Annotated in this window: 46 protein-coding genes (1 of these 46 running past the window's edge); 28 read left to right on the top strand and 18 right to left on the bottom strand. The window is 41.3% G+C overall.

Going from position 1 to position 57,671, the window contains the following annotated elements:
• Positions 1 to 893: the 3' portion of a ferredoxin reductase gene (locus NG55_RS12015; protein WP_065343380.1), read on the top strand. 175 nt of this gene lie to the left of the window's left edge; the window shows 893 of its 1,068 coding nt (coding positions 176–1,068); its start codon lies off the left edge, out of view; it ends in the stop codon at positions 891 to 893.
• 14 nt (positions 894 to 907) lie between these two features.
• Positions 908 to 2,002 (top strand): fatty acid desaturase family protein, encoded by a 1,095-nt coding sequence (locus tag NG55_RS12010; protein WP_016541286.1) that lies wholly within the window; start codon positions 908 to 910, stop codon positions 2,000 to 2,002.
• A 52-nt stretch (positions 2,003 to 2,054) separates the two neighbouring features.
• Here the strand turns inward: NG55_RS12010 and NG55_RS12005 are convergent, their stop codons facing one another.
• Positions 2,055 to 2,522, bottom strand: a complete 468-nt coding sequence (locus NG55_RS12005) for a hotdog fold domain-containing protein (protein WP_065343379.1) — start codon at positions 2,520 to 2,522, stop codon at positions 2,055 to 2,057.
• A gap of 110 nt (positions 2,523 to 2,632) precedes the next feature.
• Between NG55_RS12005 and NG55_RS12000 the strand changes: the two genes are divergently transcribed.
• Positions 2,633 to 3,277 carry a TetR/AcrR family transcriptional regulator gene (locus NG55_RS12000; RefSeq protein ID WP_065343378.1) on the top strand — a complete coding sequence of 215 codons (645 nt, stop codon included), beginning with the start codon at positions 2,633 to 2,635 and terminating at the stop codon, positions 3,275 to 3,277.
• A 15-nt stretch (positions 3,278 to 3,292) separates the two neighbouring features.
• Complete coding sequence (locus tag NG55_RS11995; protein ID WP_065343377.1) at positions 3,293 to 3,754, top strand: GFA family protein; 462 nt, start codon at positions 3,293 to 3,295, stop codon at positions 3,752 to 3,754.
• 32 nt (positions 3,755 to 3,786) lie between these two features.
• Here the strand turns inward: NG55_RS11995 and NG55_RS11990 are convergent, their stop codons facing one another.
• From NG55_RS11990 to NG55_RS11980, 3 genes are all read right to left on the bottom strand, one after another.
• Entirely contained in the window at positions 3,787 to 5,964 is a 2,178-nt protein-coding gene (locus NG55_RS11990) for a TonB-dependent receptor family protein (protein ID WP_065343376.1), read from the bottom strand.
• A gap of 240 nt (positions 5,965 to 6,204) precedes the next feature.
• Positions 6,205 to 8,412: a TonB-dependent receptor family protein gene (locus NG55_RS11985; protein WP_065343375.1), complete on the bottom strand. Its 2,208-nt coding sequence runs from the start codon at positions 8,410 to 8,412 to the stop codon at positions 6,205 to 6,207.
• 186 nt (positions 8,413 to 8,598) lie between these two features.
• Entirely contained in the window at positions 8,599 to 9,300 is a 702-nt protein-coding gene (locus tag NG55_RS11980; protein WP_065343374.1) for an SIMPL domain-containing protein, read from the bottom strand.
• A gap of 465 nt (positions 9,301 to 9,765) precedes the next feature.
• Between NG55_RS11980 and NG55_RS11975 the strand changes: the two genes are divergently transcribed.
• Positions 9,766 to 11,136 carry a diaminobutyrate--2-oxoglutarate transaminase gene (locus tag NG55_RS11975; protein ID WP_004652118.1) on the top strand — a complete coding sequence of 457 codons (1,371 nt, stop codon included), beginning with the start codon at positions 9,766 to 9,768 and terminating at the stop codon, positions 11,134 to 11,136.
• 3 nt (positions 11,137 to 11,139) lie between these two features.
• Positions 11,140 to 12,672 carry a pyridoxal phosphate-dependent decarboxylase family protein gene (locus tag NG55_RS11970; protein ID WP_005269954.1) on the top strand — a complete coding sequence of 511 codons (1,533 nt, stop codon included), beginning with the start codon at positions 11,140 to 11,142 and terminating at the stop codon, positions 12,670 to 12,672.
• Between the two features lie 88 nt (positions 12,673 to 12,760).
• On the opposite strand, the gene NG55_RS11965 is transcribed toward NG55_RS11970, so the two are convergent.
• On the bottom strand, positions 12,761 to 13,816 hold the full coding sequence (locus NG55_RS11965) for an aromatic ring-hydroxylating oxygenase subunit alpha (RefSeq protein WP_065343373.1): 1,056 nt from the start codon (positions 13,814 to 13,816) through the stop codon (positions 12,761 to 12,763).
• Positions 13,817 to 14,219: 403 nt separating this feature from the next.
• On the opposite strand from NG55_RS11965, the gene NG55_RS11960 reads away from it, so the two are divergent.
• On the top strand, positions 14,220 to 15,650 hold the full coding sequence (locus NG55_RS11960; RefSeq protein WP_065343372.1) for an aldehyde dehydrogenase family protein: 1,431 nt from the start codon (positions 14,220 to 14,222) through the stop codon (positions 15,648 to 15,650).
• A gap of 72 nt (positions 15,651 to 15,722) precedes the next feature.
• Here the strand turns inward: NG55_RS11960 and NG55_RS11955 are convergent, their stop codons facing one another.
• Complete coding sequence (locus NG55_RS11955; protein WP_004652123.1) at positions 15,723 to 16,208, bottom strand: Lrp/AsnC family transcriptional regulator; 486 nt, start codon at positions 16,206 to 16,208, stop codon at positions 15,723 to 15,725.
• A gap of 135 nt (positions 16,209 to 16,343) precedes the next feature.
• Between NG55_RS11955 and NG55_RS11950 the strand changes: the two genes are divergently transcribed.
• Positions 16,344 to 18,065 carry an alpha-keto acid decarboxylase family protein gene (locus NG55_RS11950; RefSeq protein ID WP_065343371.1) on the top strand — a complete coding sequence of 574 codons (1,722 nt, stop codon included), beginning with the start codon at positions 16,344 to 16,346 and terminating at the stop codon, positions 18,063 to 18,065.
• Between the two features lie 137 nt (positions 18,066 to 18,202).
• Positions 18,203 to 19,585, top strand: a complete 1,383-nt coding sequence (locus NG55_RS11945) for an amino acid permease (RefSeq protein ID WP_065343370.1) — start codon at positions 18,203 to 18,205, stop codon at positions 19,583 to 19,585.
• Positions 19,586 to 19,637: 52 nt separating this feature from the next.
• Here NG55_RS11945 and NG55_RS11940 read toward each other — a convergent pair whose 3' ends face one another.
• Positions 19,638 to 20,087 carry an SRPBCC family protein gene (locus tag NG55_RS11940; RefSeq protein WP_016541298.1) on the bottom strand — a complete coding sequence of 150 codons (450 nt, stop codon included), beginning with the start codon at positions 20,085 to 20,087 and terminating at the stop codon, positions 19,638 to 19,640.
• Between the two features lie 355 nt (positions 20,088 to 20,442).
• On the opposite strand from NG55_RS11940, the gene NG55_RS11935 reads away from it, so the two are divergent.
• The 6 genes from NG55_RS11935 to blp2 all read left to right on the top strand — a co-directional run bounded on the left by NG55_RS11935 (position 20,443) and on the right by blp2 (position 28,776).
• Entirely contained in the window at positions 20,443 to 21,474 is a 1,032-nt protein-coding gene (locus NG55_RS11935; protein ID WP_065343369.1) for a substrate-binding domain-containing protein, read from the top strand.
• Positions 21,475 to 21,573: 99 nt separating this feature from the next.
• Positions 21,574 to 22,953, top strand: coding sequence for a phosphate ABC transporter permease subunit PstC (gene pstC, locus NG55_RS11930; protein WP_005208295.1), 1,380 nt, complete (start codon positions 21,574 to 21,576; stop codon positions 22,951 to 22,953).
• Positions 22,950 to 24,344, top strand: coding sequence for a phosphate ABC transporter permease PstA (pstA, locus tag NG55_RS11925; RefSeq protein WP_065343368.1), 1,395 nt, complete (start codon positions 22,950 to 22,952; stop codon positions 24,342 to 24,344). Before pstC ends, pstA begins: the two co-directional genes overlap by 4 nt.
• A gap of 14 nt (positions 24,345 to 24,358) precedes the next feature.
• Complete coding sequence (gene pstB, locus NG55_RS11920; RefSeq protein WP_065343367.1) at positions 24,359 to 25,273, top strand: phosphate ABC transporter ATP-binding protein PstB; 915 nt, start codon at positions 24,359 to 24,361, stop codon at positions 25,271 to 25,273.
• A 146-nt stretch (positions 25,274 to 25,419) separates the two neighbouring features.
• A complete protein-coding gene (gene sohB / locus NG55_RS11915; RefSeq protein WP_023271504.1) occupies positions 25,420 to 26,382 on the top strand; it encodes a protease SohB in 963 nt (320 codons plus the stop codon).
• Positions 26,383 to 26,634: 252 nt separating this feature from the next.
• The gene (blp2, locus tag NG55_RS11910; RefSeq protein WP_065343366.1) at positions 26,635 to 28,776 is read left to right on the top strand and encodes an Ig-like repeat protein Blp2; all 2,142 of its coding nucleotides are present in this window, start codon (positions 26,635 to 26,637) and stop codon (positions 28,774 to 28,776) included.
• Positions 28,777 to 28,806: 30 nt separating this feature from the next.
• Here blp2 and NG55_RS11905 read toward each other — a convergent pair whose 3' ends face one another.
• Complete coding sequence (locus tag NG55_RS11905; RefSeq protein ID WP_065343365.1) at positions 28,807 to 29,439, bottom strand: DUF2238 domain-containing protein; 633 nt, start codon at positions 29,437 to 29,439, stop codon at positions 28,807 to 28,809.
• Positions 29,440 to 29,477: 38 nt separating this feature from the next.
• Complete coding sequence (locus NG55_RS11900) at positions 29,478 to 29,828, bottom strand: hypothetical protein (protein ID WP_016541306.1); 351 nt, start codon at positions 29,826 to 29,828, stop codon at positions 29,478 to 29,480.
• Between the two features lie 146 nt (positions 29,829 to 29,974).
• Between NG55_RS11900 and NG55_RS11895 the strand changes: the two genes are divergently transcribed.
• Both NG55_RS11895 and NG55_RS11890 read left to right on the top strand, forming a co-directional pair.
• A complete protein-coding gene (locus tag NG55_RS11895) occupies positions 29,975 to 30,580 on the top strand; it encodes a GNAT family N-acetyltransferase (RefSeq protein ID WP_065343364.1) in 606 nt (201 codons plus the stop codon).
• Between the two features lie 96 nt (positions 30,581 to 30,676).
• Entirely contained in the window at positions 30,677 to 31,081 is a 405-nt protein-coding gene (locus NG55_RS11890) for a hypothetical protein (RefSeq protein WP_081408999.1), read from the top strand.
• Here the strand turns inward: NG55_RS11890 and rsmD are convergent.
• Positions 31,078 to 31,626, bottom strand: coding sequence for a 16S rRNA (guanine(966)-N(2))-methyltransferase RsmD (gene rsmD, locus NG55_RS11885; RefSeq protein WP_016541309.1), 549 nt, complete (start codon positions 31,624 to 31,626; stop codon positions 31,078 to 31,080). The genes NG55_RS11890 and rsmD overlap by 4 nt on opposite strands.
• Positions 31,626 to 33,665 carry a penicillin-binding protein 2 gene (mrdA, locus tag NG55_RS11880; RefSeq protein ID WP_016541310.1) on the bottom strand — a complete coding sequence of 680 codons (2,040 nt, stop codon included), beginning with the start codon at positions 33,663 to 33,665 and terminating at the stop codon, positions 31,626 to 31,628. Before mrdA ends, rsmD begins: the two co-directional genes overlap by 1 nt.
• Before the next feature lie 239 nt (positions 33,666 to 33,904).
• Between mrdA and NG55_RS11875 the strand changes: the two genes are divergently transcribed.
• The 9 genes from NG55_RS11875 (at position 33,905) to NG55_RS11835 (ending at position 44,627) form a co-directional block, all read left to right on the top strand.
• Positions 33,905 to 34,423, top strand: a complete 519-nt coding sequence (locus NG55_RS11875) for a hypothetical protein (RefSeq protein WP_016541311.1) — start codon at positions 33,905 to 33,907, stop codon at positions 34,421 to 34,423.
• Between the two features lie 61 nt (positions 34,424 to 34,484).
• A complete protein-coding gene (locus tag NG55_RS11870) occupies positions 34,485 to 35,798 on the top strand; it encodes a DUF445 domain-containing protein (protein WP_004652140.1) in 1,314 nt (437 codons plus the stop codon).
• An 83-nt stretch (positions 35,799 to 35,881) separates the two neighbouring features.
• Entirely contained in the window at positions 35,882 to 36,535 is a 654-nt protein-coding gene (gene adk / locus NG55_RS11865) for an adenylate kinase (protein ID WP_004801251.1), read from the top strand.
• Positions 36,536 to 36,721: 186 nt separating this feature from the next.
• Positions 36,722 to 38,053 carry an SWIM zinc finger family protein gene (locus tag NG55_RS11860; RefSeq protein WP_065343362.1) on the top strand — a complete coding sequence of 444 codons (1,332 nt, stop codon included), beginning with the start codon at positions 36,722 to 36,724 and terminating at the stop codon, positions 38,051 to 38,053.
• Positions 38,044 to 39,681, top strand: a complete 1,638-nt coding sequence (locus NG55_RS11855) for a hypothetical protein (protein WP_065343361.1) — start codon at positions 38,044 to 38,046, stop codon at positions 39,679 to 39,681. The genes NG55_RS11860 and NG55_RS11855 overlap by 10 nt, the downstream gene beginning before the upstream one ends.
• Positions 39,682 to 39,713: 32 nt before the next feature.
• Entirely contained in the window at positions 39,714 to 40,796 is a 1,083-nt protein-coding gene (locus tag NG55_RS11850; protein WP_023271514.1) for an ATP-binding protein, read from the top strand.
• Positions 40,797 to 40,836: 40 nt separating this feature from the next.
• Positions 40,837 to 43,194: a DUF5682 family protein gene (locus NG55_RS11845; RefSeq protein ID WP_065343360.1), complete on the top strand. Its 2,358-nt coding sequence runs from the start codon at positions 40,837 to 40,839 to the stop codon at positions 43,192 to 43,194.
• Between the two features lie 8 nt (positions 43,195 to 43,202).
• The gene (locus tag NG55_RS11840; RefSeq protein ID WP_065343359.1) at positions 43,203 to 44,375 is read left to right on the top strand and encodes a VWA domain-containing protein; all 1,173 of its coding nucleotides are present in this window, start codon (positions 43,203 to 43,205) and stop codon (positions 44,373 to 44,375) included.
• 69 nt (positions 44,376 to 44,444) lie between these two features.
• Complete coding sequence (locus tag NG55_RS11835) at positions 44,445 to 44,627, top strand: hypothetical protein (protein ID WP_016541317.1); 183 nt, start codon at positions 44,445 to 44,447, stop codon at positions 44,625 to 44,627.
• Here NG55_RS11835 and nth read toward each other — a convergent pair.
• Positions 44,624 to 45,310, bottom strand: a complete 687-nt coding sequence (nth, locus tag NG55_RS11830; protein WP_065343358.1) for an endonuclease III — start codon at positions 45,308 to 45,310, stop codon at positions 44,624 to 44,626. The two genes, NG55_RS11835 and nth, sit on opposite strands and share 4 nt — an antisense overlap.
• Complete coding sequence (locus NG55_RS11825; RefSeq protein ID WP_262757600.1) at positions 45,311 to 46,126, bottom strand: RnfABCDGE type electron transport complex subunit B; 816 nt, start codon at positions 46,124 to 46,126, stop codon at positions 45,311 to 45,313.
• Positions 46,127 to 46,493: 367 nt separating this feature from the next.
• Here NG55_RS11825 and gdhA point away from each other — a divergent pair, with 367 nt between their 5' ends.
• Positions 46,494 to 47,840 (top strand): NADP-specific glutamate dehydrogenase, encoded by a 1,347-nt coding sequence (gdhA, locus tag NG55_RS11820; RefSeq protein ID WP_065343356.1) that lies wholly within the window; start codon positions 46,494 to 46,496, stop codon positions 47,838 to 47,840.
• Between the two features lie 89 nt (positions 47,841 to 47,929).
• Here gdhA and NG55_RS11815 read toward each other — a convergent pair whose 3' ends face one another.
• The 5 genes from NG55_RS11815 to NG55_RS11795 all read right to left on the bottom strand — a co-directional run bounded on the left by NG55_RS11815 (position 47,930) and on the right by NG55_RS11795 (position 54,063).
• Positions 47,930 to 49,036, bottom strand: a complete 1,107-nt coding sequence (locus tag NG55_RS11815) for an META and DUF4377 domain-containing protein (protein WP_065343355.1) — start codon at positions 49,034 to 49,036, stop codon at positions 47,930 to 47,932.
• A gap of 191 nt (positions 49,037 to 49,227) precedes the next feature.
• The gene (locus NG55_RS11810) at positions 49,228 to 50,001 is read right to left on the bottom strand and encodes a DODA-type extradiol aromatic ring-opening family dioxygenase (RefSeq protein WP_016541322.1); all 774 of its coding nucleotides are present in this window, start codon (positions 49,999 to 50,001) and stop codon (positions 49,228 to 49,230) included.
• Between the two features lie 100 nt (positions 50,002 to 50,101).
• Positions 50,102 to 50,581, bottom strand: a complete 480-nt coding sequence (gene rlmH, locus NG55_RS11805) for a 23S rRNA (pseudouridine(1915)-N(3))-methyltransferase RlmH (RefSeq protein ID WP_004663191.1) — start codon at positions 50,579 to 50,581, stop codon at positions 50,102 to 50,104.
• A 321-nt stretch (positions 50,582 to 50,902) separates the two neighbouring features.
• On the bottom strand, positions 50,903 to 53,332 hold the full coding sequence (gene lon / locus NG55_RS11800; protein WP_065343354.1) for an endopeptidase La: 2,430 nt from the start codon (positions 53,330 to 53,332) through the stop codon (positions 50,903 to 50,905).
• 143 nt (positions 53,333 to 53,475) lie between these two features.
• A complete protein-coding gene (locus NG55_RS11795) occupies positions 53,476 to 54,063 on the bottom strand; it encodes a 5-formyltetrahydrofolate cyclo-ligase (protein ID WP_065343353.1) in 588 nt (195 codons plus the stop codon).
• Positions 54,064 to 54,545: 482 nt separating this feature from the next.
• Here NG55_RS11795 and NG55_RS11790 point away from each other — a divergent pair.
• Positions 54,546 to 57,671 (top strand): ESPR-type extended signal peptide-containing protein (locus NG55_RS11790; protein WP_267284002.1); only part of this gene is annotated, 3,126 nt, incomplete at its 3' end.

The raw sequence follows: 57,671 nt of genomic DNA, 5'->3' as shown, positions 1-57,671 counted from the left end.
TGCAATGCAACCGACATGTTGCTCGTGGTGTTGCTGGGCAGCATCACCCTGTGACGGTTGATATTGCGGGTCGTCACTATGAGCGTACTTATAGTTTGATGCAGGTGGATGCTGATCATCTCTGTTTAACCGTGAAAAAAGTGGATCAAGGCTTAGTCAGTTCGTGGTTGGTTGAAGGCAGCCAAACTGGGGATATCTTACGTTTGGGCCAACCTTATGGTGAGATGCAGCAGACCGTTGTGACTCCTCATTTAGTATTGTTGGCAGCGGGGAGTGGTATCACACCGATGCTAAGTTTGATTGAAGCGTTATGTCAGTCAAAACAATTGAATACAACATCTGTCCAGTTGATGTATTGGGTGAAAACCCATGCCGATGCTGCTTATGCCGAATATCTGAAAGAAGTATCTGAAAATTTTTCAAACTTTAGTTATCAAATTTTTTATACCCAAGAACAAGATCAACGTTTAAATCAAAGCCATGTTGATCAAATCAGTGGTTTAGCTGAAAGCACAGTCTATGCTTGCGGACCATCTGGTTTTGCGGCAACAGCAGAAAGCCTATTTCAACAGGCTGCAGCCTTACAAACTGAAGCTTTTAGCTTGAGTCAATTTGATGTGGATGTAACGGATACAGGCTTTATCAATGTCACCTTGACCCAATCCAATAAAACCCTTGCTATTCCTAAAGGGCAATCGATTCTATCGAGCTTAGAACATCAAGGCATCAAGCCAAATCATGGTTGCCGTATGGGGATTTGTAATAAATGTGCCTGTAATAAAGCACAAGGCGCGACCAAAAATTTATTGAATGGTGCTGCCAATAATGAACCAACACAGTTACTAAAAATTTGTGTCAATTCAGCCCAGTCTGATCTTGTGATTGATCTATAAGAGAGTAATTGATTATGAACATGCCTGTTAAGATGGAATTTTTTAAAAATCCCAAAAATCGTGATTTAACTGCTGCAGAATTAGATGCTTTTGCTCGTGAACTGGATCAAATCAAACAAGAAGTATTAGATGATTTAGGCGAGAAAGATGCCAAATATATCCGCCGTGTCTATTCCACCATTCGATATAGCAGTTTGGCTGGGCGCGCTTGTTTGTTTCTAGGTTGGTTTCCGCCAGCTTGGTTGCTCGGGACAGGCTTGCTTGGTTTCGCCAAAATCATGGAAAACATGGAGTTAGGTCATAATGTTATGCATGGTCAATATGACTGGATGAATGATCCGAAGTTCAATGGTCAAACCTATGAGTGGGATACAGTCGGAACCTCAGATAACTGGCGTCAAACCCATAACTATAAGCATCATACCTATACCAATGTAAAAGGGATGGATGATGATGTCGGTTATGGCGTATTTCGTTTGTTCCCTGAACAGCGTTGGTCGAAATTCACTTTAATTCAGCCGATGTATATCGTGCCATTCAGTCTGCTGTTCCAATGGGGAGTTGCAGTGCAAAACCTTGAATTAGGTAAAGTGCTGTATAAGCGTAAAACCATGGCGCAATTCAAGCGTGAATGGCAGCCTGCGCAAAAGAAAATCCTCAAGCAAATGTTTAAGGACTATGTGTTTTTTCCATTAATTGCTGGCCCTGCTGCGATTCCAGTATTTACTGGCAATTTGGTGGCGAACGGGATTCGCAATGTCTGGACCTTCAGTATTATTTTCTGTGGTCACTTTACCAAAGATGTTGAAGTATTTCCGAAAGCGGTATTAGAAAATGAAAGCCGTGGGCATTGGTATATGCGTCAGATCCGTGGTTCATCCAATCTGACTGGTTCAGAAGCCTTTCATATCTTAACGGGGCATTTGAGCCATCAAATTGAGCATCATTTATTCCCTGATATTCCTGCACGTCGCTATCGTCAAGTTGCACCGAAAGTACAGGCGGTGTGTGAAAAATATGGGTTGCATTATAACAATGCCAGCTTTGTGAAGCAGTTTGGTGAAGTGGTCGGGCGTATTTTTAAATACGCACTGCCTTTTAAAAAGTAAGCCATAAGGTTGAAAAAAGCCCTGAATGCATTTGCTTCAGGGCTTTTTTATTTTATTTCTTCTTTTTTGAAATCCACATGGTGATAGTGGCATGGAAAACTTTTTCATTTTGCTGATCCACGACATCAACATTGACCAAGTATTCACCAGCTTTGTCCCAATCGTAATGCTCATCAACAGGGCTAGCAATCGCAATCAGATCGGTTTCAGCCTTCTTTAAATATTCAACCGTCATGCCTTTGGGAATCCAGCGATGGGTTGCGGGTACCGTCACTTCAGTCATGGTCCCACCCGCAAGTTCTGCCATATTACACATCGCGATTGCATGAACTGTACCAATATGATTCAACACGCTCCGTTTTTTCTTGATACTGATTTTGCAAGAATTGGGTTTTAGCTCCTCAAATAAGGGAGAGATACTGCTGAAATACGGTGCTTTAAGGCACAACATTCGGGTGAATGTCCATTTACCTGCAGGTAAGGCCGATACTTTATTCCATAAATCTAAGGTGCTTGCCATTTTAAATGTCCTAATACAGAATTAAATTCTTAAACAGAATATAATTCTGTTTACAAGCTGTGGTCAAGTCATACACAATAGTTCCGATTATTGGTTATTTTGATGAAAGCATGCAGGCAGCTCAGCAATTATTAGAACGTTTATATCCACAACGCAGGTCTTTATTAAAACGACAGATTTTGCTGGATGCTTTGTCGTGCTTTCTTGAATATGGTTTGGACACCACCAGTATTGAAATGATTCGTGACAAATCTGACAGTAGCGTGGGGGCGATTTATCATCATTTTAAGAATAAAGAAGGGGTGATTGCAGCACTGGTGTTTGCTGCGTTGGATGATCAAGCACAATTGCGTGACCAATACTTAAAAGAAGCAAAATCACTCAAAGAACTACTCTATGCGCTGATTTATAGTTATATCGACTGGGTTTCTGATCAGCCCAAGTTTGCGCAGTTTCTATTATTTGCTCACTTGAGTGTACGGCAGGGTGAATATCGACAAGTCTTAAATGACAAAAATAAACTGAGAAATCAAAACATCATTGGTTATATTTCAAACTATGCTGATGCCAGTTTATTAAAATCAGTGCCAACAGAGCTAATGATGTCTTTGGTGATTGGTGCAACTGAAAGTTATTGCCGCGCTTGGCTCTCTGAAAAAGTCGTGACTAATCCCAAAGCGTATCGTGAGACTTTGGCTCAAGCAGCTTGGGATTCATTACAACATTTGAGCCAAGCTCAACCAGATAAAAAATAATCAGGATTATCATTGATGAGAGCAAACCATCAGAAGATACAATTTACAGGGGCTTGTCTGTGTGGCGCGGTCAGCTTTCAGTTTCATCTAGCAAACATCAAAATGATGTATCGTTGTTATTGCAGCCTATGTCGCAAGCAGAGTGGCGCTGCATCGAATGCTGCAACTTTTGTACAGACGGAATCCTTTCAATGGCAGCAAGGTCAATCATTAATCCAGACATATATCAAAGATACGGGCTTTAATAGTAGCTTCTGTAAACAATGCGGATCACCTGTACCGAATGCACTAACGATCAACCCAAAGGTGATGTGGGTTCCTTTGGGACTGGTTCAGGAGGATTTTGTTGCAGCGCTTGAGTTAAATTTTTGCGTAAACTCCAAAACCAGTTGGGCTGAGGCACATCAAAAACTTAGTGAATTTGATGAGTTACCCAATAGCATTGAGTTGACACATTATTTTGAAATCAATCAATAAAAAGCCGAATGCGAACATTCGGCTTTAGAGTGTTAGAAATCAAACGAAGTTTGTAAATAGTAGGTACGAGAAGGACCCACGTAGATGCCGCCTACCTGATCTGCGGAACGGGTGTAATAGTCATGATTAAATAGGTTTTTCACACCTAAGCCAACTTTTAAGCCTGATAGAGAGGTATCAGCGAAATCATAAGCGGCACGAACACCAACGATACCGTAGCCCGGAATATTGCCATAACGACCCGTACCATCATTGTTATTTCCTGAGGCAGTTTGACGCGACTGCGCATAGAGATTGGTGTTGAAGGTCCATTGATCACGTTTGTAGTCCACACCCGCATTGCCAACCCAGTTCGAATAGAAATCTAATTCATTGCCTGAGTCTTGACCTGCCGACGCGGTTGCTTTGGTATAGGTGGTATTGGCATACATCGAGATATTGGCTAGCGTATCATTGATTGCGCCTAGATTATATTTAAAGCCGAGCTCAGCACCTTTATGTTTGGTTGCACCCAAATTTGAATAGGTTTGTGTGGCATCATCTCGCTTGAGCTGATCGGCGAAATCAATATAGAACAGGGTGAATTCAAGTGATAAATAATCATCCAGATAATGGGTGCCGATTTCATAATTATCTGCTTTTTCAGGATTTAAACCATCCATGGTCAGATAAGCACCTCTGGCATTGGTATTGGCCATTTGACTATATTGCAGTGGTGCAAATGATTTGCCATAGTTGGCAAAGATATTCCATTGATCATTGGCTTTGTACATCACCGCAAAGCTTGGCAGCACAGCGTCATAGGACTTGCTGGCATTGACCCCATTTAGAACAGAATAATCACGGTTTAACTTATACATGTTTTCATTGGTTTTAATTCGCTCGAAACGAATCCCTGGCGTGAAGGACCATGCGCCTAAATCGGTACGGTTATCGACATAGACAGCATGTGCTTCAGTGTCTCCATCCGCTTTGGTCCAGCCATAAAAATCAGTTGGGCCTGTGTCACTGTTATAATTGGCACGATCAACGGATTCACTGCTCGTTTCTTTTAGATAGCGATAACCGACAGACACTTCATTCAGCGTATCGCCCAACTGAAATGCATGTGAATAACGCGGTTCAATGGCAGTCACTTTATAATCACGTGGGGCAATCTGATAGAGACTAGAACCGCTGCGTTCTACACCTGCATCACGATAACTGTCGAGGTGGTAAGCGAGAACCTCAAAGGCATTGTTGTCTTTTTTATAATTATATTTGAGTGAGATATCATTACGGTTGCCTTCCATATAGTCATGGTTGCGTAAAGACTGATATGGGTTTTGCGCATACTGTGCAGGGGTTAAACCACCAGGCATATCGACCTTGGCTTCATAACGATGTAGATTCGCTTCAATGCTTGAATAATCATCTAAGGCATAGCGGGCTTTTAAACGTAGATCATTGATATTGGCATAGTCATTTTGATCGCGATACCCATCACCATTCACCCCAGAGTAGAGCAAAGCAAGACCGAGGCCATTGTCTAACGTTGTGCCAACAAAAAGATTGGGATTGACTTTTAAGTTGCCATTTTCAGCCACTTCTGTGGTCATGCCAATACTGGCTGCGAAATTTTCTGGAATGCTGCGCGTATTAAAATTGATAATCCCACCAACGTTTTGCGGCCCAAAGCGGACGGAACCTGCACCACGAACTACATCAATCGACTCCATATTACCTAAAGTCGTTGGGGCTAATGAAAGTTGGGGTTGTCCATAGGGTGCTACCGCTAAAGGTACGCCATCGATCATCAATTGCGAACGGGGTGAAAATCTTGAGGTCAGACCACGAACACCAATACTTAAAGATGCATCGCTGCCAGAGGTGCCTGAGTTCTCAGAGACCTGAACACCGGGAACGGTACGCAACGCTTCTTTAACTGAAGTTGTGCCGCGTGCTTCCAAACTTTGTTGATCAACTACAGTACGAGCGCCAGGGTGGTTGAGCACTTTTTTTGTATTGGCTTGTTCTAACCAGTTACCTTCGGCTTGGATGGAAATGGTTGCCAGCGTTTGTATGGTACTACTTTGACTGTCAGCTGCGAATGTTGTGGAGGCAACACAACTGATCAGGGCAGTGATTGCACAGCTTAGGGCAGAAGGCTTAAATTTTGGAAAAGCAACAGGGTGAGAAAGCGAACATTTCATAAGTTGATTGCCGAGCATCTGAAATTGGAGGAGTTATTTTGCGCCGCCATATTAATTGATTATAATTCTCATTTATAGCTATTGTTTAGTTAAAATTAATTCAATTATTACATAAAAGATATAATTTTTTTTGCTAAGAGAGAAATGTAGCGAGATAGACTGAATAAAAGTGTTGATTTAATTAAGGTTGTTGGTTTGGGGTATTATCCACTGCAAAAGAGATAAAAACGCCGAACTTAAACGTTCGGCGTTTGATATTTAGAAATCATATGAAGTTTGCAGGAACAAGGTCCGCGGTTGACCCACATATTTACCCCCTGTAGAGTCAGATGAGCGGGTATAGTATTGCTTGTCAAACACATTCTTTATCCCACCCGCTATTTTGAAGCCTTTGAGCTGATTACTAAAGTCATAGCCTGTGCGTACGGCAAAAGTTGAGTAACCTGGAATATCACCCGTGCGACCATCTGCAGTTTCTTGGGTTTGATAAATATCACCTGAACCCGGCGTATGTTGTTTTGATTGTGCAAACATATCTGCATTCACTGACCATTGATCAACTTGATAGGCTAAACCGAGGTTACCGACGTGGCGTGAATAAAAAGGCAAGTCTTTGCCTTCAAACTTACCAGCTTCAGAAGTTGCTTTGGTAAAGGTGTAATTTCCGTAGACCTTGAGTCCCTCTAGTGCATCAGCGAGTTGACCGAAATCATAACTGAGCCCAGTTTCAACACCTTTATGGCTGGTTGCACCCAAGTTTGTCCAAATTCCAGTCCCAATTGCATCAGGACGTTCTAACATCAGTTCTTTATCAAAATCTAAATAAAACACCGTCAATTCAGCACTTAGACCATTGCCTAAATACTTGGTTCCGATTTCATAGTTTTTAGATTTTTCAGGATGCAAGCCATCAAGCGTGGTAGAAGCAATATTGGTCTTCTTGTCAACGGTTACTAACTGGTTATATTGCTGTGGGCCAAATGACACACCTGCATTGGCAAATATATTCCAGTTCTCATTGGCTTTATACAGCACCGATAGGCTCGGCAAGAATTCTTCTGACTTGATTTTTGGATGAACTGTATTGGTGGCGGTACCATTTTGATAAGCTGTGAAATCATTGTGCGTATCAATCGATTCAAATCGAACCCCAGGCGTAATCACCCAATTCGCAAGGCCAAATCGGTTGTCGATATAAATAGCGTGCGCTTTGGTACCGCCGTCACTGGTGGTATTGGCGATGCGTTCACCGGGTGTCCCTGTGAGGGTGTTATAGGAAGCCGTGCGTCCTGAGAATTCAGAGCTTTCTTCCTGTAAATAACGGTAACCAACAGTGACTTCATTATCCATACCAGCCCAACTGTAGGCACGTGAATAACGTGGTTCAATGCCGAAATAATTATAATCACGTGGTGAGTTACTGAGTGTATTAGTGCCTTTATTACCAATGGACTCTAAGTCGCTGGTACGGAAAGAATCAACGTAATAACCCAATACTTCAAAGTTATTCAATTCATCTTTATGGCTATATTTCAAAGAAACATCGGAACGGCGGCCTGCGAAATAGTTGCGGCTTTGATTGGATTGATACGGATTATCAGCAAATTGTGCTGCCGTTAAACCTTCAGGCATTTCACCACGGCCTTCATAATGATGTAGATTGACGGCAATCGCATCTTGATCAGTCCATTGGTAGGCGGTTTTTAACATGACATCATCAATATCAATTTTATTATTGGCTTCACGATAGCCATCACCTTTGCTGCCTGAATACAGTAAGGCCAGCCCTAAACCATTATCGAGTGTGCCGCCAATAAACAGATTCGGTGTGTACTTGAGTTGGTCTGTCCCCGTTGCAAATTCAGTGGTTAAACCGACTGAACCTGAAAATTCTTTGGGGATTGCCCGTGTTGCAAAGTTGATAATCCCACCGACATTTTGTGGCCCAAAGCGAACTGAACCTGCACCACGCACCACGTCTACAGACTCAATATTACCCATTGATACAGGCGCTAAAGATAATTGTGGCTGACCATAAGGCGCGAATGAGAGCGGTACACCATCCATGAGAACGGTAGAACGTGGGGAGAGGCGTGAGGTAAGCCCGCGTACCCCAATATTTAAAGAAACATCACTGCCACCCGTACCATTGCTGTCTTGGACTTGCACTCCGGGGATTTGTTTTAAAGCATCACGAATAGAAGTCGTGGCAACCTCATCCAAACGTTTGCGGTCAATAATGCTGCGTGCGCCTGCATGTTGTTGAACTTTTTCAGCATTGGCATTGTCCAGCCAATTGCCTTGCGCCTGAATGGAAATCGTCGCAAGCGTTTGCGTTTCAGCGGGTTGTGCTTCATTGGCAAAAACAGCTTGAGATAACCCAAGTAATGAAATGGTGATGGCAAGACTGAGAGAGGAAGGCTGGAACTGTATTAATGAAGCAGCAGAACGAGATGCAATTTTCATAACTGTGGTCAATACTGTAAATTTCCCGAATCTTAATCAGTTATTGCACCGAATGAAATAAGAATCATTATCACTTATAACTATGAAATGAGTTAAGTTAATTGTTTTTTTGCTCAAGATATTTTTGGCTATTTCAAACAACAAAAAACCGTGCTTAAGCACGGCTTTTTGTTATTGTCAGAGCAATTATTTAAATTGGATTGAACCATTGGCACTGACCGTGATTTTTGATTCACCTGCTGCCATATCCTGAGCAGGGGCTGCTTCAGCTATGGCAAACTTGGCCATGCCACCGCGCATCATTGGTTGCGGGAAGTAGTTGCTGGTATTCAGATTTAAACTGACAAGGTTATATTGGCCTTTATTCCATGCTTGGGTGATGGCTTGTGCACGTTGTTGAAAGTTCTTTGATGCTTCGATCATCAGCTCATTTTCAACTTTTTTACGTTGCTCATCCGATACGGTGAAATTAATCGACTGGGTCTGGAAACTTTGCTGTAATTCGCTGATCAGCTGGCTTGCCGCTTTAAAGTCTTTACTTTCCAGCTGGATTTCCGCGCGAGCACGCCATTCTTTCAATTTATTGCTGTCATTGTCATACACAGGGTAAGTACTTTGGGCACCTGTTTCGACTTTGACCTGTGAATATTTACGTGCAATCGCTTGTGCTTGATTCATCAACTGGTTGATCTGATTTGAGAGTTCTGCAGGTTGTTTATGACTTTTCTCAATAAACAGAACAGCACGCATTTCATCATTGGCAACTTGACGTGAGGCATCCGCTTGGATATTGACGATGTTGTAGTTCAAGTTCTCCGTCTCGTGAGCAAAAAGGCTTGGGCTCAATGCTGCCCCGATCATTAATGTAGCAAGTGCTAAAGTACGCATAAAAATGTCCTTAGAATTTGATATCGAAAATTTATTTTTTACCAGTTCGATATTAAAAAGAACTGATGGGGAACTTCTGCATATTTTGTGGTGACTTTGTAAGAGATTAGCAGTGTTTTGCAACAGAAAAATAAAACAAAAAATATTAAAAATCAGTTTATTAGGTGGAGTAATTTGACCATTTATCTAAAAACGCAGGCGGGATTAAAAAAAGCTTACTTTCTTTAGCTTGTCACATAGTATGATGATAATCCATCATAGTTATTGGAATGAAATATTTTTTCAATAATTTAGATGCATGTAAGACACAAAAAGTGTTTATTTTATTTCAAAATTAGGTATCATCTCGCTCCTAGTTGAAAGATATAAACAAGTGTCTGCACTAGATTCTAAAAAGCACCGAGTCAAACGACCGCAAGTCACCAGACTTATTTCTTTTACCCATATCAGAGATGGTAATTCGATATGAGCGTTACTTCCGTAAATCCTGCCGCTAATGCAACTAACGAATATTATCTGACTCGCCAAAGTCAGATGGAATCGAATGTTCGTAGTTATCCACGTAAATTACCGTTAGCGATAGCAAAAGCACAAGGCTGTTGGGTTACTGATGTTGAAGGTACAGAGTACCTTGATTGTTTAGCTGGGGCAGGAACATTGGCTTTGGGCCATAATCATCCTGCGGTGATTCAAAGTATTCAAGACACATTGGCAAGCGGTTTGCCATTGCATACTTTAGACTTAACGACTCCTTTAAAAGATGCGTTTACTGAAGCGCTTTTGGCTTATTTGCCAGGCGGTCAAGAAGAATATTGCCTACAATTCTGTGGTCCATCTGGTGCAGATGGTACAGAAGCAGCGATTAAATTAGCGAAAACTTATACGGGTCGTAGCACAGTGATTAGTTTCTCTGGTGGCTACCATGGTATGACGCACGGCGCGCTTGCAATGACAGGTAACCTGTCAGCGAAGAATGCGGTCAATGGCTTAATGCCAGGCGTGCAATTTATGCCATACCCACATGAATATCGTTGCCCACTTGGTTTAGGTGGTGAAGCAGGTGTTGACGCTTTAACTTACTTCTTTGAAAACTTCATCGAAGATGTTGAAAGTGGTGTAACTAAGCCTGCAGCTGTGATCCTTGAAGCGATTCAAGGTGAAGGTGGTGTTGTTACTGCACCAGTAAAATGGTTGCAAAAAATCCGTGAAGTGACTGAAAAGCACAACATCGTTTTAATCTTGGACGAAGTTCAAGCTGGTTTTGCACGTTCAGGTAAAATGTTTGCCTTTGAACATGCTGGAATCGAGCCTGATGTTGTAGTGATGTCTAAAGCGGTCGGTGGTAGCTTACCACTTGCAGTATTAGGTATTAAACGTAAGTTTGATGCTTGGCAGCCTGCGGGTCACACGGGTACTTTCCGTGGTAACCAACTTGCGATGGGTACAGGTTTAGCATCACTTCAAGTGATCAAAGAACAAAACCTTGCTCAAAATGCGCAAGAGCGTGGTGATTTCTTACAAGCTGAGTTCAAGAAACTTGCGCAAGAATTCCCATGTATTGGTAACGTACGTGGTCGTGGTTTGATGATCGGTGTAGAGATCGTTGACGAGCGTAAACCTGCGGACCATATGGGTTCATTACCTGCGGACGCTCAATTGGCTGCTGCAATTCAGACGGCTTGTTTCAACAATAAATTATTGCTTGAAAAAGGTGGTCGTAACGGTACCGTTATCCGTTTACTTTGCCCGTTGATTATCAATCAAGAAGAATGCGTAGAGGCGGTTGCTCGCTTCAAGAAAGCTGTTGCTGAAGCATTAAAAGCAGTACGAGGCTAATTCATGGTTGATTTTGCAGAACATCGTAAAGCGTTACTCTGCAATGATGCTCAATCTATTGCTGACTATCAGTCAGCAATGGGCGAGGCGGTAACTGCCGTTTCAGCATGGTTGCAAAATGATAAAATGTACACTGGTGGTAGCATTAAAGATTTGCGCGAAGCAATCTCTTTTGCACCTTCAAAACAAGGTTTAGGTGTACAGCAATCATTACAACGTATGGTTGAGCTTTTCCTCAACAAAAGCTTAAAAGTACATCACCCACATTCACTTGCACACTTACACTGCCCAACCATGGTGATGAGCCAGATTGCGGAAGTGTTGATCAATGCAACCAACCAATCGATGGATTCATGGGATCAAAGCCCAGCGGGTTCTTTGATGGAAGTTCAACTCATTGATTGGCTTCGCCAAAAAGTGGGCTATGGTGCAGGTCAAGCAGGTGTGTTCACGTCTGGCGGTACACAGTCAAACTTGATGGGTGTATTGCTGGCACGTGACTGGTGCATCTCGAAAAACTGGAAAGACGAAAATGGTAAGCCATGGTCGGTTCAGCGTGATGGTATTCCAGCAGAAGCAATGAAGAACGTCAAAGTCATTTGTTCTGAAAATGCACATTTCTCTGTGCAAAAGAACATGGCGATGATGGGGATGGGCTTCCAGTCTGTTGTCACTGTTCCTGTGAATGAAAATGCACAGATGGATGTTGATGCACTGGAAAAAACCATGGCGCATCTTCAGTCTGAAGGCAAAATCGTAGCCTGTGTTGTTGCAACTGCAGGTACGACAGATGCTGGTGCGATTGATCCACTCAAGAAAATCCGTGAAATTACCACGAAGTATGGTTCATGGATGCATATTGATGCAGCTTGGGGCGGTGCACTGATTCTTTCAAATGACCATCGTGCAATGTTAGATGGAATTGAATTATCAGACTCAATCACGCTTGACTTCCATAAGCATTATTTCCAAAGCATTAGCTGTGGCGCTTTCTTGTTGAAAGACGAAGCAAACTATCGCTTTATGCATTATGAAGCAGAATATTTAAACTCTGCGTATGACGAAGAACACGGTGTACCTAACCTCGTGTCTAAATCATTACAAACGACACGTCGTTTTGATGCATTGAAATTATGGATGACGGTTGAAGCATTAGGCGAAGAGCTTTATGGTTCGATGATTGACCATGGTGTAAAACTAACACGTGAAGTTGCAGATTATATTAAAGCAACAGCGGGTCTTGAATTGTTGGTTGAACCACAATTCGCTTCAGTCCTGTTCCGTGTGGTACCAGAAGCTTATCCGGCTGAATTTATCGATAGCTTGAACCAAAACGTGGCAGATGAACTGTTTGCTCGTGGTGAGGCGAATATTGGTGTAACCAAAGTCGGTAATGTTCAATCATTGAAGATGACCACTTTAAGCCCAGTTGCAACGCTTGAAAATGTTCAAAACTTGCTTGCACTTGTGTTGGCAGAAGCTGATCGTATTAAAGATGCAATTGCTGCAGGAACTTATGTTCCAGCGATTGATTAATTTCAATTTGGTAGACGCATCAAACTAAAAAAGAGGTCTTGAATAGACCTCTTTTTTATTGCCTATTAAAATTGAATTTAAGCATAGACTAGGCCGCAAAAATTGGATTGAATCCCATTTTTCTTAAGAGTCGGCGATACATACTTGAGCTACGGTCTGCTGGAAAATGTGCTTCCATCGATAAATCCAGGGGGAGATATTCAGGTTTCTGGGTTTCGACAATCAGTCGATCTTCTTCAAAAATCTGTAAATTAAATGCATAAGCATCCTCAACAGGTAAATCCTTGTCATAATTACGGCAGATTGGTGCAAATAACCGAGTTTGTCGCGCGCTTACAGGAGATGCCGCATTCATGATCACCTGCTTGCTTTGATTCGGAAAATGGATGGTCAGTGTTGCCGTAAAAGGCAGACTGATTTCAAAATGTCTGAGCCAGTTGAAATTGTCCTGCCCACGTTGCACTGTGCCAATCGGATAGCGTCCGACACTGCTGATATAATCCGCATCGAAGCCATAACTGGTTTCTGTGGTGCTATAGTCTGGTACTTCAACATCATCAGGGTCACCAAAACTATCAGGATGTACCCACGCAAAATGGGCAACATCAATAAATCCTTCCAGTTGCCGACCGGCAAAACAATTTAAATCGACAAAGGGGCATAGCAGTTGTTGGTAGTCTGCATCCTCCCAGTAGGGCATGTTAGGAATAACGGGTTGCTCATTCGGGCGAGCTGCTAAGCAACACCAGATCAGTCCATACTTTTCAGTGGCGGCGTAGGTTGTTAGATCAAAGCGTTCAGAGATTTTATGCTGAGGATGTGCTGGAATGCGATTACATTTGCCCGCATGTCCAAAGCGTAATCCGTGGTAGCGACACACAATGCCTTGCCCGTCATGACGGCCTAAGCTAAGAGGAACCCCGCGATGTGGGCAAACATCTTTTGCAACAATCAGTTCATCTCCCATTTTGTAAATTACCAGTGGCATATCCAGCAACATGGCTGCTGTTGGCTGTTCTGAAATATCACGGGCGAGCGCAATCGGATACCAGTGCTGAGCAAGCAGCTGCCAATCATGCTCTGAAAATGTCATGTGTACAGGTAAATCCGTATGCTTAAACGTTGTAATCACTTTGCTGTTCATCTTTTTATCTTCTGGCGCATTTGTATTGAATATAGCGAAGCCAGCTGTTCTAAGAAATTTCAATTAATTGAATGAAGTGTCGTAACTTTTAGAACGCAGAAGCTGAGATGGTATTACATAAAGGCATGCATTTGGCTTGCTGTTTAGTTGTATTCTGTCCAGAGCCTGTTGGATGGTTTTTTATAATGACATGGTAGAAAATTGTCGCTGTTCTGCACAAACTGTGCATCTTTAATCTAAATCAGAAATAATTATGCATAAACTGTGATGCACAAATTCCATATTGTAGTGATAGATGCTCAATATTTTGATGGATAGATGTCATCACTTTTGCACTTGAGACCCAGAGCTGAGGTCGAATCAGGCAAAACATCATGATTACAATGAATAGAAGGAACAAGGCATGCAACACTTGAATATGCAAAACCAATTTAAACTCATTATTAACGGTCAATCTTGTCTCGGTGAAGCAGGCGAACTTGAGATTATCAATCCTGCAACAGCTGCTGTTGCAGCAAAGTGTGCGCAGGCTTCGATTGCACAAGTGAATCAAGCGATTGCGGCGGCAAAGCAAGCTTTTGGAAGCTGGCAACACAGTTCTCATGAGGAGCGCAAAAGCATACTCAATAAGATTGCGGATGGAATTGAACAACATGCCGAAACTCTGGCAGAGTTGATCGTACTCGAGCAAGGTAAACCATTGACGCTAGCCCAAATGGAAGTGCAGGGTGCGATTGGCTGGACACGTTATACCGCAAGTTTAGACATGCCGATTGATATTATTGAAGATAGTGAACAGAAACGAATTGAACGTCATTATCAGCCCTTAGGTGTGGTGGCTTCGATTACGCCGTGGAACTGGCCGTTGATGATTGCGGTGTGGCATATCATGCCTGCCTTGCGTGCGGGCAATGTGGTGATTAATAAACCATCTGAATTTACCCCCTTAGCGACGTTAAAACTCTGTGAAATTATTCAACAAGAAGTGCCTGCGGGTGTGATTTCAATCTTAGTCGGTAAAGGCGACGTCGGTGAGACATTATCGACTCACCCTGATATCGCCAAGGTGGTTTTTACAGGCTCGACCAGGACGGGTCAGCACATTATGTCTGGTGCGGTAAAAACTTTAAAACACTTGACCTTAGAGCTGGGTGGCAATGATGCGGGGATTGTTTTACCTGATGCCGATCTTGATCAAATAGCCAAGCGTATTTTTAACGTCGCATTTTTAAATGCTGGGCAGACTTGCGCTGCTTTGAAACGTTTATATGTGCACGAAAGCCAATATGACGCGCTAGCACAAAAACTGGCCGATATTGCCAATGCCCAAAATGTTGGAGATGGCATGGTAGCAGAGACTACTTTTGGGCCCGTGCAAAACCAGATGCAATATCAAAAAGTAAAAGCCTTAATTTCTGATGCACTTGCGCAAGGTGCCAAGGCTTTGTCGGGTGATCAGACGGTGCCTGAGCAAGGCTATTTTATTGCACCAACCATTTTAACTGGACTGGATGAAAGTTGCCGCGTGGTGCAAGAGGAGCAGTTTGGCCCAGTGTTACCGATTCTAAAATATCGTGAGATTGATGATGCGATTGCACGCGCCAATGCCAGCGAATTTGGCTTAGGTGGTTCAATCTGGTCTTCTGATTTAAAAGCCGCGCAATTTTATGCATCGCAATTACAATGCGGCACGGTCTGGGTCAATACCCATGCAGAGATTGTTCCACATGCACCGTTTGGTGGCTGGAAAATGTCAGGCCTTGGTGCTGAGTTCGGTTTGGAGGGTTTGCTGGAAAATACAGTAGGACAAACTGTACATATCAATAAAATTTAAACCTTCATATTTTTAAGGCGGATCTAATATCCGCCTTTTTCTTTTTATGCATGGTGCTGCTTAAAACGAGGTTTATGTGGCTGGATGGTAGCTGTGACCCTTGGATTTGCTGAGAAAGTGATTCTGTTCTTTGATTTTTTTTAACACAATGTAAGATTTTATGTGACCAATAAAACCATAAGACAGTAGTCGCTCTGTGACGAATTGGGACAGCTGTTCCAGATTTTCTGCGACGACTTTTAAAATAAAATCAGCATCGCCGCTAATTGAAAAAGCATCTTGAATATTGTCCTCAGCTTCAATTAAGTCCTGAAAGGCTTGCTGTGACTTGGCCTCGTGAATGCGTAAGTTAATGTGAATCATTGCGGTGACCTCCAGGCCTAAAGCTTGTTGGTGGATGCGGGCGGCATAACCCAAGATCACGCCTTTTTGCTCCAGTAACTGTCGTCTTCTGGAACATTGTGAAGCTGATAAACCGATTAAATCTCCAACTTCCTGATTGGTGAGCCGTCCATTCTTTTGTAGGGCCTGAATGATTTGCCAGTCGAACTTATCCATTGCATAAAATCCTTTTATGATACACAAATATTGTATTTTTATTAAAATGCGTTTTTATTATGCACGAAATTTAACAGGTAGATGAAATATTATTTTTCTATGGAATAAAAAATTGACTTGAAAGGATGTAGAGCAATGTTCATAGAAATCGGTGATTTTTTAAATCTTCGTCTAAAACAAATGGGTATCCAACATCTGTTTGGTGTACCTGGTGATTTTAACCTTTCTTATCTCGAACAAGTTGAGGCAGATGCCCAACTCGAATTTATTGGTAATTGTAATGAATTAAATGCGGCTTATGCGGCTGACGGTTATGCACGGATCAACGGCTTTGCTGCTTTGACAACGACCTATGGGGTCGGTGATTTAAGTGCGATTAATGGCATTGCAGGTGCTTATGCTGAGAATGTACCAGTGGTGCATATTTCAGGGATTCCGCCTTTACATGTGGTGCAGAAAGGAACTCTGGTTCATCACACGCTGGTAGATGGTAACTACGACAACATCATGAACTGCATGAAAGAGTTCACTGTTGCACAGACCCGTCTAACCCCAGCCAATGCCGCCTCTGAAATTGACCGTGTGTTACGTCAATGTTTCCTTGAACGTCGACCTGTACATATCCAGTTGGCATCGGATATTACTCACGTCAAAATTGAAGTGACAGATCGTTCACTCGATTTATCTTATCCGAGGGTTGAGCCAGAGCTGTTGCAAAGCGCAGTCAGCAAACTGTGCGAAGTGATTGCACAAGCCAAACGACCAGCGTTGCTGATTGATAATGAAGCCTCTGTTTTTGGAGTGACATCGTTGCTCAGTGATTTGTCACAAAAATGTTCGATTCCCTTTGCCAGCATGCTGACGGCTAAGAATATTATGGATGAAGGTTCACCGCGTTATGTGGGCACTTATGTCGGTGGGGCGAGCCAAGAACATGTGCGCAATACCATTGAACAATCAGATTGTCTGATTGGGATTGGTGTGCGTTTTACCGATGTCGGAACAGGGGTGTTTACTCATCAAATCGCCACTGAGAACTATATTGAAATGAAACCGTATGGTTTGACGATTTTCGGTCAAGATTTTCCAGGGATTGAGATTGGACAACTTCTGGTTGAGTTGAATAAAAAAATTGCACCACGGAAACTGAGCCAACCGATCATTGAGAAGCAAGCGCAACAAATAATCAATGCGCCTGAACAGCAAAAACTCAGTCAAGACATCCTTTGGAACTACGTTGAACGTTTTCTCAAAGAAGATGATGTGATTATCGGTGAAGTCGGGACTTCTAACTCAGCCTTGGCGGGGCTAAAACTACCGGCAACGGCAAAATATATTGCTCAACCGCTCTGGGGTTCAATTGGTTATACCTTACCTGCTTTATTAGGCAGTTTGTTGGCCGCACCTGAACGCCGTCAAATCCTATTTATTGGTGATGGTTCATTCCAGCTCACCGTACAGGAACTTTCGACTATTATCCGTCATGGTCTCAAGCCAATTATTTTCTTACTCAATAATGGGGGCTATACCATTGAACGTTTGATCATGGGCGAAAATGCGGCCTATAACGATGTTCAGGACTGGAAATATAGTGAGATTCCACAAGTATTCAATGGTAGCCAGGACTATAAAAGCTGTGTGGTAGAAACTGCAGGGCAGTTAAAGCAGGTTTTGGATAATATGCATCAGTTCGACGGAATGACTTTTATTGAACTTAAACTCCCAGCCATGGATGCACCATCCAGTTTGAAAAAATTTGCGTCAGTGATTGCACGCTTTGATTACGGCGACCGAGGCTATGAAATCTTAAAACAGCGTGCCCAAGTATCGCCGTGTAAAAAAGCGATTTCCTTCTGATCTGAAGGAAAGTCAAAAATCTTCAAATTTATAAATTGATAAGAGAGCGAATCAGATTCGGAGCTTCATGCTGAGCTTCGAATCATGCGCTGTATAAAAGGTGTACAGGATGTGACACACACATTGGAGATAACATGATGGATGTAAACAATAAACATGAGTTAAAACAAGGATTGTCCAATCGGCATATCCAGCTGATTGCGCTTGGTGGTGCGATTGGTACAGGATTATTTTTGGGTCTGTCGCAAACCATTAAACTGGCAGGGCCCTCTATTTTATTGGGTTATGCGATTGCTGGTGTGATTGCTTTTTTAATTATGCGCCATTTAGGAGAAATGGTGGTTGAAGAACCTGTGAGTGGTTCATTTAGTTATTTTGCCAATAAATACTGGGGCCGTATGGCAGGCTTTATGTCGGGCTGGAATTATTGGGTGCTGTATGTGTTGGTCAGTATGGCTGAACTGAGCGCCATCGGGACCTTTATTCAATTTTGGTGGCCAGATGTGCCCACTTGGCTGACCGCCTTGGTGTTCTTTGTGTTGATTAATGCGATTAATCTGGTCAATGTGAGATTCTTTGGTGAATCTGAGTTTTTGTTTTCCTGCATTAAGATCGTCGCGATTTTAAGTATGATCGGTTTTGGTGCTTATTTATTGCTTTCTGGCTCTGCAGGTCCACAGGCGGGTATTGCCAATTTATGGCAACACGGTGGCTTTTTTCCACATGGCACGCATGGCTTTATTATGGCACTTGCAGTGATCATGTTTGCCTTTGGTGGGCTTGAACTGATCGGGATTGCCGCCGCAGAAACCAAAAATCCTGAAACCACCATTCCGAAAGCCGTCAATCAGATTGTGTACCGTATTTTGATTTTCTATATCGGTGCAATCGGGATTTTACTGTGTCTTTATCCATGGAATATGGTGGCAGAAGGGGGCAGTCCTTTTGTGTTGATCTTTCAGTCTTTGAACAGTAACGGCGTTGCCAATGTGCTCAATTTCGTGGTGTTGATTGCAGCAGTTTCTGTTTATAACAGTTGTATTTATTGTAATAGTCGCATGTTGCATGGTTTGGCCGAACAGGGTAATGCACCTGCGATATTGAAAAAAGTGAATGCGCGTGGAATTCCTGTTGCTGCGGCGATTGTCTCTGCTTCGGTTACGGCGGTATGTGTGTTGGTCAACTACTTAATTCCGGGTGAGGCCTTTCAGTTATTCATGATGCTGGTGGTTGCGGCACTGGTGATTAACTGGTTAATGATTTCCGTCACCCATTTGAAATTTAATAAAGCAATGCGCCTGAAACAACATCAGACCAAATTTAAAAGTATCTGGAGTCCATGGAGTAATTATCTCACCATCAGCTTTGTCTGCTTTATTTTGATTATTATGGCGATGACCCCTGATATGCGTCTGGCTGTGATTCTCGGACCGATCTGGCTGGCGATTTTAGCGATGATGTATGTCTTTAAATATCGTAAAAAAATGCTGGTTCTGCCCGAAGCACAGTCCAATCTTTAAATAAAAAAGGCACAGCAATGTGCCTTTTTTATTACATCAATGCTGTATTGACCTAGAAGGGTGGAAATTTGTCCTGAACCAGATGGAGTTGAATTCCATGTTCTAAATAGGCTTTCAAACTATCCACGACCGTGGTAAAGCCACCTGTACTATCAATCACAAATTGCATCAGCTCATCGCCTTGTAAGGGGATATTATAATTTTGAATTCTGAGATAAGTTTGATTGTCATTGATCGCTTCAAAGATAAAATCCACCGTACTGGTTGGTTCACCCCACTGAATCTGAATCAATTCATTGGCAATGATTTTTGTCACCTGTACTTTTGCTGAAACTTGGTATTTTTCCCAAGTCCATTCAACGGTTTTTCCTTGTTCGAGTGACGCCGTTGCTGAACTAAACCAAAACTTTGAGGTGATTTCAGGATCAATAAATGCTTCAAAAACGCTATGGATTGGTTTACGAATCAGCATTTGTGTTTCAATGATGACAGGATTTAGCATTATATCTGTTCTTTTTGATAGGGAATTGTCATAAAACATATATAAACTGGCTGCGCTGCCCAAGATACTTTTTGTTAAGCAGAATCAGCAGCTGTTCTTTTTAAATCCATAAAATTCAATATTTAAACGTTATCTTTTTACACTAACCGAGTTTCGAGCTGCAAAAATAAAGCAGAACATGTGAATTTATGACGAATAATTTTCTAAAAATTGAGCTTAAGAAATGGCTATCACAAAAGCGTCATAAAGTTGTCACTTAATTGTCATATTATCTGCTCAAAATGCAGTTAACCAAAGTACAACACTTAACTTAAAAAGAGTTGTAAACCAAATTGCATAAATGAGAGAAAACAGAATGCGCTTAAATCCACGTCACATCGCAATTGCATTAGCTGTATCTGGGGCAACTGTAGCAACGACTGCAAATGCAGCTCGTGATACGATTCAAATTGCTGGTTCATCTACTGTATTACCGTTTGCAAGTATTGTTGCTGAAGAGTTTGGCAACACATTCCCACAGTTCAAAGCACCGGTTGTTGGTTCAGGTGGTACGGGCGGTGGTTTGAAACAATTCTGTCAAGGTGTAGGTGATAACACCATCGACATCGCAAATGCTTCACGTCAAATTAAAGACACAGAACTTGATGCATGTAAAAAATCTGGCGTAAACCAAGTACAAGAAATTAAAGTCGGTTATGACGGTATCGTATTTGCATCAAATGTTAAAAAAGCGGCATATAAATTAAAACCAGTACATGTATTCACTGCATTATCTGCACAGCTTCCTTCAAATGGTAAATTAGTTCCAAACCCATATACAACATGGAACCAAATTGATAAATCATTACCAAATGAGCCGATCACTTTAGTTATTCCTGCTTCTAACCACGGTACGCGTGAAGTTTTCCAAGAGAAGATGGTTGATGCCGGTTGTGAAGCATTTGATTACTACAAAGCTTTAAGCAAAGATGATCAAAAGAAAGCATGTTCAACCTTCCGTAAAGATGGTCGTGTGATTGAAATTGCGGGTGACTATACTGAAACTCTAGCTCGCTTGAAAACGTCTCCAAATGCAGTCGGTGTATTTGGTCTAGGTTTCTATGATTCAAACCGTGATAAATTACGTGTAGCGACTGTAAATGGAGTGACGCCATCAGAGAAAACTGTACTCGATGGTAGCTACCTTGTTTCACGTCCATTGTTCTTCTACGTGAAAGGCGAGCACTTGAAATCAATCAAAGGCTTACCACAATTCACAGAATTCTTCTTAAACAAGAAAATTTCTGGTAAAGGTTCTAAATTAGAAAAAGCGGGCTTGATTCCTTTAAGCGACAAAGAGCGCGCAAAAATCCTAGCTGATTTCAAAGCGGGTAAATCAGTTAAGTAATATTGTTAAAAGGGAGGCTGGTGAGACGTTGGATCATCAGCCTTTTTGTCTAGCTAAGTTTTTTCAAATCATGAAAATTGAGAAAACAGTGGAGATTACATGAATCTGCTACTTATCGGTGTGTTATTAGCCCTTGTGGCAATTGCATATCAAATCGGGCTGAGCAAAAGCCGTAACCTAGCAGGTAAGGGAAATAACTCAGCAACACTACATTCTCGTCCAGGATATTATGGGGCGTTGGTTGCTTTGTGGTGTGGTATTCCTGCTTTTTTAATTTTGATTATTTGGAATTTGGTTGAACCAAGTATTTTACAACATATTATTTTCAATAATATTCCTGCATCTGTGAGTTCAACTTTAGATGCGGCAGGTCGTGATGTTTTAACCAGTCGAGTGCAAGCAATTGCTTCTGGTTTCGGGGTAACAGATCAGCCAGCAGCATATGAAGTTGCAGCAGCACAACAACTTGCTAAATTCCAGACCATTGGCTCATTTGCAAAACTTGCAGTGGTGATTAGTGCTGGACTTGCGGGTTTAGTTTGGGCAAAGCGTCATGTGAGCCAACAATTCCGTGCACGTAACCAAGTCGAAAAAACCATTAATGTTGCTTTGATCCTATGTTCTGGTGTCGCAATCTTGACAACAATCGGTATTGTTTTATCGATGTTAAAAGAGGCGTTACACTTTTTCCATTTTGTCAGTCCAGTTGACTTCTTCTTTGGTACCGAATGGAATCCAGGCTTTAGCACCTCAGGAAATGCAGAAGGTAGCTACGGCATCTTACCGCTGATTTGGGGGACCTTAATGGTCAGTGGTATCGCATTATTGGTTGCGGTGCCGATTGGCTTGTTGGTTGCGATTTATCTGGCTGAATATGCATCGCCAAGCTTGCGTTCTTGGGCAAAACCTGCGATTGAGGTTTTGGCGGGGATTCCAACCATCGTTTATGGTGTATTCGCCTTAATGGTTATTGGCCCATTCTTTAAAATAGTGGGTGAAAGTGTTGGTATCAATATTAATGCGACCAGTGCCCTAACCGCAGGTTTTGTAATGGGCATTATGATTATCCCATTCGTTTCCTCATTGTCTGATGACATTATTACTCAGGTACCTCGTGCATTACGTGATGGTTCTTTGGGCTTAGGTGCAACCAAATCAGAAACGATTCGTCAAGTGGTTCTACCTGCTGCTCTACCAGGGATTACAGGGGCATTTTTACTTGCCGTATCCCGTGCTGTGGGTGAGACCATGATTGTGGTGCTTGCAGCAGGAAACAGTCCATTGTTGCATGCAAATCCATTTGAAGCAGTTTCGACAGTAACCGTTACGATTGTGAAGCAATTAACGGGGGATACTGACTTTGCCAGCCCACAAGCACTGGTGGCATTCGCCCTTGGTTTAACGCTGTTTGTGATTACTTTGGGTCTAAACATTATTGCACTGTACATCGTGCGTAAATATCGTGAGCAATACGAATGAGTTCATCAAATACATCTCCTCTGGATCCGAACCTATTGGATCCTCAAGTAGCTGCTGAACAACGTGAGCAGCGTAAAAGAAAGATCCAAAGTTCTTTGGCTAAGCGTCATCGTAAAGAAAAAACCTTTCGCTTCGCAGGTATCTCGGCGGTTGTGATCGCGCTGGCATTTGTTGCCTTACTATTTGGTAGCATCTTGGCGAAAGGTCTGCCTGCTTTTTGGCAAAGCAGCGTGACCGTTCCAGTTTATTTTGATCCAGCGATCATCAATGTTGGGGCGAAGCCAAAACAAACTGCTGGTGAAACCCCAGCTCATTTTGAAGAGCGCATGGTCGCTTGGCAAACTGAAATGGGTATGGTGGACTGGGATGCCTTGATCGTAAATGGCATCGTTGCTAAAAACAAAGCCTTAGAGTCTCAACGTGATTATCTGAGCAGCTTATATACCAGTTCTGAAGCATACCGTTTGCGTGATATGGTGCTGAAAAACCCTGCGCTGATTGGAAGTAAAGAAGAGATTAAGTTCTTAGCCGACGCCAATGTCGATGTGTGGTTAGCAGGTAATATTGATCGTAGTTTACCTGATGACCAGCAACAGCTTGAACCTGAAGTGCGTCAACTGGCAGATCAGCTAAAAGCGGAAGGAATTATTACAAATACCTTCAATACCAACTTGTTCTTTAGTCCAGATTCTCGTAGTTCACCTGCAACCAGTGGTTTAGCCGGCGCATTCATGGGGTCATTATTCATGATGATGATCGTGATTGTGATCTCGATTCCAATTGGTGTTGCCAGTGCAATTTATCTTGAAGAGTTTGCACCAAAGAACATGATGACGGATATTATTGAAGTCAACATTAATAACTTGGCTGCTGTTCCTTCAATTGTGTTTGGTTTACTGGGTGCTGCAATCTTTATTGGTTGGATGCAGTTGCCATTATCAGCACCCTTAGTCGGTGGTTTGGTACTGAGTTTGATGACTTTGCCGACCGTGATTATTACCACACGTGCATCACTAAAAGCGGTTCCACCTTCGATTCGTCAAGCTGCTTTAGGTTTGGGTGCATCGAAAGTACAAACCATTTTCCATCATGTATTACCTTTGGCGTTACCTGGCATTATGACAGGTGCGATCATTGGGGTTGCACATGCGCTGGGTGAAACTGCGCCATTGCTTTTAATCGGAATGAGCGCTTTCGTTGCAAGTGTGCCAACCACACCACTCGATCAAGCGACAGCATTGCCAGTACAAGTTTATTTGTGGCAAGGTAATGAATTACGTAACTTCTTCGAAGGACGTACTGCAGCAGCGATTATTGTTTTACTAGCGTTAATGATTGGTTTGAATAGCCTTGCCATTTGGCTCCGTAAGAAATTTGAAGTGCGTTGGTAATTGAGGAGAGTACAATGAATACGATTGATATTATGAACGCCGTAGAAAAGGATAAATCAGTGAATCCACAGCAAACAGAATTTACGTCATCTGAAGCGCAAGTTCAGCAATCAAATACTGCATTTGTCTCTCAGTTTGAAACGGCTTCTTCAAATAAAAAGCCAAAAACCAGTGAAGTAAAAATCAGTACCAAAGATGTTCATGTTTACTATGGTGAAACTGAGGCAATCAAAGGAATTGATCTTGATGTTTACCAAAATGAAGTGATTGCCTTCATTGGTCCATCAGGTTGTGGTAAGTCGACATTCTTGCGGACCTTAAACCGTATGAATGACACCATTGATAGCTGCCGTGTGACGGGTAAGGTGACTTTAGATAATCAAGATATCTATGATCCAAACCTTGATGTAGTGTTATTGCGTGCACAAGTCGGCATGGTGTTCCAAAAGCCAAACCCATTCCCGAAATCAATTTTTGACAATGTTGCTTATGGTCCGAAATTGCATGGTTTGGCGCGTGATAAATATGACCTAGAAGAAATTGTTGAAAACAGTTTACGTAAAGCGGGTTTATGGGACGAAGTCAAAGATCGTTTGAGTCAGCCGGGTACAGGTCTGTCAGGTGGACAGCAACAGCGTTTATGTATCGCACGTACCATTGCAGTGAGTCCAGAAGTGATCTTGATGGATGAGCCATGTTCGGCGCTGGATCCAATTGCGACCGCGAAAATTGAAGAATTGATTTCTGAATTGTCTGAACAATTCACCATTGCAATCGTTACCCACTCTATGCAACAAGCAGCGCGTGTATCAGACCGTACCGCTTACTTCCATCTGGGTGATTTGATTGAGGTGAACTCGACTGAGAAAGTGTTTACCCAGCCAGACCATCAGTTGACGGAAGCGTATATTACGGGTCGTTTTGGTTAATCCGTTTCATTACAAACAAAAGAGCCTTCGGGCTCTTTTTGTTTATATAAATGAAAATGAATCTATTTTGCAAAATCGCTATTGAATTTTTATTGAGCAGACCACATCTTAGAACAATAACGCCGAACTTATAGAGCACATACTTCATGTTATTCCATTTACCTAAGTTTCCTGCTGAAATTCGTATTAGTCATCTCAATGCGCGTGTGAATGAACAAAGAAAAAGAATTGCGCAAACCACCGCCTCTCGTTTTGAATTATTACAACTCGTTCAACAGCTTGCCAAAGAAGCTAAAATTCGCAAGAAGAACGATCAAAAAATTTATGTCCTTGACTTTAAAGGCGATGTTCAAGCGTCTGCAGTCGATACCATCCGTGAAGAAATTACCTTGATCTTAGCGACTGCTAAAGCAGGGCATGATCGTGTCGTCGTTCGTTTAGAAAGTCCTGGCGGAATGGTGCATGGTTATGGTTTGGCCGCTGCTCAATTGGTGCGTTTACGTGATGCAGGTTTTAATGTCACCATCTGTGTTGATAAAGTTGCTGCAAGTGGCGGCTATATGATGGCATGTATTGCCAATGAAATTATCTCTGCACCTTTTGCAGTGGTGGGTTCGATTGGTGTGGTTGCACAAGTACCGAACTTTAATCGTTTACTCAAACAGCACAATGTTGATTTTGAGCTGTATACCGCAGGTGAATATAAACGTACCGTGACCATGTTTGGTGAAAATACCCCAGAAGGCAAGGCCAAGTTTGAAGAAGAGTTGCAGCAAACCCACTCCTTATTTAAGCATTTTGTTGAGAAATATCGTCCACAACTTGATGTTGCTAAAGTTGCAACAGGCGAGCATTGGTATGGTGAAGATGCACGTGAATTGAACTTGGTAGATAAGCTACAAACTTCTGACGAATACCTATTAAGCTTGTTACCAAAACACGATATCTATGTGATTAATACCCGTAAACGCCCAACCTTTGGCGAAAAACTGGGATTGCAGGCAGCTCAAATGGCTGAAAGTTTGATTCCTACGGTCATGAATAAAATTACAGATAGTTTGGCAAAGGCAAATAGTACATTGGTACAAATGCGTGATCCGAAATTTTAATAATTTACACGCTATAAAGAGCATAAAAAACCAGCCTAAAGGGCTGGTTTTTTATGTTTGATCTTGTAGATTTGGGGTGGAGTTCACCGCTAGATTTGAACATTTGGTGAATTAAACAAACATGACAAAACTATTTGATCGAATAGATTGTAGCAATAGCGATCATTTGATATTTTAACTGCAAGATGAATTACTTAATTATTCATTAACCGAAAAAGTATTTAAAAATATAATTGATAAGTGAGCATAATAATGACAAGAGTCGTCGTTTTTTCAAAGAAAAATTCGAATATTCTACAAGATGCGCAATTGAAAAGTGTGGTACTCGACCAGCCTTCGATCGTACAAATTGGTGTGAATCAAGCCGATATTAAATCCATGATCAAACAAGGTAATGACCTTGTCATTACACTAAAAAACGGTGAAAAAATTATTGTCAGTGATTTTTATAGTGCTGAAAACTTAACAGAGCATAGCCTTGCAGTTGCGAAAGATGATGGGACTTATGCGGTCGCAGAATTTGATGATTCTGGAAAATTTGTTCGTTATACCCCAGCGACATCACTGACGCAATTTGCATATACAGATGCAGTGACACCAGCTCCTCAACCTCAGAATGTGGATCAGGATTCGGCGATTAGTAAGTTACAACTCTTAAAAGTAGGTTTGGCTGCTTTAGTGGCAGAAGGTGTGTATCTATTAGCGGTAAAAGATGATGATGACGATAAAAATAAAAGTAGTAACCAACCGATTGATATAACACCACCTGCTACACCAACTGCGAGTTTAGGTACAGATACACAAACGATTACGGGTAAAACCGAAGCGAAAGCCAAAATTGAAATTAAAGATGCAGCTGGGAAAGTGATTGCAACGACTCAAGCTGACGCCGAAGGAAATTACACGGTTAAGTTGGATCAACCTTTGGTGAATGGCGGCAAGGTCAGCGTGACTGCAATTGATGGTTCGGGGAATACTTCTAAAGCCACTGTTGTGACAGGAAATAAAGATACCATTGCACCAGATGCTCCGACGGCACAACTGAATGCAGATGGAACCATTGTTACAGGTAAGGCCGAAGCCAATGCTAAAGTTTCCATTTATGATGCAAATGGCACGCTATTGGGTAGCGTGATTGCAAATAAAGCAGGACTGTATTCCATTAAAGTTTCACCGGCTTTAACCAGTGAAAAAGGTGGGACGGTTGTCGCTGAAGATGCAGCCGAAAATAAATCTACACCAACTAAAGTGGTTGCAGGCAAAGATACTTTAGCGCCAGATCAACCTTTTGTGGATGTCAATAAGGAAGGTTCATCTATTCAAGGTCGAGCAGAGGCGAATAGCAAGGTACAGATCAAGGATGCGGATGGGAAAACCATTGGTACTGGAACAACAGATGCACAAGGCAAATTTCAGATTACACTTTCACCTGCCTTAGCTGCAGATAAAAAGGCAACCATCATTGTCGAAGATGCGGCAGGCAACCAATCTAAGCCACTTGAGATTACTGCTGGAAAAGACACCATTGCACCCGATAAAGCCGTTGCTGAAATCAATGCAGCAGGTGATTCAGTGACGGGTACAGCGGAAGCAAATAGTAAAATTGAAATTAGAAGTGCGGATGGGAAAACACTGTTTGGTTCAGGTACTGTTGGTGCGGATGGAAAATTTAGCATTACCTTATCATCGGCTTTAACCGATAAAAATGTAGGGAAAGTTTATATCATTGATGCAGCTGGGAACCGTTCCGATGCAGTCGATGTGGTAGGGACAAAAGATACCATTGCGCCGAATAAGCCGATTTTGCAAACCGTGATGGATGATGTGGGTGCTGTAAAAGGTGCAATCGCGGCAGGAGGGGATACTGATGACAGCAAACCGACTTTGGCTGGTGTAGGTGAAGCAAAAACTGTTTTGACGATTTATGACAATGGTCAACCGATAGGTACAGTAACAGTGGGAGATAATGGAAGGTGGAGTTTTGAAGTTAAGCAAGATTTAAGTGTGGGGCCACATAAAATCACCTTAACCTTGACTGATGCAGCAGGCAATATTAGTGAAGCGAGTGATGCATTTAGTTTTAATGTGGTTGCACCTGTAGTGAAAGCCTCTTTGGCCGATGCGATTGATTTGGGTGCTTTACAAACCCAACACGCTGAACCTGTTTCCGAATCAAACAATATTGAGAAACTGAGTCTAAATACCTTATTGTCTTCTTCTGAGCCCGTATCAAATCAGTTGGATGGGGTTTTGAACCAATTGCTGATAGGACAAAATCCAACTCCTGCAACCAGTCATTCTGGAAATGCTGATTTAACCCATCTTGATTATGCAGCAAGTTTAAAAGCTGATCCTTTAGACCAGCTTACTGTATTGCAACATTCGATTATTTAAACTGTATTTATATTTTGAGAGCGTCTATTTTTAAGTAGGCGTTTTTTCTTTGAGGAGTTGAGTGATTCCAATCAAGATAGCTCCGACGGTTGCAAGGCACATATCTTTATGTGCATCCCAAATATCACCTTGCTGGCCATTATAGTTTTCGGCATCTTCAGGGGATAAACCAATCGCGATCCACCATTCAATTAATTCATAAAACATGCTCGATGCCATGACAAATTGAATCACCAGCAGAAATAGGGTCAAAGGTTTGGCAGTCGGTAACCAAACTTGAAAACAGCGATAGAAAAGTGGATAGAGCAATAGACCATAAGCAAAATGCACCAGTCGGTCATACATATTACGCGACCAACCCATGGTTTGATTTAAGTCAAAGTGGAAAAGGTTTTCAATCCACTCATTATAAGGCACATAAGAGTAGAGGTAGTGTGCCCCTAAAATATGAATCAGAAGAAAGCCAAGATAAAGACAAAAACTATAAAAACTAATGCCAATCTTTTTCAGCGTGACAATGAGGGCAATTAGCATCAAAACGGTACCCGCTTGGTGTAGCAAATAAGCCTCAAACTCAAGCGGTTGGATGCTTGCAATTGCCACCACCAGCAGCACTATCGCAAGCGCAATATAATGTTTTAAACTCAGTTGTTGTTCGATCATACTGTATCCTAAATACAGTCAGGCAAGTTTTATTGCTCTTACTCTGTCGTTTTTACAGCGATTGTTTCTTTGGCTGTAGAAACGCCACCGAGTGCCTGACATGCTTGTTTATATAATTGATATTTTTGTTGTACAACTTCATCGAGCGGAATGTCAAAGAGATCTTCACCATTTTTATATTGTTCAATATATGATGCCGCTTTGTCTTTATTGGCAGCCAGTGATTGTTGATAAAAATTTGAAATAGAAGAGGTTGCTAACTCACTGGATTCAATGTTATGACACTGAAAACCTTGTAAGAGTTTCTCAGCGCGTTTTAGTTCGCTAGATTTTCCAAAAATACAACCTGATAAGCTCACGGTGGCAATGAGCAGGAACAAAAGCTTCATGATCGATAGAGTAGAATTTTAAAGGTGCTATTATTGTATATAAGGTGAATTTTATAAATTAATTATTTATGTCTAACACGATAAAATTTAATCTTTTTTTACTTTGCACATCTGATTGCACAAAAATTAAATAGACGGGATTTAAAATGAAAATAAGAAAAGCGCAACGGCGAGATGTTGATGCCTGTGTACCTTTAATTTATAGCGCAGCGGTTTCGTTGTTTGATTATATTTATCAACATAAGCAGATCAGCGCAGAACAATTCATTCATCGTGAATTCCTTTCAGGACAAGGTTATACCAGTTATCAGTTGCATTGGGTGGTCGAGCATCATGAGAAGGTGGTTGCAACAATAGCCTGTTATGGCAAAAAGGATTTATTGAGTATGGATCAGGGTAGCCTTAAAAATATCTGGGCCATTTATAGACTTGGATTTCCTCGTGTTTTGTCTCGAGTCTTACAGGCAGGTTCAGTTGTAACTAAGCCCAGTGACTCATGTTTGCATATTGCTAATTTTGGTGTCCATCCTAATTACCAAGGTCAAGGCATAGGCTCTTTATTGCTACAACATCAGAAGTGTTTAGCTCAACAACAAGGGTTCACTGCATTATCTTTAGATGTCTCACAGAAAAATCCAAATGGGCAGCGTCTATATGAGCGGATTGGTTTTAGCGTTGAAAAAGAAACTAAGTTTAAAGATGCTAATAACAGTGTTATTCCAAATGGTCGTCGAATGGAATGGTGGTTCTAAATTTAAGCGGGTGGAATGAAGATAAAATATTCAATCGGTTGATATAAAATGATTTTTAGCGTTATGCTAAATAAGGCGTCATCAACACATCTTGTTATGCGAATTCAGTGCATTTTCTTATTCTGTTTTTTAATAGGTCTCTCTGCTGGGGCTTATGCGGATGACTATGATTTTTTTGTAGCGCCGAGCGAAGATACCGAACAGATGTTTGATGCTGCTTATCCTGAAATGAAAACAGCATATTCGGTTTTGCATAACCAATTTTTTCAAAATGAGCGTTGGCGTGTCTATAATTATACGGCTTATCAAACTAATCAGTTTAACCATAAGATGTTAACAGGTGACACCACTAGCTTGTCGCTGGATGATTTTTCGATTTCAGTCGGTTATGGCATGATGTATCAGTTGAACCAGACCAATCGAATTGGCTATGAATATCTTTCCAGCTTTCCCTTTGACCGAGGGCAATTGATACGATTTTTCTGGTTACGGATTTTTTAACTGACCTTTTGATATAGCCCTGCTCTGACCATACCGGCTTTGGTTTCTTTAATTTTCTGCCAAGTCAGGGGAAGGGTGAGTTGAGATAAATCTCGATCTGCTTCTACATAAATATAAGCGTGGTTTGCAATCATTGGGTCAGCAAGTTCTGCTAACTCTTGCCATAAATCCAGACTATATGGTGGATCAAGAAACACCACATCAAAATTTGAGTTTAATTTTTTTAAAGCCTGTTGTGCCGTTGCAACATGCAGTTGGCAATTTTCTGCTTTTAACAGTTGAATATTGTCTTTTAAGATTTTGGCTTGTATTGGATTTGGTTCAATCATCACGACTTTAGCAGCTCCACGAGAAAGCGCTTCAAATCCTAATGCACCTGAGCCGCTACACAGGTCTAAAACCTGCGCATTTTGAATGTCCCACATTAACCAATTGAACAAGGTTTCACGGACACGATCTGGTGTTGGACGTAAACCATCAATACTGGCAAAGGGTAAAGTACGGCGTTTCCAGTTACCACCGATGATACGCAATTGATTTTTCATTATTCAGTTACTCCATCAGTAGGTTGAGCAGCTGTTGCTGGCGCGACAGGTGTAGATGCTGGAGTGGATGAAGCGACGGGTGTTGATGCCGCTTGGCTATTTTGTGTTGTTGTGGTTGCAACACTGCTGCTTGGCAGTTCGCCAGGTTTAATGCCTGCTGTCATTAAACCACCACTGACTTGATGGCTGGCTGGGCGGAGTGGATTCTTTTTACGGGTCACTAGCCAATAATCAAATATTGGACGTGCTAACTGCGCCGCAGAACCACCATGTTTACCATTTTCCCAAACCACAGCAATCGCAATTTCTGGATTATCGGCAGGCGCGAAACCAACGAATAAACCGTGGTCCCATTGTCGAGATGAAAGCGCAGCTTCGTTATAGCGTTTACCTTGGGCAATACTTTTAACTTGTGCTGTCCCAGTTTTACCTGCGATTGAATATTGCAAACCACCTTTAATACCACGACCTGTACCTGACTGGATGACATCCACCATTGCATCGTGCATGTTTTTCCAATCTTGTTCGGTGCCATTGAAGTTAATTTTGCCATCGGGTGCATTGTGGACGCTAAATTTTTTGGCGCCTTTGGTCTCTCTTAATACATGGGGCGTGACATGTGAACCTTTATTCGCAGTAATTGCAGTTGCCATCGCAAGTTGTAACGGAGTAGAGGTAAAAGCGCCTTGTCCGATACTGACTGAAATCGTTTCACCTTTTAGCCATTTGGATTTGCGGGTACGCATTTTCCATTCTGGGCTCGGATACAGGCCAGAACTTTCACTTGGTAAATCGACCCCAGTTTTTTCACCAAAGCCAAATTGACGCATCCAGTCATTCATTTTCTCAATGCCCATGCGATAGGACAGGACATAAAAATAAGTATCGCAAGATACAATTTGAGCTTTATGCATGTTCACAGAACCATGACCACTTTTTTTATGGTCACGGAAGCGGTGGCTGTCACCAGGCAATGAAAAATAGCCTGGATCGGAAATTGCAGTGTTCCAATCGACGAGACCATAATGAATACCGCCTAAACCAAACATCGGTTTAATGGTTGAACCGGGTGGATAAGCCCCCTGAACTGCACGGTTATAGAGCGGTTGATCGAGGTTATCACGCAGCCCACTGTAGTCTTTAGAGCTAATCCCAGTCACGAAGAGGTTTGGATTAAAACTTGGACTCGAGACTAATGCTAGAATTTCACCTGTACGTGGGTCCATTGCGACAATTGCACCGCGACGATCTGCCAATTGTTTTGCTGCAATAGTTTGCAGACCATAATCAAGTGATAAATAAAGATCATTACCTCGTGCTGGGTTTTGGCGACCTAAATTACGCAGTACATTACCATGTGCATCTGCCTCGACAGATTCATAGCCAGGCGTCCCATGCAACAGCTCTTCATAACTTTTTTCGACCCCAATTTTACCAATCAGGTTGGTTCCCGCGTATAAATCCTTATCAATTGATTTGAGTTCTTTATCATTGATACGACCGACATAGCCAATCACATGTGCAAACAACTCACCATGTGGATAATAGCGGGTCATTTGAGTTTCAATTTTGACTCCAGGGAAGGCATATTTCACTTCACTGAATTTGGCAATGTCGGCTTCAGTCAAATTCAACTTAATTGCAAGGCGTTCGGTTTTACGTGCAGTTTTCACACGGCTTTTAAAGCGGTCAACATCTTCTTGGGTCAAGCCTAGAATTGGAATCAGACGGCTGATAGTGTCATCAATATCACTGACATCGGCACGACTCAGTGTTGCGGTGAACACAGGGTAGTTATCTGCCAACAGTACGCCGTTACGATCGTAGATATAGCCACGTGCGGGTGCTAAGGGTTGTAAACGAATTCGGTTCTTGTCTGAGGCCGTTGTAAAGTCATCGTAATGAACAATCTGTAAATATGCATAACGACAGATCAATAAAAGTAGAAAAATCGCCACGACAAAGATTGCAAAAAAGATACGACCCTTATAAATGCGCTTTTCTTGTTGCATATTTTTTAAAGGAAAGTGCTGTTTCATAGGGTGTCGACTTAATTACAAAATGGAGAGAATACAAAGGCTACGCATTTTAACGTAAGTTGCATGAACATACTGTAGAATTTTCAACAAATCATGCAAATGATACTGCGACAGCTTTTGACTTTGCAGACATTAAAATTGTATGGTCTTGTATATTAGAAGCAAAATAATTCTGTTAAAGTCACAATCAGTTTGAAATAGGATTTTCCAATACACTCTTAGGGAAAATGGAGAAAATAATGAGAAAAATTTGCCTTTTATTATCGGTTTTAACACTTACGGGCTTAAGTCATGCGGATGACAATCCATTTAAGCCAGAGCCAAAATTAAAAGATGCAAACGTTTCAACATGGAATGTAGGTGCAGGTTTTACCAAGAAATTATTACATGCCAACCTTGAATGGGTAAATCCTTATGGTATTGCCTATGCCAAAGCGGGTGCATTTTTAAATGATGACAATGAACCTGGTGGACAAGTTGGATTCCGTTATCCGTACTACCTAACTGGTACAGATAAAAATGGTTATTACCTTGGTGTCTATGCGGGGCATTTAGACAGCAGAAATTATGGTGGTAAGCAAAAGGGCAATTTGGGTGTCGGTGCCGATCTTGCTTATGTTTGGTTGAATAGCGAACGTATCAGCACATTCAGTGTGGGCGCGGGGGTACGCGAAAAAATAGAAGATGGGAATGGCAATACTGTGAAAAAATCAGAACCTGTCCTTCAGTTTTCTTATACTTTAAGTTTTGGTTTATAAGAGGAAATTAACGTTTATCCTTTTATAGGCCATCATGTATCAATAATTCAGAGAGTCATGCATGTTTGATTACGTCAATGAATTGTGGCAGATTTTTCTAAATCGACCTGACCATCTGGCAGTCTTGAGTATCATCCCTGTCACCGCCTTTGTAACATGGGCGCACGTGTGGATGGCATTGAAAATGGTATTTTACCCAATTAACTTTTGGGGATTCCATTTAGGACCATTACCTGTCGGTTGGCAAGGGATTGTGCCACGTAAAGCTGGACGTATTTCAGGCATCATTACCGATAACACTTTATCTAAACTAGGTTCATTGCGTGAGTTTTTAGAGGCAATGGACCCCGAAGATATGGCCATGATCATTGGTGAGCAAGTCGGTTTTGAGCTTGAGCATCTGATTGATGAAGTGATGATTGATCGCAATGCGGTACTCTGGGAAAACTTACCTTATTCGATTAAACGCCGTATTTATGCCCAAGCCCACAAACAGTTACCAAATACCTTAAGGGAACTTGTGACTGAACTGACCATGAACGTCGAGTCACTGGTCGACATGCGTGAAATGGTGGTCAGCCAAATGGAAGGTGATCGCCGTTTGATGGTGCGCATGTTCTTGAAGGTGGGGCAAAAAGAAATTAACTTTATTTGGCATATCAGTGCATTAATAGGGATGTTCTTTGGTATTTTCCAGATGATTGTATGGTTTGTAGTGCCTTGGCACTGGACGGTTCCATTCTGGGCTGCAATTTGGGGCTTTTTAACCAACTGGATCGCGATCTGGATGGTGTTTAACCCAATTGAACCGCACTATATCCGCTATCCACAGATTTTCCGTTTGACCAAAGACCGTAAATTTCCTTGGATTGTGCCGGTCTTGAAGATTGGAACCTATAATGTCCAAGGCGCATTTATGAAGCGTCAGGAAGAGGTTTCGGATGTGTTCGCCAGTGTGGTGACTGAAGATTTAATTACCTTGAAATCGATCATGACCGAAATGATGTATGGCAGTAAAAAAGACAAAACACGTCGTATTGTCAAGCGTCATATCAATGAAATCATGGAAACCCCATTGGTCAGAACCTCATTGCAGCTTTCATTAGGACCAAGAGAGTATGCTAGACTCAAGACCGACTTGATTGATCGCTCAATTGAAATTACCATGGGACCAGTATGTGACCCAGCTCTGAATGCAAGTCGCGCGCAGAAGATCTTTCAAATGTTTAGAGACCGCATCCGTGAACTAACACCGAAAGAGTTCCAGAACCTATTGCGTCCTGCGTTCCAAGAAGATGAGTGGATCTTGATTGTACTGGGTGGAGTAACTGGTTTCTTTGCTGGTTTAATTCACTTATTTGTTGCTTTCTTATAATTAATTTGATGTTGGTTGAGTGATAAGTCTGTATGATATTGCTCAATTTAAGATTTATTGTTTTTAAATGAGGATGTTCTTTTATGCGCATTATTTTACTCGGACCACCTGGGGCAGGCAAAGGTACTCAAGCTCAGTTGATCTGTAAGCGCTACAATATCCCACAAATTTCAACCGGTGATATGCTCCGTGCTGCAATTCGTGAAGGTACTGAACTTGGCTTAAAAGCGAAAAGCGTCATGGAGTCAGGTGGTTTGGTCTCTGATGAGCTGATTATTGGCTTGGTTAAAGAACGTATTGCTCAGCCTGACTGTGAAAATGGTTGTATCTTTGACGGTTTCCCACGCACAATTCCACAAGCTGAAGCTTTAGAAACAGCTGGCATTAGCATTGATCACGTGATTGAGATTGCTGTACCTGACGAAGAAATCGTGCAACGTCTTTCTGGTCGTCGTCAGCACCCTGCATCGGGTCGTGTTTATCACATCGTTTACAACCCACCAAAAGTGGAAGGTAAAGATGATGAAACAGGTGAAGACCTTGTGCAACGTCCTGATGACCAAGAAGAAACGATTCGTAAGCGTCTCGGCTCTTACCATAGCGAAACTGAGCAATTGGTTGGCTTCTATCAAGGTCGTGCTGCTTCAGGTGAAAATGCTCCGACTTATGACAAATTAGATGGTTTACGTGCAATCGAAAACGTTCAAGCTGATCTTTTTGCAATTTTAGATAAATAATTTAGTTTTTGATAAAACTGCCTTATGTTTACATAAGTCAGTTTTTTTTATACCAATAATTATATGCGACATAACATGTCGCCCTATCAGATTAAATGATATAAAAACTGAGTGAAAAAAGTTATATTTCATTCAAGTGTGCAATTTGAAAATATTGAAACTTAGAATTATTTTAAAGGGTTAATTATGTTGCTGACGATTCAGTCTGATCAAATAGAACAAATTATTCCAGATACAAGTTCAGCAAAATCTGCTAAGAAGTTAGCGAAATTTGAAGCATGGAATAATATTTCAGCTTCGACAGATCATTGGATTTGGGGAGAAATTCAAGGGAGCGCGATTTATCAAAGTGCAATCTTTTTACCTGAACTTAAATGTGAATGTAGTTGTCCGAGTTTTAAGCGGCCTTGTAAACATGCCTTAGCATTATTATTTGTCTATTCCGAGTATCAAGATAAATTTATTGTGCAATCAGATGAACAAAATATACCTGATCGAGTACAAAAATGGCGCGATAAAAAAACCAAAACGCTTGAGAAAAAAGAAAATAAAATTGATAAACCAATTGATGAAGAAGCGCGTGCCAAACGCCAGTTGGCACGTGAAAAAAAAATGGATGCAGGTGTTGAAGCATTACAAACATGGCTAAATGATATTGTAATCATGGGGCTAGGGCGATTACGTCAACAACAGCAGGAAAAATTTCGAGATATCCAAAGCCGTTTGGTCGATGCACAAGTTGCTGGTTTAGTCAGTTATTTAGATGAATTTTCTAGTGCCTTATATCAAACTGATTGGCAATTACAAAGTTCATTTTGGTTGGCTAAACTACAAACAGCTGTTGATTTATGGCAAAACCGCCAGCGGCTTCAGCCAGAACTATATGAAGAATTAAAACAGCTCTTTGGTATTAATTTACCGACAGATGCATGGGATAACATCCCAACTCAGGTGCTGAGTTTGTATGCATTGGGACAAGTGACGCAAGAACTGGTCAACACCCGTGGACGTTATCGTCGTCAATGGTTATGGGATAGTGAAAAGCTATGCGATTATCTGCTATTGGATTTCGAAATTCCCCCTTATTCCAACTTCGGTTTAACCTTACCTTACCAAAAACATTTGTCTTTAACTGCCAAACTTTATCCCGGTGTGAGCCATCAACGTCTGCGTTTAGAAGATAGTTTATTGTCGTTTACTAATGTGAGCCAGACGCTTGTTGCACCGAAGGGATTTACCAATTTTGATCAGGCTTTTGCTCAATATGCCAATAACTTGAAACAGCACCCTTTGCAATTAGTACGCTTTTTTTGGCTGGAGCAATTGCGGTTAGTAAAGTGTGATAAAACGATTTATTTGGTCGATCAGAATCAAAAGATGTGTGAGGTTGAAATTAAGCAATTTGTTGAGTTGTGGTTTTTAGTTGGGGCAGAATCATTTAGTGCTGGCATAGAGTGGAATGGGTTACAGCTTAAACTTGTAAGTATTTGGCAAGGAGGGCATTTTGAATGTGTTTAAACGCATCGTACAGTGATTTTAATCAACAGTTACTTCTCAAACTGACTCTGGGACAGCAATTTAAACAGACTCTAAAAACTCCTGATGTACTACAGACTTATGTACCTAAACAGATTGATTCAGCGCAAGATTTGTTAGTCTTGAATCAATACTGGATGTTCATGCAACACGCAGGTTATCAAGCGAGAACGGTGCCTGAAACGGTGCAAAAGAGTTTGAATAAGATTGAGCAGCTACAACATGAAAAGCAACTGGATAATGAGCTGATTCAAATTTTGAAATGGATTGTTGGGCAAGAATCGCCATTTTTGTATCAGGATTGGGTTAATCAAATATTGAAACTTGCTCAACAGCAGCAGCAAGTGATTCCTCGTTATTTAGTATTGAAAGTGTTACCTCTATGTCGAAACCCAGTGTTATTGGCATCTATTTTACCTGAGTTTGCATTTCAAGGAGATGTTACAACACGTTTGGATGATGCTAAACGGGTTTGGAAATATTTGAAACAACAAGATTCGGCACCATTGGTCCGCCAGCTATTGAAATTAAAAAATAGCGATTGGTCATTGTGGATGAGCCAGTTGTGCAGTCAATTACCTCACTTTATTGATCAACATATTGCGGAGTTTTGGTCACAATCAATTCAGCAAAATCATTTGCAAAGTCAAGCTGAAAGTCTAGTGCTGTACAACCTGCCGATTAAGCAATTTGAAGCGTTATATCGGCATGTGAAAACACTAGAACCACAAAATGCGGCTACAGTGCGCAAGAATGCTGCATTAACTTTTTATTTATACTATCCAGATAATGTACTTTATGGTGAGATTATCGCACTGCTACGTACCTGTTTAAGCTACGATGCTCGGGCGAGAAAAGTTAAATATAATATTAATTTAGATCAAGATGATGCACTCAATGATTATGGTTTCTTTGATCGAGAAGTTAATTTGGTCGAAAGCCGTAAAAATTTAAAAGCGGTTTATCAAAGTGCTCAAATTGAACAGGCTTACCAAGCCTTTTGTGAAAGTTCACAAGGTGTCTTCTATCTCACAAGAGTTTTGATTCAATTGCCACTCGCATATTGGTTAGAAGTATTTGGCACTTGGGATCATCTACTCTCATTGCATTCACAACAGAGAGAGCAGATTTGGAATGCTTTTGTAACATGCTGTTATCGAGAACAACGCCATGATTTAGCGTTATGGTTTTACCAACATCAAACCCAATGGTGTGAAGCTGTGACGACATCCAGTGGGAACAGATTTGAACGTGAGTTGGTCTTTGGTTTACTACATCAAGAGCAAGCAATTGGATGGTTATTAAAACAACTAGAGCTGCATTATCAACAGCAAAATTTAGAGCATTTTTATTTTGTGTTTCAACACGCTAAAGTCTTGCATCAAGATCGGAACATCACAGAAATGGCAGCGGTGTTACTTCAGCATGTATATGCAACTTTAGATTTGCAACAGGATCAGAAAAAATTTGAATTATTAAAAGAGCGGGCACAATGGCTGATTTTGGAAGCTTATCCAATTGACTTCAGTGGCTTACAAGCTCTTTTTTCTATTTCCGAATGGAAACAACTGATTCAATTCAATCAGTACAAACAAAAAATTATTGCGTAATGATCAATAAATCATAAATTAGGATAATCACCATGTCTCAACAAGTTTTACGTGCCCGCGCAGAACAACAGTTTTCTCATGAATTAGATGCATTAAAAGCACATGACAATTTAATGAAGCCTCCACAATGGCAACTTTCGCCGAAAGCGGTCGTGGATTATTTATTAGGAACCACCTTGGCTGATGGTACGGTGATTTCACCTAAATATATTGGTAATCGCCGTTTGATAGAAATTGCAGTCGCAACCTTGGCGACTGATCGTGCATTGTTATTATTAGGGGTGCCAGGTACGGCGAAATCATGGGTATCTGAACATTTGGCAGCTGCCATTTCGGGAAATAGTGCATTATTGATTCAAGGTACGGCTGGAACCAGCGAAGATACTTTGCGTTACAGCTGGAACTATGCCCAACTTTTGTCTAAAGGTCCGAGCGAAGATGCTTTGGTCAAAAGCCCTATGTTGCGTGCGATGCAAGAAGGTAAGATCGCCCGTGTAGAGGAGTTAACACGTATTCCTGCAGATGTCCAAGATACTTTAATCACTCTACTTTCTGAGAAAAATTTACCTGTTCCTGAGTTGGGGATTGAGTATCAAGCCATACAGGGTTTTAGTGTGATTGCCACTGCTAATAACCGTGACAAGGGGGTAAATGAGCTTTCTTCGGCATTAAAACGTCGTTTTAATACCGTTATTTTACCGCCACCGGCGACCATTGCAGAAGAAGTAGAAATTGTACAAAAGCGTGTTCAATCTTTAGGTCAAAGTTTACAACTTCCTGAGATTCAACCTTTAGATGCTCAAATTCAAAAACTAGTCACAATTTTTAGAGAATTACGACATGGTCAAACTTTGGATGGAAAACAAAAACTAAAAACCACTACGGGGACCTTATCAACTGCAGAAGCTATTTCAGTAATGAGTCACGGTTGGGTAATGGCTGGACATTTTGGCTCTGGTAATTTAACTGATCATGAATTAGCAGCAGGTCTACAAGGTGCTGTCTTAAAAGATCCTGTCCAAGATATTGTGCCTTGGAAAGAATATATTGAAACCGTGATTAAACAGCGTGAGGGTTGGCAAGATCTATATCGTGCTTGTCGTGACTTAGAATAATGCATGTTGAATAAATAGCTGGAAGAATAAGGATAAAAAGATGTTGCATATTCTCGGTATTCGTCATCATGGCCCTGGTTCCGCACGCAGCGTGTGTAATGCTTTGGCTTTAATTCAACCTGATTGTATTTTGATTGAAGGGCCTCCTGATGCGAATACAATTATCAGCCAATTGCAACATACTGATTTTAAACCACCTGTAGCGTTGCTGTTGAATACACCTGTACAAAAAGAAGTGCGATCACAGGCGGTATTCTATCCTTTTGCTGAGTTTTCCCCAGAGTGGCAAGCCTTGCAATACGCGATACGGCATCACGTCGATGTAACGTTTATGGATCTTCCTGTGCAACATCGTTTTGCATTAGAAAAGCAATGGGCAGAGCAACATCTGGCGCAAGCTTCAGCAGATGAACAAGAACGAGTAGATGCTGATGTATTTGAGTTAAACACACAATTGCCAGATCAAACTGCGCAGAATATGGAACAGCATTATCTTTCTATTCGCCAAGATCCGATCCAACTTTTGGCAGAACAGTCTGGGTATCAAGACAGTGAGCGTTTTTGGGAGCACCTAGTCGAATTACAGCCACATGCAGGACAAATGTTTGCTGCAATTACAGATGCAATGGCGGCTTTACGTGATTATTTGCAAACACAACAACCTGAAAACTGTAGTAGTGAAGAGCAATTACTTGAGCAATATCGTGAAGCCTATATGCGTAAAGTCATTAGACAAGCAGAGAAACAAGGCTATCAAAATATTGTGGTGATTTGTGGAGCTTGGCATGCACCTGTATTGGCGGATTTAAAGGCATACAATAAAATCGATACGGCATTGCTCAAAGCTTTGCCTAAAGTGAAGGTTGAGGCAGCGTGGATTGCGTGGACACATGGGCGTTTGAGCCGAGACAGTGGTTATGGCGCAGGCGTAAAAGCTGTGGGATGGTATACCCATTTATGGAAGCACTACCAACAAGCCTTGAATGGAGATGTAGATGGTGAAAAAATTACCATAGATTGGTTAAGTCAATTTGCACAAGCGTTACGCCAAGCAGGGCATGATGCTTCAAGTGCTCAGATTATTGATGCAGTGCAATTGATTCAATCTTTATTGCAATTACGTGGACGACGTATCCCTGATTTGGAAGATTTATTTGAGGCGATTCGCTCGGTCTTGAATCACGGCCTAGATATTCCACAACCTATTTTATCTAAATTGCTTGAAGATGAACAGTTGGGGCAAGTGCCTGATGAATGGATTGAATTGCCAATTCAAAAAGACTTTTTACAGCAGGTGAAATATTTCCGTTTGAAGCTTGATGCGCCACATCGAGAAATTAGTCTGGATTTGCGTGAAAAATTCGATCTGGCAAAAAGTCAATTTTTACATTGCGTGAAATTATTAGGTCTTGCTTGGGCTGAGTTAACTGGAACAGGATCAAAGCAAGGCAACTTTAAAGAAATGTGGCAGTTGTCTTGGCAGCCTGAAAGTAGTTTATATCTGAATGAAATGTCATTGTGGGGCAATAGCATTCAGTTGGCGACACAAAGCTATTTAGAAAATCAGATTAGACAATGTGAAGATGTGGCACAGATTGCACAATTGATTGAAAGTATTTTATTGTCTGGACTAGATCAAAGTTTAAATCTGGCTTTGGATAAATTGAATGAACTCACTACTCAGCATCAAGATCCAAGTATTATTTTAGCTACTTTAAAACCCCTGATTGCTGCCATTCGTTATGGCAGTGTTCGTCAGTTTTCAATGCAGCATTTACTTCAAGTAGTAGAACATTTAGCAATTCGGTTGATGTTAAGTTTACCGAGTTATTGTGTACAGTTGAATGCTGAAATGGCACAGCAGTTTGCTCAACAACTACAAACTCTATATGAGCTTTTAGAACAATTACAACAAGATGAATTGTTGCAGCTTTGGCAAGATACCTTGTATCAGTTATTGCAATTACAACAGATGCAAGGCTATTTGCATGGTTGCTGTGTGCGTTTAGCACGAGAACAACAGTTAATTGAGGTCGAGCAAACACAAGGATTTTTGTCTCGTGCTTTATCGATTGGGCAAACTGCAGACTATAGTGCAGCATGGTTTGAAGGTTTTTTGACACATCAAGCGTTGTTATTGATTCATGAGCAAAGCCTTTGGGATACGGTAAGCCAATGGGTTAACCAATTACAAGAGCAACAATTTATTGAATTGTTGCCAATTCTAGCAAGAACGGCCTCAAGTTTTAGTCCAGCTGAGGCACAGCAGTTGATTCAGAAAGTGACTCAAAAATCGACCTTCGTCAAACAAGATATTAATAGCTTAGATATTGTACGCGCTCAAACCGTGTTGAATGAAATTTATGCGTATTTACAGCCTGTGGCTGTAGAAGGGTAAGTGACGATATGAATGAAGAAATGATTTCTTTAGCGCAGCAAGAGCTCTCTGAACAGGAACGACGTTGGCGTTTGATTTTAGGGCAAGCCCCAAATTCGACGACGCATTTACCCAATTGGTCGGTACAAGATAGCAAAATGCAAGCATGCCTGAATGAGCTCTATCAGACACAACAGCCCAATCGTCGTGGTGGTTTGGGGCATTCTAGTCCTAGAGTGGCGCAATGGTTGGGTGATATTCGCCAGTATTTCCCATCTTCTGTGGTGAAAGTCATTCAAAAAGATGCTTTAGAACGTTTGAATCTACAACAAATGTTATTAGAACCTGAATTGTTGGCGAGTGTAGAAGTCGATATTCATTTGGTTTCAACTTTGATTTCACTCAATCATTTAATGCCTGAAAAAACCAAAGAAACTGCACGTATTGTGGTACGCCAGTTAGTGGAACAGTTGGAAAACCGTTTAAAACAGCCATTACAGCAAGCGATTCGAGGGAGTATCAATCGTTCAGCGCATACACGCCGCCCTAAACGCATGCAAGATATTAATTGGCAACGAACCATTCAAGCCAATCTCAAGCATTGGCAAGAAGATTTTAAAACGATTATTCCACATGAGTTACATGGGCATCCGCGTCAACAAACCGCTTTAAAAGACATTGTACTGTGTGTTGATCAAAGTGGTTCGATGGCGCCTTCAGTGATCTATTCCAGTGTCTTTGCTGCTGTTATGGCCAGTATTCGCGCAGTTAATACCCAAATGATTGTATTTGATACTGAATTAGCTGATTTAACCCCTTTACTAGAAGATCCTGTCGATGTGTTATTTGGCACGCAGTTGGGTGGGGGAACAGATATTGCCAAAGCGATTAAATATTGCCGTAGTAAAATTACCCGCCCAGAACAGACTATATTTATTCTAATCAGTGATTTGTGTGAAGGTGGAGATGCTAAGCAAATGCTCAAACAAGTTGCTGAAATGTTAGAGAGTGGCGTGCAGGTAATTACGCTACTGGCATTGTCTGATGATGGTGCACCTTGGTACGATACTCAACATGCACAGATCTTTGCTGATATGGGTATCCCAACTTTTGCCTGTACTCCAGATCAATTTCCTGAGTTAATGGCAACTGCAATTGAAAAACGAGATATTCATGCATGGTATGCAAGCCTGAAAATCTGACATAATAGAAACTGAGGATTACGTTACGGTATACAAGTCGAAACGTGTAAGTTGATTGAGGGTGTTTCTTTGCTGAAAATTATTTTGATCGTGGTGGTAATTTTAAGTTTAGCTTTATTGTTGTTTTTATTGTATCAAAGCCAAAAAATGTTGCGTCATGTACAGCAGCAACAGGCCTTAGAAAATAAAAAACATGGTAAAGCTCGCCAGTTACATCCAAAGCTACAGCAGCATAAAAAACCTCAGGATTAACTGAGGTTTTTTATTGCAATAGCTTTATGGGCACCAAATTCAAATCGATCAGGCCAGTTGCAGACATCGGAAACGATACATTCGCCACACTTCGGTTTACGTGCAATACAGCAATAACGCCCATGCAAGATTAACCAGTGATGCGCATCAATAATAAATTCTTTCGGAATCACTTTAATTAACCGGTCTTCTACTTCTAGAACATTTTTTCCAACCGCAAGTCCGGTACGATTACCCACACGGAAAATATGAGTATCGACTGCCATGGTTGGTTGACCAAAGGCGGTATTGAGTACCACATTCGCCGTTTTACGCCCAACACCAGGGAGGGCTTCCAGCTCTTTACGTGTTTCTGGAATTTGACCTTGATATTGATCGACCAAGATTCGACAGGTTTTAATCACGTTTTCAGCTTTAGAATTATATAAGCCAATGGTCTTGATATATGATTTTAAGCCATCAATTCCGAGGTCTAAAATGGCTTGAGCTGTATTGGCAACAGGATAGAGTTTATCTGTGGCTTTATTCACACTGACATCTGTTGCTTGAGCAGAAAGCAACACAGCAATCAGGAGTTCAAAAGGAGAAGAGTAGTTCAGCTCAGTCTGAGGGGTCGGTCTTTGTTCACGCAAACGTTCAAAAAAAGTCTGAATCTGCTTTTTGGTCATATTCTTTACGGGCATTTAGATGTCCTGCAATTCATTTAAACGTTGTTGTAAAGTAAGTAACTGCGCTTGTTTGGATTCATCCGCACGGACGCTAAGCTGCTTTTCGAGCTTCTTGATTTGCGTGCGTAGCTTGGCAAGTTCAATCGTGGTTTTAGCATCCAGTGTGGGACTGTCTTTGGGTTTGTCTACGAGTTTAATCACGGGCACATTGTTTTGTGATTGTGAAAATTGAGCAAAGAACTCCACATCAATTTCAGCGCGTACAATGGGCCCTTTGCGACTTAAGCGACGTTTTTCTTCACGTTGAATATGGGCGTAATAGCGATGTCTTAAATCATCCTGTTCAGCCGTACGTTGCGCTGTTGTTGGTAAAGGTCGCATATCTGCTACCAGATCAATGCAATCGACAGGACAAGGTGGAATACATAATTCACAACCGGTACACAAGTCAGTCAAAATGCTGTGCATTAATTTGCCACTGCCAATAATCGCATCGACGGGGCAGGCACTAATACATTTGGTACAGCCAATACATTCATCTTCGCGAATCACTGCTTTGATACGTTGCGGTCGACCGTCGAGTTGAATCTCCCAAACACTGCTTTCGGCAGTCAGTTGTGGTCGATCTAATAAAGCTGCCAATGCATCGGCAACAGGTTGTCCGCCAGGCACACATTTATTTGCTTCTTCACCTTCTGCAATGGATTTTGCATAAGGTAAGCAGCCATCACGATGCCCGCATAAACCACATTGCGTCTGTGGTAAGAGTTGGTCGATTTGGACAATAAGCGCGTGTTGTGCAGTTGGGGACATGTATCGAGAGTGAAGCAAAAAACAGGGAGCTTAGTATAGCAAATAAAGCTTTAACACGGAGAAGCAATCTAAAAAGATGTCAATTACTTGGGTATTTTAATGCTTAAAAATGGTGCTAATGATGAAATTTTTTAGTGCATTTTTGTCTATAAATTAGACTACTTCTCTTCTTTGTAATGAAGTTCTGCGATTCATTGATATGCTTTTACTTGTATTTATTATATAAATAGCGAACATTTTTTGATTTAAGATTATGATTTTAATTGATAAAAAGAGTTAAGCATAAAAATAATATTGTGATGAAATAGTAATCTGTATTTAATAGATGCAAAATTCTATTTTGGTGCATTTTTCGCACCAAGATAAACCATAGACTCGGGGGTGAATGTTGAAATACGATAGCTTAAATGACTTTCTGGATTATGTTAAAGCTAGAGATCCATATCAACCTGAATTTTTACAAGCAGTCGAAGAAGTGATGACCAGCTTGTGGCCATTCATTCAGAAGAATCCTAAATATGCACAATATGGTTTGTTAGAGCGATTGGTTGAACCTGAGCGCGCTATTCAGTTCCGTGTTTCATGGATGGATGATCAGGGGCAAACCCATGTCAATCGCGGTTTCCGTGTCCAATACAATTCAGCGATTGGCCCCTATAAAGGAGGAATGCGCTTCCATCCTTCAGTGAATTTATCTATTTTAAAATTTTTAGGGTTTGAACAAACCTTTAAAAACTCGTTAACGACCTTACCGATGGGTGGAGGCAAAGGCGGTTCAGATTTTGATCCTAAAGGGAAGTCTGAAGCAGAAATCATGCGGTTTTGCCAAGCATTGATGCTGGAGTTGTATCGTCATCTTGGTTCAAATACGGATATTCCTGCTGGAGATATTGGTGTCGGTGGCCGTGAAGTTGGCTATATGACGGGGATGATGAAGAAGTTAAGTAACGACACATCATGCGTATTTACAGGGAAGGGGATTTCTTTTGGTGGTTCATTGGCTCGCCCTGAAGCAACAGGTTACGGTACGGTTTATTTTGCTGAAGAAATGCTAAAAACCCGTGGTGATAGTTTTGCCAATAAAACGGTATCAATCTCAGGTTCAGGTAATGTGGCGCAATATGCTGCCGAAAAGGCCATGTTCTTAGGCGCTAAAGTGGTAACCTTATCGGATTCGAACGGCACGGTCTATTTAAAAAATGGATTTACCAAAGCCTTGCTCGATGAAGTGATGGAACTGAAAAATGTTCAACGTGGGCGTATGTCAGCGTTTGCATCAAAGCACGGTTTTGAATATTTCGAGGGTAAAACCCCATGGCATATTCCAGTCGATATTGCTCTGCCATGTGCAACGCAAAACGAATTAAATGCCGAAGATGCAGTAACGCTATTGGCAAATGGGGTGATTTGTGTGGCAGAAGGCGCCAATATGCCATCTACACTTGAAGCTGTTGAAAAATTTATTGCAGCAAAAATTCTGTATGCGCCAGGTAAAGCATCGAATGCAGGTGGCGTAGCAACCTCTGGTCTGGAAATGTCGCAGAATGCCAATCGCTTGGGTTGGTCTTTTGAACAGGTGGATGAACGCTTACATGCGATTATGAAAGAGATTCATCGTAACTGTGTCAAATATGGGACTCAGGAAGATGGTACGATCAATTATGTCGATGGTGCGAATATTGCGGGTTTTGTAAAAGTTGCTGATGCCATTTTAGCGCAGGGTATTTATTAAAAATCTCCCTCAATCCCTCTGTATTAAAGAGGGGTTGCCATAAAAAAATCCGATGTCAAAGCATCGGATTTTTTTATTTCTAAATGAAATTATGGTTTTTTCACAATCTCTTGCTCAACAACCATATCGAGTACGTCTGCAATGCTTGATTGGTCAGCAGCAGGGTTTTTAATGTCAAAACGTTTAATACGTACAATCACACGTTGTTGTGGGTTGTGCTCAAAACCTTCGATTTGACCATAGTACAATGACCAGTTTTTATCTGCGTAAGTTTTTAAGCCTTTGTCATCGTATTTGATTTCACGAACTTGCATACAGGTTTGTGGTGCAACACCTGTGCATGATTTAGTTTCTGGCGAAATTTCTAAGAAAACAGTTTTACCTTCAGACTGGTATTTTGCTTCAGGTGTCATTTTACCAACGAAAGTATATTTTTGACCTTTGGCATCAGCAAGTACTAAAGTCGGTTGCTCTAGGTTAGTTGCATTCACTTCAAACGCGATTTGACGTTTTTGTAGAAGCTCACCTGCAAACTGTTCTTGTTTCATTAAGGCTGGTTCACATGCCATTAATGTTGATGCACCATCACCTGTCGCGATCAAACCATTTTCAATTTTCCATGAGGTATTTAAGCGGTTACAACCTGTGTCTACAGATAAACGATCGTTGCCCAAGAAGCTTAATACGATAGGACGTTTGGTATCAGCAGGTTGATATGACCAAGTGTAGTTGGTTAACACGTTGCTATTTGTCACTTTTGCACCTGTAAATACATGTTTTTGACCTTTGCTATCCGTCACAGTCAAGATGGCTTGACCATTCACTGTGCTGACTTCAAATGGTACTTTTTTCTCGCTGAAGATGTCAGCAGATAAGCGTTCTTGCTGCATTAAATCATCAGCACAAGCCATCATGGTTGATACAAGCGGAGAGGTAACAATCTTATTGCCTTCAACTGCCCAAGTACCACCTTGGTTGTTACAGCCAGTTTGGATTGCAAGTTTTTGGTCAGCATTAAAAGATAAAACTAAAGGCTTAGATGCCTTAGAACCTTGATAAGTCCAATTATATTCAGTTAAGTTTTTTGCAGCAGTTGTATTAATTTGAGAAATTACATTATCAGTCACATTTTGCACAGTTTGGCACGCCATTAAAGAAAGCGGAAGTAATGCAAGAACTAAATATTTGATTTTCATATTCAAAACAACGATAAATAAATAACAGACATAAGCTTAAAGTATTCTTAAAAAGAGAACATGGTAACCGTTTAGGAATTAAGTTCGTTAAATGTTTCTATTTGTAAAATTTTTGAAAAATATAGTAGATTTATAGGCTTGGCGTTATTTTGCGCAAGCCTATTTTATTATTCTGTGACGCAGTTGGTTATTTAATCAAACCGATAAATATCCATCCCCAAAGAACCCATCGAGAAGCTGCTATGTACGATATTGAAACGATGGCCTGTACCCATCGCAAAGAAGAGCGGTGCAAGATGCTCAAGGCTCGGGTGATTACGCTCAATATAAGGTAAAGATGGCCAATCTAGTACCGCATCGTAATCTTGATGACTGAGTTTGCTGACAATAGTATTGCGAAAAGTACTGGCCCATGCGGGTACATCGGCATTGGCTTGCCATGATAATTCTGCAAGGTTATGGGTGATACTCCCAGAACCGATCAGTAAAATTTGCTGCTCACGTAATGGGGCGAGCACTTTTCCGATCTCGTAGATACCATCTGCATTCATTTGCGTTGGTAATGAAATTTCAATCACTGGAATATCTGCATCTGGATACATATGTAATAGTGGCATCCAAACGCCATGATCCCGAGGACGGGTACTATTGGCATGTGCTGAAATACCAGCTTCGGCGAATAAAGTTAATATTTCTTCTGCCAGTTTTGGTGCACCTGGTGCAGGGTAGCGGATATTGTAGAGTTCAGGAGGGAAACCACGGAAGTCATGCCAAGTTTCTGGGCGTGTTGAGGTATTCACTTCTAAGGCTTGGCTTTCCCAATGCGCTGACATGACGATAATTGCTTGAGGTTTAGGTAAGTTGCTACTCAGGCGATACAGTGCAGGACCCACTTGTTCTGGATCAAGTGCCAACATGGGCGAACCATGAGAAATAAATAATCCGGGTAAAGTTTGTAAGTCCATAAATAAACACCTGAAAGGGAATACACTGTTATCCTGACAAATTCAGTACCGCAATGATAGCCCTTAAAATTCAACATATTGTTCTATAATCAGAACGATTTTAAGCTCGATGATAAGGGTGATTATGATTGATGCTCATTGCACGATACAATTGTTCAATTAAAAGAATACGAACCATTGGATGTGGCATGGTGAGCTTTGACAGTGACCAGTGCCAAGCGGCAGCTTTACGCACCGCATCGGAATGCCCATCAGGCCCTCCAATCGCAAGAGCAATATCATTGCCTTCGAGCATCCATTGTTTCATGGTGTCGGCTAATTTTTCCGTACTCAGCTCACGACCACCCACCTCTAGAGCGATTAAAGTCTCATTGGGTTTGAGTGCATTTAAAATGCTGTCACCCTCAATTTGGCAGTATTTTAAAATATCGGCCTCAGAGTCATTTTTGCCACGCTTTGCCATTGGAAGTTCAATCACCTGAGTCTGTACAAAGGGTTGGATACGTTTGAAATAATCTTCAAAACCAGTTAGCACCCAAGCCGGCATTTTTTGACCAATGGTAAGAATGCGAATTTTCATAAGCGTGTTTGATTAAAGAAATGACCACTATTATAAACACTGTTATAGGTTCATGGAGGAACAGCATAATTTATCTAGTCAGAAAAAATACAAAAAGTAGCACCCACCACACATAAAAAACGCAGCTCAAAATGCGTATGAGCTGCGATCAAAGTGCCATCCGTCTGGAGTTCGGATGACGCTAAAATGAGTTCAGAGTCAAATTTAGCCTTTGTTTTTATCGACTCTATTTTATTATGCAAGATATTGGTTATTTTTCAACCGTATTATGTAACAAAAAAAGAGAGCCGAAGCTCTCTTTTATGTCCAATCATTTACTGATTAGTGACGTGCTGCTTTTGCATCTTCGACTGGTTTTACAATCGGTGTCTTTGGCAAAGGCTTTGGTGTATCTGTCAGTGCTAAAGGTAGAATTTCATCAATGCTTTTCACTGCTTTGATTTCTAATCCTTCTTTTACATTGTCAGGAATCTCAGCCAAATCACGCACGTTATCTTGTGGAATAAACACCAGTTTGATTCCACCGCGGTGAGCTGCAAGAAGTTTCTCTTTTAAGCCACCAATACGCATCGCGCGACCACCAAGACTCGTTTCACCCGTCATGGCAATGTCTGGACGAATCGGAATACCTGTAAATGCCGATACAAGGGCAGTGGTCAGTGCTAAACCAGCAGATGGACCATCTTTTGGTGTTGCACCTTCAGGTAAGTGAACGTGGACATCTGTTTCTTCGAAACGAGATGATTCAATTCCCAATTCATCGGCACGGGTACGAACGACAGTCATCGCAGCGGTGATCGATTCTTTCATTACATCACCGAGTGAACCCGTGGTAATGAATTTACCTTTACCTTTTACTGCTGCAACTTCGATAGTGAGTAACTCACCACCTACTGAGGTCCAAGCCAAGCCATTGACACGACCTACTTGTGCTTCATCTTCTGCAATACCAAAGTCAAATTTATGTGGACCTAAGTATTCAGGAAGATTGGCAGAAGTGACGTCAATCTGTAAGTTTTTAGACTTTTTGCTGACCGCCTCTTTTACGACTTTACGGGCAATTTTAGAGACTTCACGTTCTAAGCTACGAACACCGGCTTCACGTGTATAACGTTGTACGATGTCGCGGATTGCTTCTTCATGAACGGTCAGCTCTTTTGTACGTAGACCATTGTTCTTAATTGCTTTTGGAACAAGGTAGCGTTCAGCAATATTCACTTTTTCATCTTCGGTATAACCCGGTAGACGAATCACTTCCATACGATCCAGTAAGGCTTCAGGAATATTCATACTGTTCGCTGTACAGATGAACATGACTTCTGAAAGGTCAAGATCAAGATCTAAATAATGGTCATTGAACTTACTGTTTTGTGATGGATCAAGGACTTCAAGCAATGCAGAAGCTGGATCACCACGGTAGTCTTGTGCCATCTTGTCGATTTCGTCGAGCAAGAACAATGGGTTCTTCACCCCAACTTTCGTCAATGATTGCACGATTTTACCTGGCATCGCACCAATATAGGTACGACGGTGACCGCGGATTTCTGCTTCGTCGCGAACACCACCCAGTGCCATACGGACAAACTCACGACCTGTTGCTTTGGCAACTGATTCACCCAGAGATGTCTTACCAACACCTGGAGGGCCGACTAAACATAGGATCGGACCTTTGAGTTTTTTAACACGAGACTGGACTGCCAAGTATTCTACAATACGATCTTTAACGTCATCTAAGCCGTAATGATCTGTATCCAGAATTTCTTGTGCTTTGGCAAGGTTAATACTAACTTTGCTCGCCTTATTCCAAGGCGTATCTAAAATCACTTCTAGATAGTTACGAACCACAGCAGCTTCACTAGATGCTGGTTGCATTGCCTTAAGCTTTCGGAATTCTGCTTCAGCTTTTTTGCGTACGTGTTCAGGTAAATCTGCTTCTGCAAGACGTTTTTCGATTTCGGCAACGTCATCTTCAGCACCGCCATTCATGTCGGAAAGTTCACGTTGAATGACTTTCATTTTTTCATTTAGAAAGTATTCACGTTGGTTCTTTTCCATTTGACGTTTTACGCTGTCATGCAGAGTCTGTTCAATTTGCTGTTCAGCAGATTGATTCATCAAATAGCTCATTAACTCTTGCAAATGATCTTCAAATTCGTCGTGCTCTAAAAACTTTTGTTTCACTTCAATATTTAAAGGCACACGAGTTGCAACGAAGAACATCAATTGCAATAAGTCTTCGATTTTATTTGCTGCTGCAATGAGTTCACGTGCATTACGTAGTTTCGCTTCTGCATACTGAGCGAATAGAGTACGTAATTCATTTAAGCGAGTCTCTTGGGTCTCTTGGTCCAAAGGCAATGTCATTGGGCTTAAATGATGTTCAGCTGTTAAGTATTCTTCGCCATCAATAATGCGTTCAAGCTTAGAACGATGTAGGCCTTCAATCAGTACTTTGATGCAGTTTTCATCATTTTCATGATTCACAACTTGTACGATTTTAGCCACAGTTCCATATTGATAGAGGTTGTCGTGATCAATTTCTTCTGTGAGCGAATCTTTTTGCGCAACTACAAATACTAAATTGTCACTGTTACGAGCCACATCCACTGCATTGATCGATTTTTCACGACCCACGAATAGCGCGATTTGCATGTGTGGATAAACCACAACATCACGTAACGCTAATAGTGGTAATACACTTGGAACCTGTGGCTCTAAGCTTGTTTCATTATTTAAAATATATTCAGACATGGGCACTCCTAATGAGTGACAACGGTGTTGCCATGTTTTTATAGTGATGTGCATTTAAAAAAATACAAGGGGTTGGGGAGAGAAAATATAAAAAAAAGACTAAATTACTCAAGATTCATTGCGGAAATAAGAAAAATAACTTGCTAAGAGCTGAAATAATAAAACTTTTTAGGGCTTAGTAATCCGTGTAAAGGTTGATCCCATGTTTGTCTTAGTAGTGGACCATCCACATATTGAAAGGCATGGGCAAGACCGAGACGATAGGGATAGTGTTTGGCTGTTGATAAAGTCCGATCATAATAACCGCCGCCCATACCGATGCGCGTTCCTAAATGATCACAGGCCAATAACGGCATAATGAGTAGCTCTAAATGCGAGACATGTTTTCCTCGACTAGCCATCGGTTCTTTCATCCCGAGTGGGTGATGGGAAAAACGTCTATTTAGGTATTGTTTCGAACTTACTTTTACCCAAACTAAATTCTGATTCATATTGCAAATCATCGGTAAAAACACTTGTTTCTTTTGCTGAAAACAAAGTTTTATCAATTTATCCGTATGTATCTCTCCAAAGGCATGTAAATAAAGTCCAACTCTTGATGCAGCTTTAAATTTAGGTAATCGTCTAAGTAGACGCAGAACTTGTTGTTCAGCCTGTTTTTGTTGGTAATGTGAAAGTTGCCTTCTTTCTGAGCGAAGTTGTTTTCTTAATGAGTTTAATGTAGGGCTCATAAGGTTAAAAAAACTAGTTTTGATAAAACAATCATACTTGATTTATGTCGTAAATTCTAAAAGCAAAGATCCTGTTATTTATAAGTAAAATTTCAAACTCATAGCATTATTTGTATTTTTTCTAATAAATGAGAATTCAATAATTTATTCCAATAATTAAAGGGGATTTTAGATATTGAATATTATTTCGCTATAGATTATAGAGTTATTATTCTATTTTTCACGTTCTTTATAAAATAAAACAAAACGAAAACAAAATAAAACATTTTTGGTTTTTTGTGATTTAAATCATGTATTTGATTAATAAGTTTTTTTGTAAATATGAGAAATATGTCTCATATTTTTAATCTCAATATTTACAGAATCTTTACCAATTTACTCGATTTTATTAGCATCCGCGACTCTTTTTTGGCACCGAAACTAAAAATGCTGATTGGCATTTTTAGACCATCAATAACTGTAGTAATGATCTGAGAATTTTTATGAATAAAGTCTATAAAGTGGTTTGGAATGCATCAATTGGCGCATGGGTTGCAACATCTGAACTGGCAAAAAGTAAAACAAAAACCAAATCAAAAGTTCTTAATTTATCTGCTGCAGTTTTAGTTGGAGCCGTTTCGTTCTCTTCAAATGCTCTTGCAGGGACGGTACTGGGAAATGGGAATAGTACTCCGAGCAAGTGTAATAATTCTGGTTCTGTCATTGTTGGTGGTGGAAATACCCAATCTTGTGCCAATAGCGACTTTGCAATTGCTGTGGGTAATGATGTGCAATCTACAGGTCGAGGCTCGATTGCGATTGGGAGTGGTTCTAGAGCTGAATCTAGACAACCAAATCTTGATGGAAAAGGGGCAATTGCGATTGGTAATGATGCCATTGCTTATGGCGATAACTCAGTTGCAATTGGTGGGCAAGCAAGTACAACAGAAGACTTTACGGTTTCATTTGGACATAAGAAAGGTGATCCTAAATATTATCAAGGTAAAGAACAAGGCACTTGGGCTGACGATAGATTTTTGAGAATCACCAATATTGCAGAAGGTGTTAAAGATAATGATGCAGTTAATGTTTCACAGCTCAAGACTGCTGTAGCAGAAGCGAAAACGCATTATGTAAGCATTAATGATAATGGGACAAAAGGCGGCAATTATGAGAATGATGGCGCTAAGGGGCGTAACTCAATTGCTGTTGGTGTTAATACAACAGCCACATCTGCTGATGCGATTGCGATGGGTTCTGGTGCAACAGCAACATCTTCTGATGCCGTTGCGATAGGTTCGCGTGCAATAGGTGCAGGCTCGGGGGCAATTGCTGTAGGTGGTACAAGTGAAACCGTCGGTAGTGGTGATGTCGCGATTGGACGGAATGCCTCAACTAAAGGTGCTGTTGGAGCGGCTTCTGGCTATAGTAATCAATCAATTGCAATTGGTGACCAAACCAAAGCAATCGGTGATCAATCCATTGCGATTGGTGCGGATGTTATTGCGAGAGGAAATTCTTCAGTCGCAATTGGTGGTGATGATGTTGACAAAATTGCCCGTGATGCCGAATTAAGTCAAAAATATACTGAAATTACGGGTGGCAAACTACAGGCTGGTAAATATCCAACCACAGAAACGGGACATGGCTCAACAGCTGTAGGGGTGCAAGCTGTAGGGACAGGTGCATTTGCGTCATCTTTTGGTATGACCTCTAAGGCAACTGGTGATGCTTCATCTGCATTTGGTGTGATGTCAAATGCCGCAGGTAAAGGTGCTTCTGCATTTGGCGCCGTTGCGCAAGCAACAGGTGATGGTGCATCGGCAATGGGTATTAACTCACTTGCTTCTGGAAATAATTCAACTGCAATTGGTTCTGGTAATAAACCAGGTGAAGGTGCGACTGCAACGGGTAATGGGGCTGCCGCTGTAGGTAGTAATGCTAAAGCAACTGGGGATAGTTCTGCTGCAATTGGTAAAGGTGCTGAAGCAAGCAATGAAAATGCTGCTGCAGTTGGTGGTGGTGCGAAGGCAACAGGTAAAAACTCTGCTGCGATTGGGGGTGGCGCAATTGCTGATCAAGAAAATGCGGTTGCAGTTGGCCAAGGTGCACAATCAATGGTTGTTGGTGGTGTTGCTTTAGGTGCTCGCAGCCGTGTCGAAGCTGAAAATAGTGTTGCATTGGGTCAGGATGCGGTTGCAACTGAAGCAACAGGCAACTCTTTCTTAACGAATCGTGATGCATCTATGTCGAATGGTGTTGTGTCAGTCGGTTCTGTCGGTAAAGAACGCCGTATTACCAATGTTGAAGATGGCTCTGCTGATTCAGATGCAGTGACCGTACGTCAGCTTAAAAATGTTGATAGTCGTGTGAATCAAAACACGCAAAATATTAGTAACTTAGATCAAAAAATTGATAATACTAAAACTGATTTGGGCAACCAGATTGCAGATACCAACAATAATTTGAATGATGCCAAGAAAGACTTAGGTAACCAAATCACGGATACCAAAGATCAGTTAACAACTCAGATTACAGATACCAAGACTGAGTTAAACAATACGATCAATAACACCAAAACAGAACTCAATACCAAGATTGACAACACCAAGACTGAGTTGGAAAACAAAGGTCTAAACTTTGCAGGCAATGCAGGTGGAGATGTGCATCGTAAGTTGGGTGAGAAGTTAAATATTGTTGGTGGCGCTGATGCAACAACAGCAGAAGACAAAACCAGCGGTGAGAATGTGATTACGCGTACCACTAAAGATGGTATCAAGATCGAATTGTTAAAAGATGCGAAATTCGACAGCATCACCACTGGCGACACGGTATTAAATGACAAAGGTGTGACCATTAAAGATGGTCCAAGCATCACCAAAGATGGTATCGATGCGGGTAATAAAGTCATTAGCAATGTTGCTGATGGTAAAGATGGTAAAGATGCGGTGAATGTTGACCAGTTAACCAAAGTTAAAGATGGTTTAGATGGCAAGATTACGGATACCAATACTAAGTTAGATGATGCCAAGAAAGACTTAGGTAACCAAATCACGGAGACCAACAACAAGTTAAATGACACCAAAGATCAGTTAACAACTCAGATTACAGATACCAAGACTGAGTTAAACAATACGATCAATAACACCAAAACAGAACTCAATACCAAGATTGATAACACTAAGACTGAGTTGGAAAACAAAGGTCTAAACTTTGCAGGCAATGCAGGTGGAGATGTCCATCGTAAGTTGGGTGAGAAGTTAAACATCGTGGGTGGCGCTGATGCTGCGACATCAGAAGACCAGACCAGCGGTGAGAATGTGATTACGCGTACCACTAAAGATGGTATCAAGGTCGAGTTGTTAAAAGATGCGAAGTTTGACAGCATCACGACTGGCGATACGGTATTAAATGACAAAGGTGTGACCATTAAAGATGGTCCAAGCATCACCAAAGATGGCATCGATGCAGGTGGTAAGAACATCACTAACGTTGCGGATGGTGTTAATGGCAAAGACGCAGTCAATGTTGACCAGCTGACCAAAGTTAAAGATGGTTTAGATGGTAAGATTACCGATACCAATACTAAGTTAGATGATGCCAAGAAAGACTTGGGTAACCAAATTACG

The sequence above is a fragment of the Acinetobacter gyllenbergii genome (genome assembly GCF_001682515.1).
Lineage (GTDB): Bacteria > Pseudomonadota > Gammaproteobacteria > Pseudomonadales > Moraxellaceae > Acinetobacter > Acinetobacter gyllenbergii.
Note: the sequence above shows the minus strand (reverse complement) of the source record. Positions and strands in the feature narration are given on the sequence as shown.

Excerpts from the sequence above, each read along its gene's own strand:
- NG55_RS11995 (WP_065343377.1), top strand. The coding sequence starts at position 3,293 with ATGAGAGCAAACCATCAGAAGATACAATTTACAGGGGCTTGTCTGTGT.
- NG55_RS11860 (WP_065343362.1), top strand. The coding sequence starts at position 36,722 with ATGTTGCTGACGATTCAGTCTGATCAAATAGAACAAATTATTCCAGAT.
- NG55_RS11875 (WP_016541311.1), top strand. The coding sequence starts at position 33,905 with ATGAGAAAAATTTGCCTTTTATTATCGGTTTTAACACTTACGGGCTTA.
- NG55_RS11895 (WP_065343364.1), top strand. The coding sequence starts at position 29,975 with ATGAAAATAAGAAAAGCGCAACGGCGAGATGTTGATGCCTGTGTACCT.
- NG55_RS12005 (WP_065343379.1), bottom strand. The coding sequence starts at position 2,522 with ATGGCAAGCACCTTAGATTTATGGAATAAAGTATCGGCCTTACCTGCA.
- NG55_RS11850 (WP_023271514.1), top strand. The coding sequence starts at position 39,714 with ATGTCTCAACAAGTTTTACGTGCCCGCGCAGAACAACAGTTTTCTCAT.
- nth (WP_065343358.1), bottom strand. The coding sequence starts at position 45,310 with ATGCCCGTAAAGAATATGACCAAAAAGCAGATTCAGACTTTTTTTGAA.
- mrdA (WP_016541310.1), bottom strand. The coding sequence starts at position 33,665 with ATGAAACAGCACTTTCCTTTAAAAAATATGCAACAAGAAAAGCGCATT.
- NG55_RS11960 (WP_065343372.1), top strand. The coding sequence starts at position 14,220 with ATGCAACACTTGAATATGCAAAACCAATTTAAACTCATTATTAACGGT.
- pstC (WP_005208295.1), top strand. The coding sequence starts at position 21,574 with ATGAATCTGCTACTTATCGGTGTGTTATTAGCCCTTGTGGCAATTGCA.
- pstB (WP_065343367.1), top strand. The coding sequence starts at position 24,359 with ATGAATACGATTGATATTATGAACGCCGTAGAAAAGGATAAATCAGTG.
- NG55_RS11900 (WP_016541306.1), bottom strand. The coding sequence starts at position 29,828 with ATGAAGCTTTTGTTCCTGCTCATTGCCACCGTGAGCTTATCAGGTTGT.
- NG55_RS11975 (WP_004652118.1), top strand. The coding sequence starts at position 9,766 with ATGAGCGTTACTTCCGTAAATCCTGCCGCTAATGCAACTAACGAATAT.
- gdhA (WP_065343356.1), top strand. The coding sequence starts at position 46,494 with ATGTTGAAATACGATAGCTTAAATGACTTTCTGGATTATGTTAAAGCT.
- NG55_RS11840 (WP_065343359.1), top strand. The coding sequence starts at position 43,203 with ATGAATGAAGAAATGATTTCTTTAGCGCAGCAAGAGCTCTCTGAACAG.
- NG55_RS11950 (WP_065343371.1), top strand. The coding sequence starts at position 16,344 with ATGTTCATAGAAATCGGTGATTTTTTAAATCTTCGTCTAAAACAAATG.
- NG55_RS11845 (WP_065343360.1), top strand. The coding sequence starts at position 40,837 with ATGTTGCATATTCTCGGTATTCGTCATCATGGCCCTGGTTCCGCACGC.
- NG55_RS11795 (WP_065343353.1), bottom strand. The coding sequence starts at position 54,063 with ATGAGCCCTACATTAAACTCATTAAGAAAACAACTTCGCTCAGAAAGA.
- NG55_RS11905 (WP_065343365.1), bottom strand. The coding sequence starts at position 29,439 with ATGATCGAACAACAACTGAGTTTAAAACATTATATTGCGCTTGCGATA.
- rlmH (WP_004663191.1), bottom strand. The coding sequence starts at position 50,581 with ATGAAAATTCGCATTCTTACCATTGGTCAAAAAATGCCGGCTTGGGTG.
- pstA (WP_065343368.1), top strand. The coding sequence starts at position 22,950 with ATGAGTTCATCAAATACATCTCCTCTGGATCCGAACCTATTGGATCCT.
- NG55_RS11985 (WP_065343375.1), bottom strand. The coding sequence starts at position 8,412 with ATGAAAATTGCATCTCGTTCTGCTGCTTCATTAATACAGTTCCAGCCT.
- sohB (WP_023271504.1), top strand. The coding sequence starts at position 25,420 with ATGTTATTCCATTTACCTAAGTTTCCTGCTGAAATTCGTATTAGTCAT.
- NG55_RS11810 (WP_016541322.1), bottom strand. The coding sequence starts at position 50,001 with ATGGACTTACAAACTTTACCCGGATTATTTATTTCTCATGGTTCGCCC.
- NG55_RS11990 (WP_065343376.1), bottom strand. The coding sequence starts at position 5,964 with ATGCTCGGCAATCAACTTATGAAATGTTCGCTTTCTCACCCTGTTGCT.
- NG55_RS12000 (WP_065343378.1), top strand. The coding sequence starts at position 2,633 with ATGCAGGCAGCTCAGCAATTATTAGAACGTTTATATCCACAACGCAGG.
- NG55_RS11965 (WP_065343373.1), bottom strand. The coding sequence starts at position 13,816 with ATGAACAGCAAAGTGATTACAACGTTTAAGCATACGGATTTACCTGTA.
- NG55_RS11940 (WP_016541298.1), bottom strand. The coding sequence starts at position 20,087 with ATGCTAAATCCTGTCATCATTGAAACACAAATGCTGATTCGTAAACCA.
- NG55_RS11945 (WP_065343370.1), top strand. The coding sequence starts at position 18,203 with ATGGATGTAAACAATAAACATGAGTTAAAACAAGGATTGTCCAATCGG.
- NG55_RS11935 (WP_065343369.1), top strand. The coding sequence starts at position 20,443 with ATGCGCTTAAATCCACGTCACATCGCAATTGCATTAGCTGTATCTGGG.
- NG55_RS11955 (WP_004652123.1), bottom strand. The coding sequence starts at position 16,208 with ATGGATAAGTTCGACTGGCAAATCATTCAGGCCCTACAAAAGAATGGA.
- adk (WP_004801251.1), top strand. The coding sequence starts at position 35,882 with ATGCGCATTATTTTACTCGGACCACCTGGGGCAGGCAAAGGTACTCAA.
- NG55_RS11970 (WP_005269954.1), top strand. The coding sequence starts at position 11,140 with ATGGTTGATTTTGCAGAACATCGTAAAGCGTTACTCTGCAATGATGCT.
- blp2 (WP_065343366.1), top strand. The coding sequence starts at position 26,635 with ATGACAAGAGTCGTCGTTTTTTCAAAGAAAAATTCGAATATTCTACAA.
- NG55_RS12010 (WP_016541286.1), top strand. The coding sequence starts at position 908 with ATGAACATGCCTGTTAAGATGGAATTTTTTAAAAATCCCAAAAATCGT.
- NG55_RS11890 (WP_081408999.1), top strand. The coding sequence starts at position 30,677 with ATGCGAATTCAGTGCATTTTCTTATTCTGTTTTTTAATAGGTCTCTCT.
- lon (WP_065343354.1), bottom strand. The coding sequence starts at position 53,332 with ATGTCTGAATATATTTTAAATAATGAAACAAGCTTAGAGCCACAGGTT.
- NG55_RS11855 (WP_065343361.1), top strand. The coding sequence starts at position 38,044 with ATGTGTTTAAACGCATCGTACAGTGATTTTAATCAACAGTTACTTCTC.
- rsmD (WP_016541309.1), bottom strand. The coding sequence starts at position 31,626 with ATGAAAAATCAATTGCGTATCATCGGTGGTAACTGGAAACGCCGTACT.
- NG55_RS11870 (WP_004652140.1), top strand. The coding sequence starts at position 34,485 with ATGTTTGATTACGTCAATGAATTGTGGCAGATTTTTCTAAATCGACCT.
- NG55_RS11815 (WP_065343355.1), bottom strand. The coding sequence starts at position 49,036 with ATGAAAATCAAATATTTAGTTCTTGCATTACTTCCGCTTTCTTTAATG.
- NG55_RS11980 (WP_065343374.1), bottom strand. The coding sequence starts at position 9,300 with ATGCGTACTTTAGCACTTGCTACATTAATGATCGGGGCAGCATTGAGC.